The 45787-nt window shown below is 72.6% G+C and carries 45 protein-coding genes; 23 read left to right on the top strand and 22 right to left on the bottom strand.

What is annotated here, in order from left to right:
• Positions 1 to 182 precede the first annotated feature (182 nt).
• Positions 183 to 671 (top strand): carboxymuconolactone decarboxylase family protein, encoded by a 489-nt coding sequence (locus tag LE548_RS30450; RefSeq protein ID WP_225100181.1) that lies wholly within the window; start codon positions 183 to 185, stop codon positions 669 to 671.
• Here the strand turns inward: LE548_RS30450 and LE548_RS30445 are convergent.
• Positions 631 to 1590, bottom strand: coding sequence for a LysR family transcriptional regulator (locus LE548_RS30445; protein WP_225100180.1), 960 nt, complete (start codon positions 1588 to 1590; stop codon positions 631 to 633). The genes LE548_RS30450 and LE548_RS30445 overlap by 41 nt on opposite strands.
• A gap of 130 nt (positions 1591 to 1720) precedes the next feature.
• On the opposite strand from LE548_RS30445, the gene LE548_RS30440 reads away from it, so the two are divergent.
• The gene (locus tag LE548_RS30440; RefSeq protein ID WP_225100179.1) at positions 1721 to 2110 is read left to right on the top strand and encodes a RidA family protein; all 390 of its coding nucleotides are present in this window, start codon (positions 1721 to 1723) and stop codon (positions 2108 to 2110) included.
• A gap of 18 nt (positions 2111 to 2128) precedes the next feature.
• Here the strand turns inward: LE548_RS30440 and LE548_RS30435 are convergent, their stop codons facing one another.
• The 3 genes from LE548_RS30435 to LE548_RS30425 all read right to left on the bottom strand — a co-directional run bounded on the left by LE548_RS30435 (position 2129) and on the right by LE548_RS30425 (position 4947).
• Positions 2129 to 3355: a hypothetical protein gene (locus tag LE548_RS30435; RefSeq protein WP_225100178.1), complete on the bottom strand. Its 1227-nt coding sequence runs from the start codon at positions 3353 to 3355 to the stop codon at positions 2129 to 2131.
• 188 nt (positions 3356 to 3543) lie between these two features.
• On the bottom strand, positions 3544 to 3867 hold the full coding sequence (locus LE548_RS30430; RefSeq protein WP_225100177.1) for a hypothetical protein: 324 nt from the start codon (positions 3865 to 3867) through the stop codon (positions 3544 to 3546).
• 258 nt (positions 3868 to 4125) lie between these two features.
• Positions 4126 to 4947 carry an NAD(P)H-binding protein gene (locus LE548_RS30425; protein WP_225100176.1) on the bottom strand — a complete coding sequence of 274 codons (822 nt, stop codon included), beginning with the start codon at positions 4945 to 4947 and terminating at the stop codon, positions 4126 to 4128.
• A gap of 80 nt (positions 4948 to 5027) precedes the next feature.
• On the opposite strand from LE548_RS30425, the gene LE548_RS30420 reads away from it, so the two are divergent.
• Positions 5028 to 5642, top strand: a complete 615-nt coding sequence (locus LE548_RS30420) for a TetR/AcrR family transcriptional regulator (protein ID WP_374116192.1) — start codon at positions 5028 to 5030, stop codon at positions 5640 to 5642.
• An 8-nt stretch (positions 5643 to 5650) separates the two neighbouring features.
• On the opposite strand, the gene LE548_RS30415 is transcribed toward LE548_RS30420, so the two are convergent.
• The 7 genes from LE548_RS30415 to LE548_RS30385 form a co-directional block, all read right to left on the bottom strand.
• Complete coding sequence (locus LE548_RS30415; RefSeq protein ID WP_225100175.1) at positions 5651 to 6127, bottom strand: hypothetical protein; 477 nt, start codon at positions 6125 to 6127, stop codon at positions 5651 to 5653.
• Between the two features lie 126 nt (positions 6128 to 6253).
• Positions 6254 to 7135: a DMT family transporter gene (locus LE548_RS30410; RefSeq protein ID WP_225100174.1), complete on the bottom strand. Its 882-nt coding sequence runs from the start codon at positions 7133 to 7135 to the stop codon at positions 6254 to 6256.
• Between the two features lie 157 nt (positions 7136 to 7292).
• Positions 7293 to 9044: a carbohydrate binding domain-containing protein gene (locus tag LE548_RS30405; protein ID WP_225100173.1), complete on the bottom strand. Its 1752-nt coding sequence runs from the start codon at positions 9042 to 9044 to the stop codon at positions 7293 to 7295.
• A gap of 174 nt (positions 9045 to 9218) precedes the next feature.
• Positions 9219 to 9500, bottom strand: a complete 282-nt coding sequence (locus LE548_RS30400; protein ID WP_225100172.1) for a hypothetical protein — start codon at positions 9498 to 9500, stop codon at positions 9219 to 9221.
• Between the two features lie 54 nt (positions 9501 to 9554).
• The gene (locus LE548_RS30395) at positions 9555 to 10220 is read right to left on the bottom strand and encodes a maleylpyruvate isomerase N-terminal domain-containing protein (protein ID WP_225100171.1); all 666 of its coding nucleotides are present in this window, start codon (positions 10218 to 10220) and stop codon (positions 9555 to 9557) included.
• 177 nt (positions 10221 to 10397) lie between these two features.
• Positions 10398 to 11195 (bottom strand): thioesterase family protein, encoded by a 798-nt coding sequence (locus tag LE548_RS30390; protein WP_225100170.1) that lies wholly within the window; start codon positions 11193 to 11195, stop codon positions 10398 to 10400.
• A gap of 75 nt (positions 11196 to 11270) precedes the next feature.
• Complete coding sequence (locus tag LE548_RS30385; RefSeq protein ID WP_225100169.1) at positions 11271 to 11729, bottom strand: Lrp/AsnC family transcriptional regulator; 459 nt, start codon at positions 11727 to 11729, stop codon at positions 11271 to 11273.
• 62 nt (positions 11730 to 11791) lie between these two features.
• Here LE548_RS30385 and LE548_RS30380 point away from each other — a divergent pair, with 62 nt between their 5' ends.
• The 3 genes from LE548_RS30380 to LE548_RS30370 are packed head-to-tail and all read left to right on the top strand — an operon-like array spanning position 11792 to position 13311.
• A complete protein-coding gene (locus LE548_RS30380; protein ID WP_225100168.1) occupies positions 11792 to 12547 on the top strand; it encodes an AzlC family ABC transporter permease in 756 nt (251 codons plus the stop codon).
• Entirely contained in the window at positions 12540 to 12869 is a 330-nt protein-coding gene (locus LE548_RS30375; protein WP_225100167.1) for a branched-chain amino acid transporter permease, read from the top strand. Before LE548_RS30380 ends, LE548_RS30375 begins: the two co-directional genes overlap by 8 nt.
• Before the next feature lie 25 nt (positions 12870 to 12894).
• A complete protein-coding gene (locus LE548_RS30370; RefSeq protein WP_225100166.1) occupies positions 12895 to 13311 on the top strand; it encodes a nuclear transport factor 2 family protein in 417 nt (138 codons plus the stop codon).
• A 107-nt stretch (positions 13312 to 13418) separates the two neighbouring features.
• Here the strand turns inward: LE548_RS30370 and LE548_RS30365 are convergent, their stop codons facing one another.
• Together LE548_RS30365 and LE548_RS30355 are read right to left on the bottom strand one after the other, a co-directional pair.
• On the bottom strand, positions 13419 to 14897 hold the full coding sequence (locus LE548_RS30365; RefSeq protein WP_225100165.1) for a glutamate-cysteine ligase family protein: 1479 nt from the start codon (positions 14895 to 14897) through the stop codon (positions 13419 to 13421).
• 1109 nt (positions 14898 to 16006) lie between these two features.
• Positions 16007 to 16807, bottom strand: a complete 801-nt coding sequence (locus tag LE548_RS30355; protein WP_225100163.1) for an SAM-dependent methyltransferase — start codon at positions 16805 to 16807, stop codon at positions 16007 to 16009.
• 79 nt (positions 16808 to 16886) lie between these two features.
• Between LE548_RS30355 and LE548_RS30350 the strand changes: the two genes are divergently transcribed.
• Positions 16887 to 17123: a hypothetical protein gene (locus LE548_RS30350; RefSeq protein WP_225100162.1), complete on the top strand. Its 237-nt coding sequence runs from the start codon at positions 16887 to 16889 to the stop codon at positions 17121 to 17123.
• 177 nt (positions 17124 to 17300) lie between these two features.
• On the opposite strand, the gene LE548_RS30345 is transcribed toward LE548_RS30350, so the two are convergent.
• A complete protein-coding gene (locus tag LE548_RS30345; protein ID WP_225100161.1) occupies positions 17301 to 18410 on the bottom strand; it encodes a (4Fe-4S)-binding protein in 1110 nt (369 codons plus the stop codon).
• A 239-nt stretch (positions 18411 to 18649) separates the two neighbouring features.
• Between LE548_RS30345 and LE548_RS30340 the strand changes: the two genes are divergently transcribed.
• The 6 genes from LE548_RS30340 to LE548_RS30315 all read left to right on the top strand — a co-directional run bounded on the left by LE548_RS30340 (position 18650) and on the right by LE548_RS30315 (position 24743).
• Positions 18650 to 19354, top strand: coding sequence for an SDR family oxidoreductase (locus tag LE548_RS30340; protein ID WP_225100160.1), 705 nt, complete (start codon positions 18650 to 18652; stop codon positions 19352 to 19354).
• Between the two features lie 197 nt (positions 19355 to 19551).
• Entirely contained in the window at positions 19552 to 20538 is a 987-nt protein-coding gene (locus LE548_RS30335) for an aldo/keto reductase (protein ID WP_225100159.1), read from the top strand.
• 115 nt (positions 20539 to 20653) lie between these two features.
• Positions 20654 to 21292, top strand: coding sequence for a transcriptional regulator (locus LE548_RS30330; RefSeq protein ID WP_225100158.1), 639 nt, complete (start codon positions 20654 to 20656; stop codon positions 21290 to 21292).
• Between the two features lie 22 nt (positions 21293 to 21314).
• Positions 21315 to 22304, top strand: a complete 990-nt coding sequence (locus LE548_RS30325) for a threo-3-hydroxy-L-aspartate ammonia-lyase (RefSeq protein ID WP_225100157.1) — start codon at positions 21315 to 21317, stop codon at positions 22302 to 22304.
• 436 nt (positions 22305 to 22740) lie between these two features.
• Entirely contained in the window at positions 22741 to 23082 is a 342-nt protein-coding gene (locus tag LE548_RS30320) for a hypothetical protein (protein WP_225100156.1), read from the top strand.
• A gap of 56 nt (positions 23083 to 23138) precedes the next feature.
• Positions 23139 to 24743: an ABC-F family ATP-binding cassette domain-containing protein gene (locus LE548_RS30315; protein ID WP_225100155.1), complete on the top strand. Its 1605-nt coding sequence runs from the start codon at positions 23139 to 23141 to the stop codon at positions 24741 to 24743.
• A gap of 17 nt (positions 24744 to 24760) precedes the next feature.
• Here LE548_RS30315 and LE548_RS30310 read toward each other — a convergent pair whose 3' ends face one another.
• Positions 24761 to 25546 carry an SDR family NAD(P)-dependent oxidoreductase gene (locus tag LE548_RS30310; protein ID WP_225100154.1) on the bottom strand — a complete coding sequence of 262 codons (786 nt, stop codon included), beginning with the start codon at positions 25544 to 25546 and terminating at the stop codon, positions 24761 to 24763.
• A 161-nt stretch (positions 25547 to 25707) separates the two neighbouring features.
• Between LE548_RS30310 and LE548_RS30305 the strand changes: the two genes are divergently transcribed.
• On the top strand, positions 25708 to 26364 hold the full coding sequence (locus tag LE548_RS30305) for a TetR/AcrR family transcriptional regulator (protein WP_225100153.1): 657 nt from the start codon (positions 25708 to 25710) through the stop codon (positions 26362 to 26364).
• Between the two features lie 119 nt (positions 26365 to 26483).
• Positions 26484 to 27935 (top strand): WGR domain-containing protein, encoded by a 1452-nt coding sequence (locus LE548_RS30300; protein WP_225100152.1) that lies wholly within the window; start codon positions 26484 to 26486, stop codon positions 27933 to 27935.
• A gap of 122 nt (positions 27936 to 28057) precedes the next feature.
• On the opposite strand, the gene LE548_RS30295 is transcribed toward LE548_RS30300, so the two are convergent.
• Complete coding sequence (locus LE548_RS30295) at positions 28058 to 29641, bottom strand: glycerol-3-phosphate dehydrogenase/oxidase (protein ID WP_225100151.1); 1584 nt, start codon at positions 29639 to 29641, stop codon at positions 28058 to 28060.
• Positions 29638 to 30237, bottom strand: a complete 600-nt coding sequence (locus tag LE548_RS30290) for a TetR/AcrR family transcriptional regulator (protein ID WP_225100150.1) — start codon at positions 30235 to 30237, stop codon at positions 29638 to 29640. The genes LE548_RS30295 and LE548_RS30290 overlap by 4 nt, the downstream gene beginning before the upstream one ends.
• Positions 30238 to 30351: 114 nt before the next feature.
• On the opposite strand from LE548_RS30290, the gene LE548_RS30285 reads away from it, so the two are divergent.
• The 3 genes from LE548_RS30285 (at position 30352) to LE548_RS30275 (ending at position 33374) form a co-directional block, all read left to right on the top strand.
• Positions 30352 to 31947, top strand: coding sequence for an FAD-binding oxidoreductase (locus tag LE548_RS30285; protein WP_225100149.1), 1596 nt, complete (start codon positions 30352 to 30354; stop codon positions 31945 to 31947).
• A gap of 75 nt (positions 31948 to 32022) precedes the next feature.
• Positions 32023 to 32904 carry a diacylglycerol kinase family protein gene (locus LE548_RS30280; protein WP_225100148.1) on the top strand — a complete coding sequence of 294 codons (882 nt, stop codon included), beginning with the start codon at positions 32023 to 32025 and terminating at the stop codon, positions 32902 to 32904.
• Between the two features lie 107 nt (positions 32905 to 33011).
• Positions 33012 to 33374, top strand: a complete 363-nt coding sequence (locus tag LE548_RS30275) for an NUDIX domain-containing protein (RefSeq protein ID WP_225100147.1) — start codon at positions 33012 to 33014, stop codon at positions 33372 to 33374.
• 10 nt (positions 33375 to 33384) lie between these two features.
• On the opposite strand, the gene LE548_RS30270 is transcribed toward LE548_RS30275, so the two are convergent.
• Complete coding sequence (locus LE548_RS30270; protein WP_225100146.1) at positions 33385 to 33756, bottom strand: thioesterase family protein; 372 nt, start codon at positions 33754 to 33756, stop codon at positions 33385 to 33387.
• Positions 33757 to 34001: 245 nt separating this feature from the next.
• Entirely contained in the window at positions 34002 to 35264 is a 1263-nt protein-coding gene (locus tag LE548_RS30265; protein ID WP_225100145.1) for a molybdopterin molybdotransferase MoeA, read from the bottom strand.
• A gap of 149 nt (positions 35265 to 35413) precedes the next feature.
• Here LE548_RS30265 and LE548_RS30260 point away from each other — a divergent pair, with 149 nt between their 5' ends.
• Positions 35414 to 37717 carry an FdhF/YdeP family oxidoreductase gene (locus LE548_RS30260; RefSeq protein WP_225100144.1) on the top strand — a complete coding sequence of 768 codons (2304 nt, stop codon included), beginning with the start codon at positions 35414 to 35416 and terminating at the stop codon, positions 37715 to 37717.
• Positions 37705 to 38541, top strand: a complete 837-nt coding sequence (fdhD, locus tag LE548_RS30255; protein ID WP_225100143.1) for a formate dehydrogenase accessory sulfurtransferase FdhD — start codon at positions 37705 to 37707, stop codon at positions 38539 to 38541. The genes LE548_RS30260 and fdhD overlap by 13 nt, the downstream gene beginning before the upstream one ends.
• 27 nt (positions 38542 to 38568) lie before the next feature.
• Here the strand turns inward: fdhD and LE548_RS30250 are convergent, their stop codons facing one another.
• A complete protein-coding gene (locus tag LE548_RS30250; RefSeq protein ID WP_225100142.1) occupies positions 38569 to 39486 on the bottom strand; it encodes a LysR family transcriptional regulator in 918 nt (305 codons plus the stop codon).
• Between the two features lie 183 nt (positions 39487 to 39669).
• On the opposite strand from LE548_RS30250, the gene LE548_RS30245 reads away from it, so the two are divergent.
• Positions 39670 to 42168 (top strand): ATP-dependent Clp protease ATP-binding subunit, encoded by a 2499-nt coding sequence (locus tag LE548_RS30245; RefSeq protein WP_225100141.1) that lies wholly within the window; start codon positions 39670 to 39672, stop codon positions 42166 to 42168.
• 27 nt (positions 42169 to 42195) lie between these two features.
• On the opposite strand, the gene LE548_RS30240 is transcribed toward LE548_RS30245, so the two are convergent.
• Complete coding sequence (locus LE548_RS30240; RefSeq protein ID WP_225100140.1) at positions 42196 to 42681, bottom strand: GreA/GreB family elongation factor; 486 nt, start codon at positions 42679 to 42681, stop codon at positions 42196 to 42198.
• A gap of 110 nt (positions 42682 to 42791) precedes the next feature.
• On the opposite strand from LE548_RS30240, the gene LE548_RS46625 reads away from it, so the two are divergent.
• The gene (locus tag LE548_RS46625; RefSeq protein ID WP_373305753.1) at positions 42792 to 42869 is read left to right on the top strand and encodes a 50S ribosomal protein bL37; all 78 of its coding nucleotides are present in this window, start codon (positions 42792 to 42794) and stop codon (positions 42867 to 42869) included.
• Positions 42870 to 42964: 95 nt separating this feature from the next.
• Positions 42965 to 44428: an NAD(P)/FAD-dependent oxidoreductase gene (locus tag LE548_RS30235; protein ID WP_225100139.1), complete on the top strand. Its 1464-nt coding sequence runs from the start codon at positions 42965 to 42967 to the stop codon at positions 44426 to 44428.
• Positions 44429 to 44518: 90 nt separating this feature from the next.
• Here the strand turns inward: LE548_RS30235 and LE548_RS30230 are convergent, their stop codons facing one another.
• Positions 44519 to 45673 (bottom strand): histidine kinase, encoded by a 1155-nt coding sequence (locus tag LE548_RS30230; protein ID WP_225100138.1) that lies wholly within the window; start codon positions 45671 to 45673, stop codon positions 44519 to 44521.
• Positions 45674 to 45787 lie beyond the last annotated feature (114 nt).

The raw sequence follows: 45787 nt of genomic DNA, 5'->3' as shown, positions 1-45787 counted from the left end.
GGCCGGGCAGGGCTATGAGGTGATCGCGATCCAGGTACCCAACGCGGAGGAGGCGAAGACCGCCGAGGTCGCCGCCTAGGCGAAGTCGTCGCATAGCGCCGGTCCTCACCGGAGACCAACGGGCCAGAACCCTGATGGTTTAATCCTTGACGAGTATGGTGCGAACCCCGGAGGAGTCCAGGTTGACCAGTCCCGTCCCGGCCGGCGGCGCTCGGCGGATCTTCATCGACAAGCAGAGCCCCAAGCCGTATCACGCACTGGTGCAGACCTCCGAGGCGGTACGGGCGACGGCCGCCGACGCCGGTCTGGAGCGCACCCTCGTGGAGCTGGTCAACCTCCGGGTCTCGCAGATCAACGGCTGCGCCTACTGCCTGCACGTGCACACCCGGGCCGCGCTGCGGGCAGGTGACACCCCGGAGCGCCTCGGTGTGCTCGCCGCCTGGCGGGAGACCGAACTGTTCACGCCCGCCGAGCGAGCCGCACTGGCGCTCGCCGAGGCGACCACTGCCGCCGCGGACACCGCCGCGCAGGACGCGGCCTGCACGGCGGCCCGGGACGTGCTCACCGACGACCAGATCGCGGCGGTCATCTGGGTGGCCGTCACCATCAACGCGTTCAACCGGGTCTCGATCATGAGCGGGCATCCGGTGCGTCCGGAGCCGGCCCGGTGACCGTGCCGGGCAGGCGTCCGGCTCCGCCCTGACCGATCGTCGCCAGCAGCTGTCCGACCAGGGGATTGCCGTCGCCCTCGCGCCACGCCACCGCGACCCGGGTACGGGCGGTGCCGGGCTCGATCCGGCGGAAGGCGACGCCCTTGAGGCGGATACGGCGGATGCCGGCCGGCGCCACGGACACGCCCAGCCCGGTCTCCACCAGCGCGCACACCGTCTGCCACTCCACCGCGTGCTGCGCGATCCGGGGCGTGAACCCCGCCGCCTCGCACAGGCCGGTGATCCGGTCGTACAGCTGTGGGCCCACGGCGCGCGGCAGCAGCACGAACGGTTCGTCCGCCAGCCGGCCGAGCGGCACGGTCCGTCGGGCGGCCAGCGGGTGCGCGGCCGGCAGGACGGTCACGAACGGTTCACTGAGCACGGTCCGGAAGCCCAGCTCGGACGGGCCGGCCGGCGGTTCGCGCAGCAGGCCGATGTCGATCGTCCGGTCGCGCAGGGCGTCGAGCTGCGGTGCCGTCGTCATCTCGTGGATGTCGAGATGTGCCTCCGGGAAGCGCTGCCGGAAGTCGCGCAGCAGGCCCGGCACCACGGTCAGCGCCAGGGAGGCGGCGAAACCGATCCGCAGCCGCCCGGCCCGCCCGCTGCCGGCGGCCCGCGCCGTGGCCAGCCCGTCGGCGAGCCCGGTCAGCGCCCGCCGTGCGGCCGGCAGCAGGGAATGGCCGGCCGGGGTGAGCGCGACCCGGCCCGGGGCCCGGTCGAACAGCGGATACCCGACCTTCTCCTCCAGCCTGCGGATCTGCTGGCTGAGCGGAGGCTGGGCCACGCCCAGGCGGGCGGCCGCGCGGCCGAAGTGCAGTTCCTCGGCGAGTACGAGGAAGGCGTGCAGTTGCGGGAGAGGCAGCAGTTCGGGACGGTCCATGATCCTGGGATATCAGCAGATGCCGGCGCGGCGACATCCCCTGCGACACCCCTGCGATATTCCTTGGGATATCGATCCATGCCACTGACCGTATTAGACGTATCGGTGCTGGTCACCTAGCGTTCGGCGCATGACAGAGCGACGCGCGATCCTCAGCGGTTCGACCTTCGAGGAGCAGATCGGTTACGCCCGTGCCGTGGTCGACGGCGACTGGGTGCATGTGTCCGGGACCACCGGGTTCGACTACACGACGATGACGATCCCGGACGACGTGGTGGCCCAGGCCGAGCAGTGCCTGCGCAACATCGAGGCCGCGCTCGCCGAGGCGGGGTGCACCTTCGCCGATGTGGTGCGCGTGCGCTATCTGCTGCCCGACCGCGCGGACTTCGAGCCCTGCTGGCCGGTGCTGCGGCGCTGCTTCGGCGACGTCCGCCCGGCCGCGACCATGCTGGAGTGCGGCCTTGCCGACCCCCGGATGAAGATCGAGATCGAGGTGTACGCCCGCCGCAGCGCCGGCTGACGTTCGTGTGCCGAGCGGTCACGCCATGCCCCGGGAGCGCTCGGCCGGGCGCAGGAACGCCGTCCAGCCGCCGTCGGGCTTCTCGCCGACCTGGAGGCGGCGCAGCTGCGCGAGCAGCGCGGGGTCCTGGGCGTCGAGCCAGTCGGTGAACTGGCGGAAGGAGACCAGCCGTACGTCCTCCCGGCCGGCGATCTGCCTGAGAGCCTCCTCGGCGGCGTCCATGTAGATGCCGCCGTTCCACTCCTCGAAGTGGTTGCCGATGAACAACGGCGCCCGGTTGGTCTCGTACGCCCGCTGGAACCCGGCCAGGTACGCCTGTGTCGCCTGGGCGCGCCAGTAGGGGTAGTTGTAGGACGGTGCCCGTGTCGTGTTCCTGGACTGGTTCGCGAGCATGTTGTAGTCCATGGACAGCACCTCGAACGTGCGGCCCGGGAAAGGGATGCTCTGCAGTGGCAGGTCCCAGACGCCGTGCCGCTTGCGCGGCCAGCGTTGCAGTCCGCCCGGCGAGGACGCGTCGTAGCGCCAGCCCAGTTCCCGAGCGACCGGCAGCAGATTCGCCTGCCCGAGCAGGCACGGGGTACGGCCGCCCACCAGCTCCTTGTCGTAGTCGAAGGGGAGCGGCGGGGCGCTGTGCCAACCGGTGTGGGTGCGCCAGGACGTGACGAACGACCGGGCCTGTTCGATCTCCGAACGCCACTGCGCGGCGGTCCAGTCGGCCACCGAGCCGGGGCCGGTGCAGAAGTGGCCGTTGAAGTGGGTGCCGATCTCGTGGCCGTCGAGCCAGGCCTGACGCACGCACGTCAGCGTCTCCTTGAGGTGCCGGTCGGTGAGATAGCCGATGTCGGAGGCGCCGACGGGGTTGTTCGGCGGACGGTACAGCCGCTTCCTGTCCTCCGGCAGCAGATAGAGGCCGGAGAGGAAGAACGTCATGTGTGCGCCGTGGTCCCGGGCGAGCTGGAGGAAACGCGGGAACAGGCCGGTGCCCACCTCGCCGGCACCGTCCCAGGAGAACACCACGAACTGCGGCGGGGGCTGCCCGGGTTCCAGGGCCGTGGGCGGGGGCGGCTGGTTGGGCTGCCGTCCGGTGTACGACGTCGAGCCGTCCCCGATCAATCGACCCGCCCCCGGCGCGGGCGCCCCTTCGGGCCCGCCCTGGCCACTGCATCCCGCCAGTGAGGCGGCGGCCATGCCGATTCCGGCACCGAGCCCGAGACGCGCCGCGCTCCGGCGGCCGATTCCACTCATCGCCATCCCAACCCGCGCCCTGCCACGACGCGTTGTGCGCCCCCTCAGCCGAGACCCCGAACACCTCGCACCATAGGGTTGATAAGCAGACAAATGGCTTTATTTGGTTCGGTGTGGCGGGCAAAGGAGGCGCCAAGCGGGAAGTTGCCTCACCCAGGTGGCCCTATGGCGCTCCACGGCCACTGGGATCACTCGGGGTGGATGCCGTACTCGGCCAGACGGCTGAGCAGCTCCGCGCGGGTCGCCCGGACCAGGTGCCCGCCCATGAAGCGCACGTCGTCCGTCACCTCGGCCCCGCACTCGGGCGGGGGTGCGAAGGGCTCCGCCTCCTCGTCCGTCGCGAACTCGCCCTCCGCGAGCACCAGTCCGCGCAGCCGCCCGGCGAAGACGTCGACGCGCAGCGGGGGAACGCTCAGGCGGGTCTTGGTGAGGGTCAGGGCGGGCAGCGAGGCCAGGACGTCGTACTCGGCCGGCGACAGGAACGTGCTCGTGACCAGGCCCTGCGACGGCACCGGGCCGGGTGCGGGGGATCTTCTGCGTCAGCTTCAACTCGCCCTGGCTGTCCGGCCGTTCGGAGCGGCGGAGCCGCAGGCGGGTGCCCGGCGGACAGCGGTCGGTGATCGTGCGCGTGGCCGTCACCGTCGCGGGCGCGGGCGGGCCGGCCGGCAGGAAGCGCCGTTCGCGTTCGACGCGTGCATACCGGCCCGGTCGTGGCGTGGGGGCGGCCGGACCGCCCGTCGTCCCGGTCATCCTCCCGGCGTCGCAGCCCGTCAGCGGAACGCCGCCGCATGGCGTGCCGCCCACGCGGCGAACGGGATCGCGGGGCGGCCGAGCAGGCGCTCCACGTCCCCACTGGCCGTCTGCTCCTGCGGTGTGGGTGTGCCGAGGACGGCCAGCGTGCCCTCGGCGACCGCCGCCGGCATGAACTGGAGCATCTGCGCGCGGGCCGCCTCGCGGCTCTGTTCCACGAACGTCACCGGTTCCCCGAGCGCCTCGGCGAGGGCGGCGGCCCGCTGCCGTGGGGTGGTGGGCTCCGGGCCGGTCAGGGTGTAGGTCGCGCCGTCGTGGCCGTCCTCGCGCAGGACGACCGCCGCCGCGGCCGCGACATCGGCCGGGTCCACGAACGGCAGCGCCACGTCGGCGAAGGGCGCCGCCGCCGTACGGTGCCGGCGGACCGGCTCCGCCCAGGCCAGCGCGTTGGAGGCCAGGCCGCCCGAGCGCAGGACGGTGAACGGCAGGCCGGACGCGGCGACAGCCGCCTCGAAGCCCGCCGCGTGTGCGTATGCCTCGGGCCGGGTGCCCACCCCCTGCGAGGACAGCAACACCACCCTCGCGACCCCGGCCGCGGCGGCCCGGCGCAGGATGCCGGCCGGGTCCTCGCCGGCCACCAGCAGGAACAGGGCCTTCGCGCCCTCCAGCGCCGGCCCCAGGGTCTCCGGGTTCCCCAGGTCGGCGGCCACGGCCTGTACTCCCGGCGGCACGTCCTCGTTCCGGACGCGCCGCGCGACGGCGGTCACCGCCTCCCCGGCCTCGACCAGCTCGGCGACCAGCGCGCGGCCGACGTTCCCGGTGGCTCCCGTGACGACGATCATGACATCCCCTCCAGTGAGTTAGTTGACTAACTAAGCGAGACGTTAGCGTGCGCCCGTGCCCGTTGTCTATCCTCAGTCAGGTGACTGACTCAGAATCCGGCACCCGCGCCACCTCCGCGAAAGCACCGCGCTCGGGCCGCGGCGGCAAACGTGAGCGCCTGGTGCGAGCGGCCGTCCAGGTCTTCCATGAGCAGGGCGTCGAGAAGACCACCCTCGGCGACATTGCCCGCGCGGCCGACGTCCCCCTCGGCAACGTCTACTACTACTTCAAGACCAAGGACCTGCTGGTCGAGGCCGCCGTGGACGCTCACTGCGAGCAACTCGACGCGCTCACAGCCGAGTTGGCCGCCCTGCCGGACCCGGCCGACCGGCTGAAGGCGCTGGTCGCCGGCTGGGTCGACCAGCGCGAGACCGCCGCCCGCTTCGGCTGCCCGTTCGGCACCCTCGCCACCGAGCTGGACAAGCGTGACGACGGCCTGGACCGGGCCGCCGCGAAGGTGATGCGGGCCCTGCTCGACTGGGTGGAGTCCCAGTTCGCCCAGCTCGGCCGGGTGGACGCCGCCGCGCTCGCCGTCGAACTCGTCGCGGCCTATCAGGGCATGTCCGTCCTCACCAACACCCTGCGCGATCCCGGCGTGATGGCCACCCAGGGGGAACGGCTGCTGTCCTGGATCGACGGGATCGCGGGGCGGTAGGAATCCGTTCAGATGCCCATCGAGGCGATCTCGATCTGTGAGCGGTAGTTGTTGGCGGCCGTGACGACACAGGCGCGGTAGGTACGGTCGTCCTTCACGACGAGGAAGTAGTCGCGGAGGTTCTTCCAGTAGCTGAGCAGGTAGCCGATCCCGGGAAGGAAGCCGGGCGGGCGGGGGACGAGCGCGAAGGCCTCGCTGCACTTGAGGATCTCTCCGGTGGCGGTCGACAGGACGTCGGCCACGTCGGAGTTCATGTTCCAGCCGGCGGCCAGCTCCGGTGTCCAGATCGAACCGGCCACCTCCCTGAGGTGCTCCTGCTCCTCCGGGGTCGGATCGTTCAGCGCACCCGCTGCGACCGGGGTCGCGGCGCGGGGCGCCGGGGCGCTCGCCGCGACGGCGGCCGGCCCGGCCGCGACCGCCGCGATCATCACCGTGGTCACCGTGACGGCCGCGCGCAGCCGCGTGCGTCTACCGCATAACGCCATCGTTCGTCTCCCTCCAGGAGGCCTGCCCCGTCCACTCGGCCGGGGCAGGCCGAACGTGTCATGGGCGGACCAACCCGGTCAACGGTGACATCCAGCCAGCCGGGCCGGCCTTGACGGGCGCACCGCTCAGGCCTCCGCGTGTCGCCGCTCCGCCGCGACCGGCACCGTGGTGATGCGCTGGACGGCCCGGCTGAGGACCACGACACCCGCGACGATCAGCAGCGCCCCGCACGCCTCCGGCACGAGCCACCAGCCCAGGCGGATCCGCTCCCCGAACAGGGTCATGCCGAGGGCCAGGCTGATCATCGCGTCGCCGATCGTGAGTGCCGGCTGGGCGGCGACCAGCGGGCCTGCCTGGAGCGCGTTCTCCAGCAGGACGACGGAGGCGACTCCGACGAGTGCGAAGCCGTACGTCTGCCAGGACCGCAGAAAGGCCCCGAAGCCGTGGTCGGCGAAGGTGCCGCTGGCCGACTTCAGCAGGGCGGCGGTCAGGGCGTTCCCGGTCGCGGACGCGGCCGCGAGCAGTGCGGCGCGCCGGGCCGGCGCGTGGCCCCGGCCGGACAGCAGTACCGCCCCGGTCATCCCGCCGAGGCACAGGGACAGAGCCGGGATCCAGCGGGTCAGCGGCGCGTGGTCGGTGGCGCCGTGCGGGGCCGCGGCCATGAGGAGGACCGCCAGGCCGCCCACACAGCAGCCCACGCCCCACCAGCCCGAGCGCGGCATCCGCTTGTGCATCAGCGGGGCCGCGATGAGCAGCGCGAACGGCAGTTCCAGGATGAACAGCGGCTGGACGAGTGCGAGCGGGCCGTTGACCAGGGCCAGACTCTGGAACAGCGCGGCGCCGACCACACCGCACATGCCGATCACCCAGAAGGGCCGCCGCGCCAGCTCCGCGACCAGCCGGATCCCGCTGCGGCGGGAGGTGGACGCCGCCTTGCGCTGGAAGGCGGTGCCCATGGCGTTGCTCGCCGCTCCCGCGACGGCGAACGCCGCAGCCAGTTCGATCACGACCCTCTCCTGCCTGCGGGACACCCCCCAGAGCCTCGGTCCTTTCAGCGTACGGAAGACACCGCCCGTGCGCCGGTCCGGCCGTGAGGCGGGCTCACCGCCCGGCCCCGCCCGACGAGTGCCGGGCGGGGCTTGGGGGAGGAAGCGCGGCGGGTGGTCAGCTGACGGTCAGGTCGTCGGCGTACACCGGGCCCTGTCCGTACCAGCCGTGGACGTAGACCGTGACCGTGCCCGAGGAGCCGGTGGTGAAGGGCACCGTCAGCTTCGACCAGGACGTGGACGAGGTCCAGGTGCTGGCCGTCGCGCCGCCGCTGACACCGAGATAGGCGTACGGCCCCTGCACCCAGCCGCTCAGGGTGTAGGAGGTGCCGGGCTTCAGGGTGAGGGTCTGTGCGCACTGGCCGGTCTGCGAAGAGGTCGGCGTGGTCTTCAGGGCGTGGGAGCCGCCGTGTACCGGCGAGGTGACCACCGTTGCGCCGCTGTCGCAGGTCCAGGGGGTGAGCGAGCCGGTCTCGAAGGCACCGTTGGTGAGGACACCCGTGCCGCCGCCGGAGCCGTTCACGGTCAGGGTGAGCGAAGAGCTGTGCTTGACCGTGCCGGCCGTGCCGGTGACGGTCAGGGTGTAGGTGCCGGGTGCCGTCGAGGTGCTGGTCCGCACGGTGAGGGTGGAGGTGCCGCCCGCGGTGACGGAGGTGGGGCTGAGGGAGGCGGTCACTCCGCTCGGTGCGCCGCTCACGGCCAGGTCCACGCTCTGGGCGCTGCCCGAGGTCACCGACGTCTGCACGGTCGCCGTCGCCGAGCCGCCGGGGTCGACCGAGGCGGTGGCGGGGGAGAGGGAGACGGCGAAGTCGCTCGCGGGCGGTGTCGTCGTGCCGCCGGTGAAGGGCTCGAAGGTGTGGCTGAAGTACCAGGTGTCCTGGGCGATGCCGGAGCAGGTGTCGGAGGCGCTGCCGCCGGGGCAGCCGCCGTTGTCGCGCTGGAGGGCCCAGAAGGAGAGGGTGTTGATGCCCTTGGAGACGGCCCAGTCGTACACGGTCGTCGCGTCGGCGGTGGTGAAGGTTTCCGCCGGGCCGTAGTCGTCCACGCCGGGCATCTCTATGACGCCGATCGTGTTCCACAGCTGACTGTCCGACAGATTCGGGTAGAGCGAGGCCAGTTGATCGTGCAGTCCGCTCGCCGCCGTCTCCGTGTCGGTCGCCATGTGGTGGGTGGCGCCGTCGTAGTAGTCGAACGTCATGATGTTGACGACGTCCACCTTGGCGCCCGCGTTCTTCGCGCTGCGCAGCACCGCGAGCCCGCTGTCGGCGAGCCCGGTCGTCGTGGTCGGCAGGGTGTACGAGAACTGCACCGAGCGCCCGTTCGCGGCCGCCCAGTCCTGCACCTTCTTGATGGCCTGGTTGCGGCGGTCGATGCCCGCGGTGTCGGTCAGGGAGTTGTCCTCGACATCCATGTCGAGCCGCGAGACGTCGTAGGTCGTGATGATCTTCTCGTAGGCGGCGGCTATGGAGTCGACGTTCGTGCAGCTGTCGGCTATCTCGGTGCCGCCGTTGTCGGCCGCGTAGCCGCCGAGGGACGGGATCACGTCACCGCCGCGGGAGCGGATCGTGGCGAAGTCGGCGCCGAAGACGGAGGAGTCGACCGGCTTGCCCGTGTCGCCGTTCCAGTACGGCGTGCAGGAGCCCTTCTTGTCGGTCTGGAGGAAGGCCATCGTCAGGTATGTGGCGCCGGAGGCCTGGGAGAGTGCGGCGGGGCTGTCGCCGTTGTAGGCCTCGAAGTAGGGCGCGAAGACGAGCGCGGGCAGCGGGGTCGCCGCCTGCGCGGTGCCTGTGGCCCCGAGGGCGAGCCCTGCGGACGCGGCCAGGGTGGCCGCGCCGGCGAGCAGGGCGCGGAGGGATCTCGGACGGGTCATCGGGTACTCCCGGATGGATGACAGGCGATCGAACGGGATGCGAGCAGCCCGGCCGGGGCTATTGGTCTAGGCCATGATTGGTCTGGACCAGATGCCGGTCAAGGTGTGGGAGCCGCCTTTTGCGTGTTCATGAGGGAGTGAACCGAATGGAAGCCCACCGTCATTGATGGACCGTCAGCTGGCTCGGGTGCCGCCGCCGCGCCGGATGCGGCCCAGCAGATCCCGGTGATAGGCGGCGAGTTGCCCGGCGGGTACGGGTGCCGGGCTGCCGCTGAGGGTGTACCACGTGTCGTTGCCGGACTGCTGGACGGCGACCCGCGCGCTGTGACCGTCGGACAGCAGGATGGTCGCGACGGTCAGGTCGCCGGTGAGGACGCCGGCCTCGTCGGTCATGGCTCCGCCGGGGCCCGCTGTGACGCGGTCGACGTAACTGTTGATGCTGGGCGGGTTGTTCATGGCTCGCAGGTTTCCATCAACCCGGCCGGCCCGCCCCGCACCGCGCAGGTGGTGTCAGCCGAACAGCGGGAACCGCTCGGCCGCCGCGCCCAGGGCGGCGCGCTCGGCCCCCGTCAGCGGAGCCCGGCCGGTGCCCACGCGTGCGTAGTGCGTGTCGCTCCACTCCGGAAGCGCGGGCCGGCCGAGCAGCCCGTCCAGCGTGGCGCGCACCGCGGCCAGTCCCTCGGGCGACGGTCCAGGGGCGTGCGGGAGGCCGACGGTCAGGTCGAGATGGTGCACGGTCGCCTCCACCGCGAGGGTGGTCAGCAGGTCGCCGGCGGTCAGCACATGCCCCTGGGTGGCGACGGGCAGCGCGGGGTCGGCCGCCTCCGACGCGTGCACGGTCGCCGTCAGCGTCTCCAGGTACAGGCCCCGCAGCTGTCCCCAGTCCAGGAACATGCTCGCGTTCACCCGCGCCCAGCGGCGGCCGTTCGCCGCGCCGACCGGGTTCGGCCGCCAGTCCTGCCAGTACGTCACCGCGTCCCGGTCCGCCGGCTCCGGTGACGGCGTGTGCAGGGCCACCAGGGCGCGCTGGGCGTCGCCCAGGCAGTGGAAGAGAAGATCACGGACCGCCCAGCCGGTACAGCCGCTCGGCACCCACGACTCCTCGTCGCTCAGCCCCGCGACGGCCGCCACCGAGGCCTCGTACGCCGCCCGCAACACCCGTGCCTCTGCGCACATGTGTCCCCCTGTTCGCCTGCCGCCCAGGGTGTCACACGCGGTTCGACGCCGTCGTGTCCGTTTTCAGGCGGTGACCGGCGTGGAAACCGCCAGGTGACGGGCCGTTGAGAGCCGGCGAGCCGGAGCCGGGGTCATCTCATGGGCTCGGCCTGTGCGGCGCCGGCGGCACGGCCTTCGCTATGCCCCGCCCCGGCCCGGCAGTGGTCGTACGGTGAGGGTCTGCTGGGCCTGGCCGACCGGGCCGTGGACGTCGTGCAGGACCGTGCTGGTGAGGCCCTGGCCGGTGGGGCCGAAGACGACCGTGGTGTCCATGCCGACCCAGCGGCCCTCCGGCCTGCGGTGGAGGTGGACCGTCAGGTCGACGTTGGGGAACATCCACTCGGTCGGCGGGCGGCGCACGGCGATGCCGTTGGCGGTGTCGACGAGGGCGACGTAGGACGCGAGGGGGCTGCTCGGCTCGCCGGCGACGAGGTCGAGGCGCGTGGAGATCCAGGCCGTGGTACGGCCGGGCTGCGGGGCGACGACGGGCCGGAAGTCGATGGACGCGCAGTGGCCGCCGGGCCACACGGAGGTCAGCGACTGCGAGGCGATCGCGTCCGGCGGGGTGAGGCGGGCGGCACCGCCGCCGGCCACCGCGCCGGTGTCGACCTCGGTGAGCAGCCAGGCGCGGGCCCGTACGGCCGTCCGTCCCGCGATGTCCACGACCGCTTCGAGGAGTTCGATCGTGCGGCCGGGCCGGATCGACTCCACGCGGATCTCGCACTCGTCCAGGGCGAGCCGCCCCAGGATGTCGAAGCTGATCCGGGACAGCAGCAGTCCGCCGTGCGGCCGCTCGGCGAGATACCCGTCGATGGCGTGGACGACGAGTCCGGCCAGCGGGCTGAAGTGCGTCTCGTCGGAGTCCCAGGCGCCGCTCGCGTGCGCGGTGGGCTTGTACCGGTGCCGGTCGATGCGTTCGAAGTAGCTGGCGGACAACGGGTGTCTCTCCTCAAGGATGGGCGGCCAGGCGTCGAGCAGGTAGTTGCACGCTACATCCTGCTCCTGGCGGGCTCAGGGGCCGGACTTGATCGTCTTCATGGTCAGGTGGGAGTCGATGCGCAGGACGCAGGGCAGTCCGCTGAGCTTCTCCACCAGGAAGGCTTCGTAGGCCGCGTGGTCGGCGACGGCGACGCGGACGAAGTAGTCGGGCCGGCCGTACATCCGGCGGAACTCGATGACCTCGTCGTAGCCGGCCACGGTGTCCTCGAACTCCAGGAACGTCGTGCGGTCGTTGGCGCTGACCTCGACGTCGACGAGGACCTCCAGGCTCCGGCCCAGGGCTTCGGGATCCACGACCGCCCGGTACCCGGTGATGATCCCGGCCTCCTCCAGCCGCTTGACCCGGCGCAGGCACGGCGGCGGGGTCAGCCCCACCCGCTGGGCCAGCTCGACGTTGGTCAGCCGCCCGTCCCGGCCGAGGTGAAACAGAATGTCGCGATCGATGGCATCGAGATTCACTTCATTGCGCATGAGCCCATCCTATAGACATTATCGGCAACCATATGCCGTGAGATTCCTCCTAAAATGTCTCCATGCGAATACCTCCTGCCGTGGACGTCGCCGGCGACCCGTCGCTGCCCGCTCTCGCCGCGCCGCCGCGGAGCCGGTCCGAGGCGCGGGCCGCCTTCCGGGACTCGGCCTCCGTGGGGCTGGGCTTCGTCCCGCTCGGGGCCGCCTTCGGCGTGCTCGTCGCGCACTCCGGCGTCGACTGGTGGTGGGCGAGCCTGTCCAGCGCGCTGATCTACGCCGGGTCCTTCGAGTTCCTGCTCATCGGCATGGTCACCGCCGCCGTACCACTGGCCTCGGTCGCCGTCTCGGCGTTGCTGGTGAACGTCCGGCACGTCTTCTACGCCCTGTCGTTCCCGCTGGACCGGGTCAAGGGCCCCCTCGGCAAGGCCTACAGCACCTTCGCGCTGTGCGACGAGGCCTACGCGCTCACCGCTGGGCAGCAGGCCCGCACCTGGTCCGGGCGCCGCATCCTGTGGCTCCAGCTCTTCATGCAGCTGTACTGGGCCGGCGGCGCCACCGCCGGAGCGCTGCTCGGCTCACTCGTCCCCGACGGCGTCAAGGGCCTGGACTTCGCGCTCACGGCACTGTTCACGGTGCTGGCGCTGGAGGCCGTGCGCGAGCGGCGGGAGGATCTGCCGACACCGGTGCTCGCCCTGCTCAGCGCGCTCGCCGCCCGGCTGCTCTTCCCGGGCAGCCTGCTCCTCGCCGCCTTCGGCCTGTTCACCGCCGGGCTCCTCGTGCGCCGGCTGACCGTGGGGAAGGACCCGAGCCATGCCTGACACGCCCTATCTCGTCGCCGCGGTCCTCGTCGCCGCCGCCGTCACCTGGGCCCTGCGCGCCCTGCCGTTCGCCGTGCTCGGCCCGCTGCGCGCGAGCCGGACCGTGCGATACCTCCAGTCCCGGATGCCCGCCGGGATCATGGTGATCCTGGTCGTCTACTGCCTGCGCGACCTGCCGCTCACGCCCACCGCCGTGCCGGCCCCCCTTGCGGCGCTGACCGTCACCGTCGGCGTGCACCTGTGGCGGCGCAACGCCCCGCTGAGCATCCTGGCCGGCACCGCGGTGCATGTCGCGCTGGCGAGTACGGTGTTCGCGCACTGACACCCGCCGACCGAGAGGGACGTACATGACGCTGACGCTCGAAGACCGGCTTGCCATCAGCGAGTTGATCGCGCTGCACGGTCACCTCGTGGACGACGGTGAACTCGACCGCCTCGACGAGCTGTTCACCCCGGACGTCGTCTATGACGTGACCGACTTCGGGCAGGACCCGCTGACGGGCCTGCCTGCCATCCGGGAGGCGGCGCTGGCCCTCGGCGCCGGCAATCCCGTCGCCCATCACGTCACCAACGTCGTCGTGCGGGAAGCGGCGGACGGCGGGGTACGCGCCCGCTCCAAGGGCCTCGGCGTGCGCACGGACGGCTCCTGCGGCTCCGTCACCTACGACGACATCCTCGTCCGCACCCCCGACGGCTGGCGGATCAGCCACCGCACGGTGACCGCGCGGCGCGTTCCGCTGAACGGCGTGACCCGGTCCGGGTGAGGCGCGTGCGGGGGGGGGCGTGCGACCTGCCCGACGGTCTCGTCATCCGCCTGCCGAACGAGGAGTACCTGACCCGCGCCGGACGCACCTGCGACGGCCGGGCCGGTTCAGTCCACCGGCCAGGTGTGGACCGGGGCGTTGAGATGCATGTAGTCGACGTACAGCATGGTCATCCGGCGCAGCGCCTCATGGCGGCCGGCGCGGGTGGTGGCGTCGAGGCGGTGGCACATCTCCTTCTGCCACACCGCGCCGTTGCGCACCGTCACACAGCGCTGCTCGATGACGCCGAGCAGCGGCTCCCGCCACGCCTCGTCCATACCGGACAGCGCGAGACCCCGGTGGGCGAGCGGCAGCAGCCGGCGCAACACCAGTTCCGGGACCGGGACCTCACCCATGCCGGGCCAGTACAGCAGGGCCTCGATGCCGTGCCGGGCGGCGGTGTGCAGATTGTCCTCGGCGGCCGCGAACGACATCCGCGACCACACCGGCCGGTCCTCCTCGACCAGGGCCCGGGTGAGGCCGTAGTAGAAGGCGCCGTTGGCGAGCGTGTCGGCGACGGTCGGACCGGCGGGCAGCACCCGGTTCTCCACCCGGATGTGCGGCATGTCGTGGGAGACGGCGTAGACGGGACGGTTCCAGCGGTAGATCGTGCCGTTGTGCAGGGTGAGTTCGCCGAGGTCGGGGATGTCGCCGCGGTCCAGGGTATCGGCCGGGTCCTGCTCGTCGCACAGGGGGAGCAGAGCCGGGAAGTAGCGGAGGTTCTCCTCGAACAGGTCGAAGACGCTGTTGATCCACCGCTCCCCGAACCACACCCGGGGCCGTACGCCCTGCACCTTGATCTCCTCCGGGCGGGTGTCGGTGGCCTGCTCGAACAGCGGGACACGGGTCTCGTGCCACAGCTCCTTGCCGAACAGGAACGGGGAGTTCGCCGCCAGCGCGACCTGGACCCCGGCGATCGCCTGCGCCGCGTTCCAGTAGGGCGCGAACTCCTCGGGGGAGACCTGGAGATGGAACTGGGTGCTGGTGCACGCGGCCTCCGGGGTGATCGTGTCCGCGTACGTCCGCAGCCGGTCGACGCCGTCCACCTCGATGCGCAGGTCCTCACCGCGGGCCGCGAAGATCTGGTCGTTGAGCAGCCGGTAGCGGGGGTTCTCCGACAGGGAGTCCTCGCCGATGTCCTCCTGGCGCAGCGTGGGCAGGATCCCGATCATGATCAGGTGGGTGCCGATGGATCCGGCCCGCTCGTCGGCGTGGTTCAGCGCGGCCCGGATCTCGCTCTCCCACGCGTCGGGTCCGCCCGCCGTCAGGCGCCGGGGCGGGACGTTGATCTCCAGGTTGAACCGGCCCAGTTCGGTGGACCAGGCGGGGTCGGAGATGGCCTCCAGCGCGTCGCTGTTGCGCATCGCGGGCTCGGCCCTGTCGTCCACCAGGTTCAGCTCGATCTCCAGGCCGACCTGGGGCCGCTCGGACTCGAACCGTTCGTCGCGCAGCATCTGCGCCAGCGCGTCGAGGCACGCGTGCATCTTGATCCGGTACCGGCGGCGGTCCTCGCGGGTGAAGACGAGCGCCGGGACGTCGCGGCCCATCGGCCCTCCAGCAGTCCCCTCGGCGGCGACCTCTCCACCAGCGTCGCACCATCGCGCGAGGGCCACCAAGCGGACGGTTCCCGCACCGGGCCGACGGGGGCCGCGGCGGATCGGTGAGCGAGGCGTTGCCGTTGAAGTGGGCCGCGATCGTCAGGCCGGTGTCCGGAACCGTCAGGACCAGGCAGGCGCGGCCTTCCGGTACGGCCGAAGGCGCGCGGCGGACAGGGCCGGCCGAAGCCGAACCTGTCCAGCATCAGGCCCAGCCCCCAGCCCCCAGCCCCCAGCGCACGGGGGACCCCCATCGTCTCGTCCATCACGTCCGCCGGACGCCGGGCGCGCACGAAGGCCGCGCAGGTCTCCTTGCGTAGCAGCCGCCGGCCTCGGCCACGGGGCCGGCCATGCAGGCGCCGGGTATCCCTGGGTGACGTCGAAGAGGGTGAGGCGGGCCCCGAGCGCGGCGAGGCCGAGGTACGGCACCTGCACCTCCCAGCCGCCGGGCGGGCCGCCGAGCGAGGCGGTCGGCCCGAGCGGTCCGGTGATCTCGGTGCGCGGGAAGTCGGCGAAGGCCGAGCCGCTGCGGTGCGCGACGATCTCCCCGAGGAGCAGGTTTCCGGCGTGACCGAGATGTCCGGCCCGCTGCCCCGGGATCCGGTCGGGGTCGGCGTCGGTGGCGGTGGCGCAGATCAGCGCGACCAGCGTGTCCCGGCCCTGCTCGGAGGCGTCGTCCGCGGCCCGGTCGGCGGTCCGCAGCGGCGCGGTGTGGCTCCACGGAGGCCGGACCGTGACGGCGTCCGGCCGCCTCCGGTGAACTCCGGCAGAGGGTCCCGTTCCAGGTCGTCCGGGCTCGGCAGACCCAGCTCCCAGGCGCGGGCGAAGGCGAAGGCGAGCGTGGCCGGCAGCTCGGACACCGAGAACCACGGCACGACCGAGTCGGCCGTCGGGGCATGCCCGGCGATTCCTCGCCGAGCGCGAAGTCGATGACGGTCCGTCCGTGCAGCAGCACCGGCACCTGTACGCCCGCACAGGTGCCGGTCCTGACCGCTTCCTCGGCGAAGGTTCGTGTGTCCGGTCCGGTATGGGTTCGACCCTGTGCCGGACTCGGACGGGACTCACACGGTTTTGCGGCCTACCGCGCCGTAGAAGCCGATCGCCTCGGAACCGGCCGGCGGGGTGGTGTCCGGGCGCCAGAACGGGACCTGGGTCAGGCCGGGTTCGACCAGTTCGAAACCGTCGAAGAACCGCTCGACCCGGTCGCGGGAGCGCAGGTTCATGGTGGCCGTCGCGCTGTTGTAGACGGCCTCGGCGTCGCTGCGGTCGTCGGCGAAGTCGCCCGTCGCGTGCGAGAGCACCAGGAAGCTGCCGGCCGGGAGCGCGTCGCGCAGGGTGGCCACGATCCGCTCGGGCTCGTCCGCGTCGCGGATGAAGTGGAGGATGGCGACGAGGAACAGGGCGACCGGCCGGCCGAAGTCGATGATCCGGCGGACCTCGGGGTGATCGATGACGGACTGCGGATCGCGCAGGTCGGCGAGCACGATGCTGGTCGTGCCGGCCCGGCTGAGCAGCGCGTCGGCGTGCGCCTTCACGATCGGGTCGTTGTCGACATAGGCGACGCGCACGTCGTCGGCCAGCTCCTGGGCGACCTCGTGCACGTTCGGCGAGGTGGGCAGCCCGGTGCCGATGTCGAGGATCTGGCGGACGCCGTTGCCGATGACGTACCGCACCGCACGGTGCAGAAAGGCCCGGTTGGCCCGCACGGAGATCCACACCTCGGGCGCCGCCGCGGCCAGTTGGTCGCCCGCCCGCTGGTCCACCTCGTAGTTGTCCTTGCCGCCCAGGAGGTAGTCGTAGATCCGCGCGGGATGCGGCTTGCTGGTGTCGATCTGCACGGCCGGGCCGCCGTCCTGAGTCACGCTGTGCTCCTCTCCACGACCGTCACGGCCTCGGTCCGTCAACGGTTGGCCAAAGCTTCCCATATCAACTTCCCCGCCAGTGACCACAGTTCCGGTGCAGGCCGCTCTTCTGCTCGTGCTCGCCGCCGGACAGGGCGTCTTCGAGGGCACCCCGGCCGGCGTACCGACCCGAGGTGATCAAGCGGTGTACGGCGTCGACACTGAGGTCACGTCCCCGGACAGCCACCCGGTGATCCGCTTCCCTGCGGCGGGGCCCGGCGACGGCGGCGCGCCGGCGATCCGACGGGGCGGGGAACTACCCGAGCGCATGGATTGATCGCTCCCCGCCCCCGGTGGGTCGCCCGCCTCGTCGCAGACATGGAGGGACGACTCGCAGACCGGCCGGACGAAGCATCGACTCACCGATCTTGTTCCGACCATCCACCGACGGCCGCGCCGGGGCCAGTGGAGCCGGTCCGGCCGGGTGACGCGACCGACCGGAGGAATCCGGTGCTCAGCGCGTGTCGGTCGAATCCGGGCTGCGGCGGGCAGGCGGCCGCCAGCCGCCGGAGACCTCCTTGGTGGGCTTGTGCGGAAAACGGCGTTCGGCGTACCGCTGTGCGTCGGAGCCCGGCAGTACGTAGAGAGTCTCCCGCTTCTCCTGCAAGGGGCGCAGCACGGTCTCCAGATAGGCCTTGCGGTCGTCCAGGTACGGGCCCAGGACGTCCTCGCCGGCGGGGCAGACGGCCAGGCAGTAGCCGGACTTGTAGCTGGGTTTGAAGGCGAGGCTCTGCCACATCGAGGCGTTCTCGGGATCGGTGACCCGGGCGCGGAAGTCTGCGGCGTCCGCGCTGTCGGCCACGGTCTGCACCCAGTCCGTGAACCCGCTCATGAACTCCCGGTAGTTGTGGGTCGTACAGGCCAGTGCGTCGAACGAACCGTCCTTGCCGATGGCACCGATCGGGCACGCGGCGACGCACAGCCTGCAATCCACGCAGGGGCTGTAGTCCAGCGGCTGCCCGTAGGCGCTGACCGGGGCGTCCACGAGCACGGTGGCGAGCAGGACGAAGTTCCCGAACCGGGGGTGGATGACGTTGCGGTGCAGGCCCATCACGCCCAGCCCCGCCGCCACGGCGACCGTCTTGTGGGCGACGACCCAGATACGGCCCGGAAAGCGCTCCATCTCCTGAGGGAAGCCGGCCGACGGGTTGAGCGCCCGGTGGCCGGCGTCCTCCAGGGCCCGGACCACCGTGCGGGCGGCGGCGTTGACCTGCTCATCGGTCTGGTGGAACTCCTGGTTGGCCACGCTGCGCGCGGGCGAGCGCGTGTTGTCGCGGTTCATGCGGACCACGAGCGAGACCAGCGAGCGAGTCCCCGGCAGGGCGGCCAGAACGTGCTCCCGCTCCCCGGCGAGATCGGGGTGGTCCAGGCTCACCGCCGCCGCGTCGTCCGCACCGGCCTCCAGGCACAGCGCGCGCAGCCAGTCCGCGTCGATCACCGGCGGCCGCGGCGCCGGTGCGCCGGCCGCGCGGGAGGCCAGGACGGCCCGCACGGACGGATGGGCGGCGAGCCGGGCGGGCAGCCTCCGGCTTCCCGTCGCCCCGGCCGTGTCCTGCTCGCTCATACCGGCACCCTCCTGCTGGGTTGGAAAATCAAACTTACTATGAGGGGTGGTGGGGCGTGACGGCAAGGTGCGGATCCGTGGATCCGCGTGTCAACGACTGGCGATCGCGCTTGAAGCCGGAAACCGATCGGTTTACGGTGGAGAGAAACCGATCGGTTTCCGCTCCGCTCGCGGCCTCCGTCCTCGGTTTCCCCTCGGACGTCGTTCCCGACGTCCCCTGACCCCCCTTGGAGATGGACATGACCGCGATCAAGGACTCGGTCGCCCTGGTCACCGGCGGCAGCCGCGGACTGGGCAAGGCGCTGGTGGACGAGCTCTACGCGCGCGGCGCCGCGAAGGTGTACGCCACGGCCCGGGACCCGCGCACCGTGACGCATCCGGACGCCGTGCCGCTCGCCCTGGAGGTCACCGACCCGGCATCCGTCGAGGCCGCGGCCGCGCAGGCGAAGGACGTCACCCTGCTGGTCAACAATGCCGGCGTCTCGCTCGGCGCCACCTCCTTCCTCGACGCCGACCTCGACGTCGTACGACGGGAGTTCGAGGCCAACTTCTACGGACCGCTGCTGGTCACCCGGGCCTTTGCCCCGCTGATCGAGCTGGGCGGTGGCGGTCACCTCCTCAACGTCCATTCCGTGCTCTCCTGGCTCGGGGTGGCCGGGTCCTACAGCGCCACCAAGGCCGCACTGTGGTCCCAGACCAACTCCCTGCGGCTGGAGCTGCGTTCACGCGGCATCGCGGTCACCGGACTGCACGTCGGCTACATCGACACCGACATGACCGCGGCCGTCGACGCGCCCAAGTCGACCCCGCGAGCCGTCGCCGCCCTGGCCCTCGACGGCGTCGAGTCCGGCGCGCACGAGGTGCTGGCGGACGACATCACCCGGAGCGTGAAGGCGGGGCTCTCCGGAGACCTCGCGGCGCTGTACCCGCAGCTCGCCGGGTAGCGAGCCGCGCCGCTCAGGACATCTGCGGACCGGCGGGCCGGGGGTGCCGGTCTCCCGGCCGCTCGCGGGAACCCGCTGATCCCGTCGCCGTACACGCCTCGATGCGATCATGGTCGTGCTCACGGAGCAGGCCCGCTCGTCCTCGGACACGCGCCCCGGCGCGCCGGCGGGACCAAACCGACGAGGGGAACCGAACCATGGAGTACGTCAAGCTCGGCACGAGCGGTCTGGAGGTCTCGCGTCTGGCGCTGGGCTGTATGAGCTACGGCGTCCCCGACCGGGGTCCGCACCCGTGGACCCTGCCCGAGGACGCGTCCCGCCCGCTCATCCGCCAGGCGCTGGACGCGGGGGTCACCTTCTTCGACACCGCCAACAGCTACTCCGCCGGCACCAGCGAGGAGATCGTCGGCAAGGCGCTCGGGGAGATGGTCCGGCGCGAGGACGTCGTGATCGCCACCAAGGTGTTCTTCGCGGTGGCGGACGGCGCGGCGCGCAGCGAGCGCCCCAACCGGTCGGGGCTGTCCCGCAAGGCGATCATGACCGAGATCGACCACAGCCTGCGCCGCCTCGGCACCGACTACGTCGACCTCTACCAGATCCACCGCTTCGACCCCCACACCCCGGTCGAGGAGACGATGGAGGCGCTGCACGACGTCGTCAGGGCGGGCAAGGCGCGCTACATCGGGGCCAGTTCGATGTACGCGTGGCAGTTCGCCAAGCTGCAGCACACCGCCGAGCTGCACGGCTGGACGAAGTTCGTCAGCATGCAGAACCACTACAACCTCCTCTACCGCGAGGAGGAGCGCGAGATGCTGCCGCTCTGCGCCGACCAGGGCGTGGGTGTGATCCCGTGGAGCCCGCTCGCCCGTGGGCGGCTCACCCGCGACTGGGACGAGAGCAGCGCGCGCGGTGAGACGGACGCCTACGGCCGCACCCTCTACCAGCCCGACGACAAGCGCATCGTCGACGCGGTCGCGGCGATCGCCGAGCGCCGCGGTGTCCCGCGGGCCCAGGTGGCCCTGGCCTGGGTGGCCTCCCGCCCCGGTGTCACCGCCCCCATCGTCGGCGCCACCAAGCCGCACCACCTCCAGGACGCGCTCGCCGCGCTCGACCTCCGGCTCACCGACGACGAGGTCGGGGGACTGGAGCAGCCGTACATGCCCCGCGGTATCAGCGGCCACTGAGTCCGGCCGCCGGCCCGACGCCCGTCTGCCCAGCACCTGGACAGACGGGCGTCAGTGCTTTTAGACTCCACGTACAGGATTGGATAATCGGTCTAAGTCGCGGCCGGGGAGGTGGGTGAGCGAGGTGGAGACGGGCTCGGACGAGCACCTCGTCCAGGAAGCCGAGAAGATCGCCGTCGCCCTGGGCCGGATGTTCCCGGGGCTGTGCGAGGTGGTGCTGCACGATCTGCGGGATCCACGGCACGCGATCCGGGTGATCGAGAACAATCTTTCCGGCCGTCAGGTCGGCGACTCCACAACGGAGTTGGGGCTGGCGAGAATCGCCGACCCGGACTACCCCAGCGTCATCCAGAACTACCCCAACCGCTTCCCGGACGGCCGCCCCGCGAAGAGCACGTCCATCGGCATCAAGAACGCCGCGGGGGAGTACGTCGCCGCACTGTGCCTGAACCTCGACATCTCCGTCCTGTCACCCGTGACGCTCGCCCTGTCGAACCTCGTCGCCACCGACACCGCGCACGGCGACCGCCCGCTGGAGACCCTGCGTGACCGCACCTCCCGCGAACTCCGGCAGGCAGTGGAGACGCTTTCCGCGCAGCGTGGCGCCCCTCCCCGGTCACTGAGCCGGGAGGACAAGAAGACGCTCGTACGGCAGCTGTACCAGGACGGCTACTTCGACTCGCGTGACGCGGCGCAGACCATCGCGGATCTGCTCGGCGTCTCCCGGGCCACCGTCTACAACTACGCGAAATGACACACCGGGAGAGGACCACGCCATGGCCGCCGTTCCGCCCGTCACCTTCGACGACGTCCGTGCCGCCGCAGCACGCCTCGAAGGCATCGCCCACCGCACCCCCGTCCTCACCTCGCGCACACTGAACTCCCTTGTCGGCGCGGAGGTGTTCATCAAGTGCGAGAACTTCCAGCGGGTCGGTGCCTTCAAGTTCCGCGGCGCCTACAACACGGCTGCCCAGCTCTCCCCGGAGCAGCGGGCCAAGGGCATCGCCGCCTACTCCTCCGGCAACCACGCCCAGGCCGTCGCCCTCGCCGCCCGCGAACTCGGCACCGGCGCCGTCATCCTGATGCCCGAGGACGCCCCCCGCTCCAAGCGTGCGGCGACCGAAGGGTACGGCGCGGAGATCGTCACCTACGACCGCTACACCCAGGACCGCACCGCGCTCGGCGAGGCCCTGGCCGAGGACCGCGGGCTCGCCCTCATCCCGCCGTACGACCACCCCCATGTCATCGCCGGGCAAGGCACCGCGGCCCTCGAACTCCTGGAGGAGACCGGCCCGTTGGACGTCCTCCTCGTGCCCGTCGGGGGTGGCGGGCTCATCGCCGGCAGTGCCACCGCCGCCAAGGCGCTGCACCCCGGCATCCGGATGGTCGGCGTGGAGCCCGAGGCCGGGGACGACACCAGGCGCTCGCTGGAGAGCGGCACCCGCGTCACCCTGCCCGTGCCCCGGACGATCGCCGACGGACAGGCCCTGCCCACGCCCGGCGAGATCACGTTCGCCGTCAACCAGCGCCTCGTCGACGACATCGCGCTGGTCAGCGACGCGGAGATCATCACCGCCATGCGGTTCGCCTTCGAACGCCTGAAGATCGTCCTCGAACCGAGCGGCGCCACGGGCCTGGCCGCGCTCCTGACGAGCCGCGCCGAGACCCGCCCGCCCCACATCGCCGGCCGCCCGCCCCGCATCGGCGTCATCGCCTCCGGCGGCAACATCGACACCGCGCGGTTCACCGAGCTGTTGGGTGGCTGACGGGCGGCGGGCTGGTGACTGTTGGTGGGGTCGGTGAGGACGGGAGGGGGGAGGCCGGATCGGGGCCGGAGGGGTCGGTGACCGCCGGCGGGCTCTGTGACGGTCGGAGCTCGGTGACCGCCAGCGGGTTCTGTGACGGTCGGAGCTCGGCGGCCGGAGACATCGGTGTCGGCCGCAGGGCCCGGTGTGCGGCCGAAGGGCCGGTGTGTGGCCGACGGGCGGTGTGCGGCCGCCTGCACGGCAGTGCGCGGCCGACGCAGCCGCCGTACGTGGCCGGTTCGCTCCGGTCGAGTCCAGAGCTCGGCCCAGTCGTGGCCCTCCGGTGGGATCGACGCGTACGGACGGGCGTACAGCATCGCCGAACTGACCGCGGAGGTCATGGACCTGTCCGGTTTCGCCCACCCCGCGCGCGGCGGAGACGCTCGCCGTCACCGGCATGGGAGTGGCCGGCGCACCCGGCTGCATCGGCGTACCCGCGGGCGGCGACACCCAGGCCTCCTTCCTCCCCGACGACCCGCGCGTCCCACGCCCGGGCGCCGACCCGGTCACCCTGCCCCGGACCCCGCTCACCAGCGCCGGACTGATCGGCCGCACCGCGCGACACCTCGTAGCGGGGTACTCCGACCACCACGGCCTGCCTCAGCGCACCGAGGCCGCCCGGATCGTCGCCGTTCTGCCCCGTTCACGCAGGGCCAGGGGAGCGGTGACGGAAAAGCACATGCGCCGCTCGGAGTACGCCGGTTACCGTGACCGCATGTCGACGCCCCGAATTTCCTAGCTGAGGACCCGCTTCCACGCCAGAAGTGTGTCCTCTTGCTATTTCGGAGCGTTCCCATGATCACCGTCCGTGATGTCGAGCTGCGCGCCGGCGCCCGCTTGCTGCTCTCCGGCGTCTCCTTCACCGTCTCTCCCGGCGACCGGATCGGCCTCGTCGGCCGCAACGGCGCGGGCAAGACCACCCTGCTGACCGCGCTCGCCGGACAGACCCGGCCCGCCGCCGGGACGATCACGCACACCGGGCCGGTCGGTTTCCTCGCCCAGGACTCCCGTGCCGCCGACCCCGCCCTGACGGTCACCGACCGCATCCTGTCCGCCCGCGGTCTCGACACCGCGCTGCGTGAACTGCGCGCGGCCGAGAGGGCGATGGCCGACGCGGCCCGCCCGGCGGCCCTGGAGCGCGCCATGCGCGCCTACGCCCGTGCCGACGCCGCCTTCCAGGCGGGCGGCGGCTACGCGGCCGAGGCCGAGGCGGCCCGGGTGGCGGCCGGACTCGGGCTGCCCGAACGGGTGCTGGCCGAGCCGGTCGGCACGCTGTCCGGCGGACAGAAGCGGCGCGTGGAACTCGCCCGCATCCTGTTCGGCGGCGCCGACGCCACCCTGCTGCTGGACGAGCCGACCAATCACCTCGACGCCGACTCGCTCGCCTGGCTGCGAGCCTTTCTGCAAGCACACCAGGGCGGGGTGGTCGTCATCAGCCATGACACCGCCCTGCTCGCCGATGTCGTCAACCGCGTCTTCCACCTGGACGCCACGCGGGCGACGATCGACCTTCACAACACCGGCTGGCACGCGTACACCAGTCGGCGGGAGGCGGAGGCGCGGCGCCGTACCCGGGAGCGGGTGAGCGCCGAACGCAAGGCCGCTGCCCTGCACGCGCAGGCCGACCGGATGAAGGCCCGCTCGGCCACCGCCACCATGGCCCGGAGCATGGCCCGCCGTGCCGACCGGATGCTGGCCGAGCTGGAACCGGCCCGGCGTACCGAGCGGACCGCCCGGATCCGGCTGCCGGAACCCGCGCCCTGCGGGCGGATGCCGCTCGGCGCGATCAGCCTCGCCAAGTCCTACGGCGGCCACCGCGTCCTCGACGGAGTGGACCTGGCCGTGGACCGGGGCAGCCGGCTGATCGTGCTCGGGCGCAACGGCGCGGGCAAGACCACCCTGCTGCGGCTGCTCGCCGGCACCGAACGGCCGGACGCCGGACGGGTGGTGCACGGACCCGGGCTGCGCCTCGGCTACTTCGCGCAGGAACACGAGACGCTCGACGCCGAACGCACGGTCCTGGAGAACCTGACCGCGGCCGCGCCGCACCTGGACACGGGCGAGGCCCGGCGCGTCCTGGGCGCCTTCCTGTTCACGGGCGACGACACCGGCAAACCCGCGGGCGTGCTGTCCGGCGGCGAGCGGACCCGGCTGGCGCTGGCCGGGCTGGTGCACTCCGGGGCGAACGTCCTGCTGCTGGACGAGCCGACCAACCACCTCGACCCAGCCTCGCGTGACGAGGTGCTGGCCGCCGTCGGCTCGTATCCCGGCGCGATCGTGATGGTCACTCACGACGAGGGAGCCCTCGACGCCCTGCGCCCGGACCGCGTCCTGCTCCTGCCGGACGCGGCCGAGGACCTGTGGAGCGAGGGCTACCGCGGCCTGGTCACCCTCGCCTGACACCGGCCCGAAGGTCCTCAGAAGTGGGTGCCGCCGTCGACGCGGACCTCGGTGCCGGTGATGAACCGGCCGTCCTCCGAGCCGAGCATGGCGACCACGGAGGCCACCGTCTCCGGGCCGGCGAAGCCCTGGCCGAGCGCCGGGGTGAGCTTGGCGAACAGGGTCATGTCGGCGTCCGCGGGCAGCCCGGGCCCGGTGCTCTGCCCGCTGGCGCCGCTGCCGTCGGTCATCCCGGAGGAGATGGAGCCGGGCTGGACGGCGGTGAATCGGATGCCCCGCTGCGCGTACTCGGCGGCGAGGGCGTGGGTCATGGCCTGGATCCCGCCCTTGCTCGCCGCGTACGCCGCCATGTAGGGGTGCGCGAAGACGGCCGAGGTGGAGCTGAAGTTGACGACCGCCGCGTCCCGGCCCGCCAGCAGCGCCGGTACGGCCTCGCGGATGACGAGGAAGGTGCCGACGAGGTTGACCTGCACGATGCGGGTGAAGTCCGCGAGGCTCGTCTCGTGGGTGTGCGAGGAGCGCAGGATCCCGGCCGCGTTGACCAGCACGTCCAGGCCGCCGAGCGCGGAGACGGCGGCGGCGACGCCCTCGCGCACGGAGGTCTCGTCGGCGATGTCCACGACGAGCGTGGTCAGGCGGTCCGCGTACGCCCCCGCCTTGTCCGCCGTGTCCTTCAGGCCCCGCTCGCTCACGTCGGCGGCCACGACGGTGCCGCCCTCGGCGAGGAGGCGCAGCACGGTGGCCTGGCCGATGCCCGAGCCACCCCCGGTGATCAGCGCGCGGCGGCCTTCGTAGCGGTTCATGTCTCACTCCTGCCCGCCCCGCCGGGATGCGGCGGGGCCTACGCGACGCCGGATCGCTTGCCCGCCGGCGTCCCCATACGCTTCACGTTACGCCTAGGTGACACGTTTTGCCACTGTGTCATTACGTGCCGCCCGAGGGTGGCGAGCCGTACCCTTCTGGGGTGAGCACCAAGCCGTCCCGGGCGAGCAGCGCGCCGCCCGTCTCCCTGACCGAGCGCCGCAAGGCGGCCACCCAGCTCGACATCGCACAAGCGGCGGCCGAGCTCTTCGCCGCACAGGGCCCGCACGCGACGACGGCCGAGGAGATCGCCCGGCACGCCGGGGTAGCGCTGCGAACCTTCTACCGGTACTTCCGCTCCAAGCAGGACGCCGTGAGCCCGCTGCTCGCCGCCGGAGCCGACCGCTGGCGGGCCCTGCTGGAGGCGGCCGAGCCCGGTACCGAGCTGTCCCGGGTGCTGGAGACGGCCGTGGAACAGTCGCTCGCGGCACCGGACGAGAACGCGGCACAGGCGCTGCTGCGGACCCGCGGCCTGCTGCGGGCCGCTGCCGACGACCCCGCGCTGCGCGCGGTGTGGTATCGCGTCAACCAGGAGTCCGAGGAACGCCTCGTCCCGGTCGTCGCCCGCCTCGCCGACGGGCGTCTCGAAGCGATGCGGGTACGGCTGATCGCGGCGGCGGCCACGGACGCCATCCGCATCGCCCTGGAGACCTGGGCCGACACAGACGCCGGCGTCACGGGCGAGGGCTCCCCGGCCGCCCTGGCGATCGACTGCCTGCGCCAACTGGTCGGCGGCATGGGCGTGTCGGCGGGGGAGTAGGACCGGTTCCGTCAGCCGCAGCCGTGGGGCCGGGCCGTTGTCAGTGGTCGGCCTTACGGTGTGATCAGTGAGAGGACCTGCTGGAACGGCCGCGGGTCCGTCCTGGGGAGGGGTCTGCCATGTCCACGGCGTCCGCGGTGTCGACGACGTATCTGGAGCTGTCGCAGGAGGGCGGCGGTGCCCACAAGTTCTACGAGGTGACCGTCGACGGCCTGGTGGTGACGGTGCGTTACGGCAGGATCGGCGCGGCTGGGCAGACCCAGACCACGACGTTCCCGACCGCGGAGAAGGCGAAGGCCGCCGCCGCGAAGAAGGTGGGCGAGAAGGTCCGCAAGGGATACGCCCCGGCCGTCCAGGGACAGCGTGCCCCGCGCGCGGTGACCCGGCGTCAGGTCACCTCGGCCCCGTCGACCGCGCGGGCGGTGGCGCCCGTGCTGTGGCGCTTCCGCACCGGCTCCGCTGCCTTCGGCATCCACATCGACGACGACCGCGCTTGGGTGGGCAACCAGTCGGGTGACGTCTACACCCTGGACCACGAGGGCGCCCTGCTGGCCCGGTTCAGCCTGCCGGACGGTGTGAAGTGCCTCGTCGCCGACGACTTCTGGATCTACGCCGGCTGCGACGACGGCAAGGTCTACGACCTTTCCTCCAAGCTGCCGTTCGCCGCGTACGACATCGCCGCCGACGTCGACATCTTCTGGCTGGACATCCACGAGGGCATCCTCAACGTCTCCGACCGTGCGGGCCGGCTCACCGTCATCGACCACGAGGACGAACACCAGTGGGCCCGCCGCAGCCAGGGCGAGCACGCCTGGATGGTCCGTGCCGACGACCGGGCCGTCTACCACGGCCACCACCGGGGCGTGACCGCCTACGCGCCCGACGGCGGCGGCGAGTTGTGGCACACGGCCACCAACGGCAGCGTGCTGTTCGGCTGGCAGGAGGACAACGCCGTCTACGCGGGCACCGGACACCACGTGGTCCAGCGGCTGTCGAAGGCGACAGGCACGATCGAGGCGACGTACGCCTGCGACAGCGCGGTGTACTCGTGCGCCACGTCCCCGGGCGGGCGGTTCGTCTTCGCGGGCGACTCCGCCTCCTCCGTCTACTGCTTCGACCACAACGGCACGCGTCTGTGGAAGCTCGGCACGGGCGGCGGCTCGGCGCTGTCGATGCAGTACCGCGACGAGCGGCTGTACCTGGTGACGACCGACGGCTCACTGGTCTGCGTCGACGCGAGCGAGGCGGCCATCTCGGCGGCCAAGCAGGGCACGGTGCCGGTGGCGAGGGACGTCAAACTCGCCGCCGCCCTGCCGACGTACGCCCCCGCCACCGCCGTGGCCGCGGTCACCACCGTCACCCAGGCCCCCGCCGGAGCGGTCGTCGTCCAATGCGTCCAGGAGGGCGGCCGGATGCGGGTGCATGTGGTGTCCGAGGGCTACGACACCTCCTGGAACGTCCAGTTCCCGCGCGCGATACGCGAGCCGGGCGCCCGCTACGTCGTGGACGCCCTGCACCCGGCGGCCGGCGGCTTCTACCGCGTGCGAGGTGACATCCGCCGCCTGCTGTGACACACCACGCAACGGCCCACCCCGGCCGACGGTGCACGGCCGTACGGCCGCCTGCGCCGGCACCTCCCGCGTCAGGAAGGGCGACGCACCCCGAGGCCGGCCGTCCTGCGCCGGCCGGCCGCTCAGGGGCGTACGGCCGCTTCCCGCTCCAGTACCTCCCGGGCCACCGCGAGCGCCTCGGCGCGGTCCTCCGGCACCAGGCCGATGCGGGTGCGCCGGTCCAGGAGGTCGGACTCGTCCAGGGCGCCCTCGTGCCGGATCGCCCACAGCAGTTCGGCCCGGGTGACCGGGTGGCCCGGCAGCACCGGCTGGGCCAGGGCGGGGTCCTCGGCCGCGAGGGCGTGGACGGACGCGGCCTCGGCGCCGTAGCGGCGGACCAGGCGGGCCGGTGCGGACAGGGCGCGCAGCCGGGCGGGTGCGGCGGCGCCGACCAGCGGCAGCGTGGCGGTGGGGGAGGGGACGGCGGGCAGGCCCCGGCCGGCGGTCGCAGCGTCTACGGCGTCCTGCGCCATCCGGCGGTACGTGGTGAGCTTGCCGCCGACGATCGTCGTGACACCGTCGGGGGACGTCAGCACCGCGTGCCGGCGGGAGATGTCGGAGGTGCGGGCCGGAGCGCCGTCGCCGCCCTCGTGTCCGGACGTGTCCAGCAGGGGCCGCAGGCCCGCGAAGGCGCCGACGACCTCGTCCCGGGTCACCGGAGTGTCCAGAACCGAGCCGAGGACGTCCAGCAGGAAGCCGATGTCGGTCTCGGGCACCTCCGGGACGTCCGGGATGCCGCCCTCGACCGGCTCGTCGGTGAGGCCGACGTACACCCGGCCGTCGCCCTGGGGCAGGACCAGCACGAAGCGGTTGGTCTCGCCGGGGATCGGGATGTGCAGGCCGGCCGGCAGGGCGCCGAGCCGCTCCGAGCGCAGGACCAGATGGGTGCCGCGGGAGGGCCGGATCCGGATGCCCTCGACGAGGTCGCCCGCCCAGACCCCGCTCGCGTTGATGACGGCGCGGGCCCGGATCCCGCCCTCCTCGCCGGTGAGTTCGTCGCGGATCCGGGCGCCGCTGCCGGTCAGTTCCAGCGCGCGGACCCGGGTCAGCATCCGGGCCCCGTGCGCGGCGGCTGTCCGGGCCAGGGCGGTGACCAGCCGGGCGTCGTCGGTCACCCTGCCGTCCCAGGACAGCAGCCCGCCGCGCAGCCCGGCCGGGCGCACCGAGGGCGCGAGATGCCGGGCCTCCGTCGTCGTGAGCCGGCGCGGGGCGGGCAGGACCTGCCGCGGGGTCCGGGCGGCCAGCCGCAGCATGTCCCCGGCGCGGAACCCCGCCCACGCCAGCGAGGCCTGGCCCCGGGACACCAGCGGGGTCAGCGGCAGGACGAACGGCTGGGCGGCCACCAGGTGCGGAGCCGTACGGGTCATCAGCACCCCGCGCTCGACCGCGCTCTCGTGCGCGACGTCGAACTGTGCGGAGGCCAGATAGCGCAGCCCGCCGTGGATCAGCTTCGAGCTCCAGCGGGAGGTGCCGAAGGCCAGGTCGTGGGCGTCCACCGCGACCACGTCCAGGCCGCGGGCCGCCGCGTCCAGCGCGACTCCCGCGCCCGTGGCGCCGAGGCCGACGACCAGGACGTCCACCACCCTGCCGTCCGTGGCCTCGGTCAGTTCCCGGGCCCGTCGCTGTGCGCCGAGGGACGCGCCGGTGCCGGTCCTGGTGTCGCTCATGGCGTGAGGGTCCTCTCCAGGAGGGTGCGCAGCTCCCGGAGGAACGCGGCGGAGTCCAGCTCCGGATCGTCCTCGTCGGTCATCGTGCGCAGGGACAGAGTGAAGGACTGCACGGTCAACAGCAGCGCGCGGGCCTGCCGTTCGACATGACCGGGGCGCACCGACCCGTCCGCGTGGCCCTCGCGCAGTGCGCCGGCCAGCAGCGCCAGCAGCGCTTCCTGGCTCGCTCCGCGCCGGTCGAGCACATAGGGCAGCAGCAGCTCCGGATCGACGTCGACGATCTTGCGGAAGAGGGGGTGGGCCCGGAACGCCTCCACCCCCGCCACCAGTCCGTCCACGATCCGCGAGCGCGCGTCGGTGGCGTCGGCCGCCTCGGGGATGGCTCGGGTGGCCACGTCGATCCACTCACGGGTCATCAGATCGCCCACCAGGGTCTGCAGATCCGGCCAGCGCCGGTACAGCGTCATCCGGGAGACGCCGGCGCGGCGGGCCACGTCGGCGAGGGTGGTGCGGCGGACTCCGACGGCGAGCACGCAGTCGCGTACCGCGTCGAGGACGTGATCATTGCCCGAACCGTTGTGACGAATAGGCGTCATGTGTCACAGTGTAACGCCCCAGGGTCCGGACGGAAGCAGCCGACCGCCCCCGGGCGCGGCCGAGCCGGGCCGTCGCGCGAACCGAGCACACCGACCTGTGAGGACGACCGTTCAATGGACATGCTGTGGAACGGCTGGGGCGACCCGGCCAAGGCGGCACCCCTGCCCGACTCGGTGACCGGGCTGCTGCGCGACCTGCTCGGCGTCAAGCCCCGCACCACCCCCGCCCTCGCCCTCGAAGACGTCCGCCTGCCCGCCACCACCGCAACTCCGGGCGCGCTCAAGGCACTTGCCGAGGCCGTCGGCGGCGAGGAGCACGTCCGCACCGACAGCGAGAGCCGCATCCGGCACACCCGCGGCAAGTCCACCCCCGACCTGCTGCGCATCCGCGCCGGAGACGCCACGGACGTCCCGCAGGCCGTCGTACTGCCCGGCTCCCACGACGACGTCCTCGCCGTCCTGCGCGTCTGCTCCGCATACGGCCTCGCCGTCGTGCCCTTCGGCGGCGGCACGTCGGTCGTCGGCGGGCTCGCCCCGCAACGCAGCGCGTTCATCGCGCTCGACCTGCGCCGGATGAACGGCCTGCGCGACCTCGACCCCGTCTCGCGCACCGCCGTCCTCCAGCCCGGCCTGCGCGCCCCCGAGGCCGAGGCCCTGCTCGCCGCACACGGCTTCACCCTCGGGCACTTCCCGCAGTCCTTCGAGTGGGCAACCATCGGCGGTTTCGCCGCGGCCCGCTCCAGCGGCCAGGCGTCCGCCGGGTACGGCCGCTTCGACGAGATGGTCCTCGGCCTCACCCTCGCCACGCCGGAGGGCACCATCGAGACCGGCCGCGCCCCGCGCTCCGCCGCCGGACCCGACCTGCGCCAGCTGATCCTCGGCTCCGAGGGGGCGTTCGGCGTCATCACCTCCGTCACCGTGCGGGTCCGCCCGCTACCCGAGGCCCGCGTCTACGAGGGCTGGCGGTTCGCCTCGTTCGAAGAGGGCGCAGCCGCCCTGCGCCGGCTCGCCCAGGACGGACCCCGGCCGACCGTGCTGCGCCTGTCCGACGAGACCGAGACCCTCATCGGCCTGGCCCAACCCGACTCCATCGGCGGCGACGTGAGCCAGAGCACGGCCGGCTGCCTGGCCATCACCGGCTACGAGGGCACCGCTGAGGACACCGAGCGGCGCCGGCAGCAGGCCGCAGCCGTCCTCACCGCCTGCGGCGGCACCCTCGTCGGCACCGAACCGGGCGAACGCTGGGCCCACGGCCGCTTCTCGGCGCCGTACCTGCGCGACGCGCTGCTCGACGTCGGCGCCTTCGCGGAGACGCTGGAGACCGCGGCCTTCTGGTCCCGCATCCCCGACCTGCACACGGCCGTGCGCACGGCGCTCACCGACACCCTCACCGAGGCCGGCACCCCGCCGCTGGTGATGTGCCACATCTCCCATGTGTACGAGAACGGCGCCTCCCTGTACTTCACGGTCGTCAGCGCCCAGGGCGAGGACCCCGTCGCCCACTGGGGGCCCGCCAAGCACGCGGCCAACGAGGCCGTGCTCGCCGCCGGCGGCACCATCTCCCACCACCACGGCGTCGGCACCGACCACCGCGACTGGTACGTCCGCGAGGCCGGCCCCCTCGGCATCTCCGCCCTGCGCGCGGTCAAGCGCCGCCTGGACCCCGAGGGCCTGCTCAACCCGGGCGTCCTGCTGCCCCCCATCAACTGACCCGGCCCACCAACCCCTCACCGCCGTACCCCGACACCGTCCGCCGCTCCCCGTCACCGCCCCGGAGGCACACCGATGCGACAGTTCACCGCCGTCGTCAACCCCACCGCGGGCGGCTCCACCGCGGCGGCGACCCTGCTGCACCTGGCCCGGCTGCTGCGCGAGGCCGGGGCCGGGCTGGAGACGGAGTACAGCCACAGCCTGGCCCACGCCCAGGACATCGCCCGCCGGGCCGGCGAGCGCGGGCGGATCGTCCTGGCCGTCGGCGGCGACGGCATCGCCGGCGGCATCGGCGGCGCACTGAGCGGCACCGGAACCGTCCTCGGCCTGGTGCCCGCGGGACGCGGCAACGACTTCGCCCGCGCCCTGAACCTGCCGTCCGACCCGGCCGCCCTCGCCGCCCTCCTGCTCCAGGCCGAGCCCCGGCCGGTCGACACCATCGAGGTGGAGTCGGCCGTCCACGACCGCACCGTGGTCCTGGGCAGCGTCTACGCCGGCGTGGACGCCGTCGCCAACCGGTACGCCAACCACGCCCGGCTGCTGCGCGGCGCGGCCTCCTACTACGCGGGCGGCCTGCGCGCCGTCACCACCTGGCGCACGGCCGACTACCGCGTCACCGTCGACGGCGAGGACCACACCCACCGCGGCTACACCGTCGTAGCGGCCAACTCCCCCTACTACGGCTCCGGTCGGCTCATCGCCCCCGGCGCACGTGTCGACGACGGACTGCTGGACGTCGTGATGATCCGCGAGGCACCGCGCCGGCTGTTCTTCGCCCTCATGAACGAGCTGAAGACCGGCGGCCACGTCCACCGCCCCGAGGTACGTGTCCTGCGCGGCCGGGAACTGCGCATCGAGGCGACCCGGCCCGTCTACTACGGCGCCGACGGCGAGGTCGAGGCCACCTTGCCGGTGACCGTGCGGGTGCGGCCGGCAGACCTGCCGGTGCTGTACTGACCCTCAGCTCGTCGATCGGGAAATGGCACAGGCCGGTGCATGACCGCACGGCCATGGGTAGGGGAGGAGAACCGGGCCGAACGCGCCGGGGGAGGGGTTGGTCCGTCATGACACTGGAGCCCGCCGAGGGAGTGGTGCAGGCACTCGTCCTGTACGACGGACGGCTGCTGCTCGCGGAGCAGGGCGACGGCTGGGGACTGCCGTCGGGAACTCCCGGACCGGCCGAGCCGGCCGAGGCCACCGCGGCGCGGGTCGTCTACGAACTCACCGGCTACCTCGTCGACGGCACCGAGAGCCTCGCCCCGGACGACGGGGCCACGGCCGTGATCTGCCAACTGCTCAGCGAGTCCCCCTCCGACGGGGCCCGACTCGCCCCGGAACAACTCCGCTGGGCTCTCCCCGCCGAGACCACGGACGCCGATCTCCCAGCCGTCGTACGCGCCTACATCGAGGGTCACACGCCGGTGTGACACGCGCCGGTCAGCGATCGGCCGCCGGGTCGGGCGCCTGCGCCAGGAAGCGGTCCCGGTCCACGACAGCCCGGTCGATCTCGCCCGTGGCGACCAGCCGGCCCGCGCCGTCGACGGCCCGCACCAGGAAGGTCAGCCGCCGGTCCGTCGTGGAGGGCAGGGGCCTCGCGCTCACCTCCACCCGGCCGCCCACCCGCGTGGCCCGCACATGCCGGACCCGCACCTCGGTACCGACGGTGGTCTGACCGGCCCCGGTGAAGGCAGAGGCGGCCCGCACGGTGGCCGCCTCCAGCCAGGCGATCAGCCGGGGCGTGGCCAGCACGGGCACATCACCGCTGCCCACCGCGTCCGCCGTGTCGGCAACGGTCACCTCATGACGCATGCCCTCACGCTAGCCCCGACGGCCCCGGGTCGCCGTACGACGGTGGCGCCGGCCACCGCTCGCGCCGGCCCCCCAGCCGGCCCCGCCCGCACGGCGGGGAACAGGGTCCCGTCGACCGGGCGCAGGGCGGTGCACCGCACGGGGAGAGCCCGTGGTCCGCACGCACGGGCCGCCGCGTGCCGCCACCGGCGCCCGAGTCCGTTCGCTCTCGTGCGCCTGCCGTGTGCCGTCCGACGACCGCGGTCTCACCGGCCGGGCAGCTCCAGTACCTCCACCGTGGCTCCGGCCGTCACACCGCCCGGTGGCACCACCGCGAGGGCGTCCGCCAGGGCCAGGCCGCGCAGCATCGCCGGGCCGTCGAACGGCAGCGGGGTCACCTCCTGCCCGGCCGTGAAGACCGGCAGCAGCCGCGTGTCGCACGGGTGTCCCGGCAGAGCGGCGGAGGCCGTCAGCCGGACCGGACCGGGGTCGCGGTGGCCGCCGAGGTGCCGCAGCAGCGGCTCGGCGAGGGTGACCAGGCCGGCCACCGCGGCCAGGGGATTGCCGGGCAGTCCGACCAGCCTGCGCGCCCGGCCGTCGGCGGTGGCCGGCAACTCGGCGAGCAGCATCGGATGGCCCGGCCGTACCGCCACGGAGTCGACCAGCAGCCGGGCGCCCACCGACCGGAGCGTGTCGTGCAGGAAGTCCACCGGTCCCGCGGCGGTGCTGCCGGTCGTGATCACGACGTCGGCGGGAGAGCGGCGCACGGCCTCGCGGAGCGGGCCGAGGTCGTCCGCGATCCGGCGCCGGCCGATCATCTCGGCGCCGAGGCCGTGCAGCCACGGCGGCAGCAGCGGGCCGAGCGCGTCCCGGACCCGTCCGCCGCGCGGCACACCACGCTCCAGCAACTCGTCGCCGAGGACGAGCAGTTCCACGCTCGGGCGGCGATGGACGGTCAGCCGGTCGTACCCGGCCGCCGCCGCAAGGCCCAGGACGCGTTCGGTCACCGTGCTGCCGGCGGGCAGCAGCGGCTCGCCGGAGCGGCACTCCTGGCCGCGCGGCCGGATGTCCCGCCCCGCGCACACCGGCCCGGGGGAGCGGTCGTACAGCAGATCCTGCCCGGGGTCCGTCGCGCCGTGCTCGCTGCGCAGTACGGCGGTGGCGCCCGGCGGTACCGGGGCGCCGGTGGCGATGGGGACGGCGGTGTCCGGGCCGAGCGGACCGGGCTCCTCACCGGCGAGGACTCCGGCGCCGCTCAGCCGCCACGGCCCCGGTCCGGCCACGGCCCAGCCGTCCATCGCGGCGGTGTCGAAGGACGGCAGATCGGTGAGTGCCACGAGTGGTTCGGCGAGCGCGTGGCCGAGCGCGTCGGCGAGGATGCGGGGGACGGCGGGCAGCGGCTGCCCGGCGCAGGACCGGGCGATCGAGCGGGCCCGCTCCCAGTCCCGGACGGCCCGCGGCGAGCCCGGCCGGGCGTGTGCGGCGTGCGGTGCCGTGCCGTCGGCCGTGTCCGTCCGGGATGGCGTCATGCGGATCATCGTCGACCGGGTGTCCGGCGAAGTCAAAGAGGGACTTTTTGTCGGCCGATAGGGGCCGCCTATGTGATAACCGCCGCTTATCAGCTCATTGAAAACGCCTCTTTGACTTCCCTGCGTGACGGGGCGGATGCTGCCGGACCATGAGCGGCATCGAGGACCCCGTAGACGACCTGTCGGTCACCTCGCCCAAGCGCTGGGCCACCGGCGTTCCGGCGGTCACCCACGCGCTGGCGTACTCCCTGGAACAGACCTCGGTACGCCGCACCGCGCTGACCCTGCTGAACATCAACCAGGCCAAGGGAATCGACTGCCCGGGCTGCGCCTGGCCCGAGCCCGCGGCCGGCAAGCGGCACCTCAACGAGTACTGCGAGAACGGTGCCAAGCACATCAACGACGAGGCCACCACGCGCCGCGTCACCACCGACTTCTTCCGCGAGCACTCGATCGCCGAACTGGGTGCCAAGTCGGACTACTGGCTCAACCAGCAGGGCCGGCTCACCGAGCCCATGATCAAGCGGCCCGGCGCCGAGCACTACGAACCCATCGGCTGGGACGAGGCGCTGGAGGTGCTCGCCGGGGAACTGCGCCGGCTGGACTCCCCGGACGAGGCCCTCTTCTACACCTCCGGCCGGGTGGGCAACGAGGCCGCGTTCCTGCTCCAGCTCTTCGCCCGCGCCTACGGCACCAACAACCTGCCGGACTGCTCCAACATGTGCCACGAGTCGAGTGGTTCGGCGCTGATGGAGACACTCGGCATCGGCAAGGGCAGCGTCTCGCTGGACGACATCCACACCGCCGACCTGGTCTTCGTCGTCGGCCAGAACCCGGGCACCAACCATCCGCGCATGCTGTCCGCGCTGGAGGAGACCAAGCGGGGCGGCGGCAAGGTCATCGCGGTCAACCCGCTGCCCGAGGCCGGGCTCCTGCGCTTCAAGCACCCCCAGAAGGCGCGCGGGGTGATCGGCCGGGGCACCGCGATCGCCGACCAGTTCCTGCAGATCCGCCCCGGCGGCGACCTCGCTCTGTTCCAGGCCCTCAACCGGCTGCTGCTGGAGGCCGAGGACAAGCGCCCGGGCACCGTCCTCGACCATGCGTTCATCAGCGCCCACACCACCGGCTTCGCCGACTTCGCCGACCACGCCCGGCAGACCGCCTGGGAGGACGTCCTCGCCGCGACCGGGCTGACCCGCGAGCAGATCGAGGCCGTCCACGAGCAGGTGCTGCGCAGCGGAAAGATCATCGTCTGCTGGGCCATGGGACTCACCCAGCACAAGCACGGCGTCCCCACCATCCGCGAGGTCGTCAACTTCCTTCTGCTGCGCGGCAACGTCGGCCGGCCGGGCGCGGGCGTGTGCCCGGTGCGCGGGCACAGCAACGTCCAGGGCGACCGCACCATGGGCATCTGGGAGCGGATGCCCCAGTCGTTCCTCGACGCCCTGGAGCGCGAGTTCGGCTTCACCCCGCCGACGAAGCACGGCCTGGACTCGGTCGACAGCATCCGGGCCATGCGCGACGGCACCGCCAAGGTGTTCCTCGGCGTCGCCGGCAACTTCGTCCGCGCCACCCCGGACAGCCTCGTCACCGAGGAGGCGATGCGGCGCTGCCGGCTCACCGCGCACATCTCCACCAAGCTCAACCGCTCCCACACGGTCTGCGGCGACACCGCCCTCATCCTGCCCACCCTCGGCCGCAGCGACCGGGACGTCCAGGCGGCCGGCGAGCAGTTCGTCACCGTCGAGGACTCCATGAGCGAGGTCCACGCCTCCCGCGGCAAGCTGGACCCCGCCTCCCCGCACCTGCTCAGCGAGGTCGCGATCATCAGCCGGCTGGCCCGCAGGACCCTCGGCGACACCCCGGACATCCCCTGGGCGGACTTCGAGGCGGACTACGGCACCGTCCGCGACCGCATCTCCCGCGTCGTCCCCGGCTTCCAGGACTTCAACGCCCGCGTGGCCCGGCCCGGCGGCTTCCGGCTGCCCAACCCGGTCAACGAGTACGTCTTCCGCACCCCGAGCGGCAAGGCCGTCTTCACCCGCAACGACTTCACGATGCCCGACATCCCCGAGGGACATCTGCTGCTCCAGACGCTGCGCTCCCACGACCAGTGGAACACCGTCCCGTACGCGATGAACGACCGCTACCGCGGCATCCACAACGCCCGCCGGGTCGTGCTCGTCAACCCCGACGACCTGAAGGCACTCGGGTTCGCCGACCGCGACCTGGTGGACCTGGTCGCGGTGTGGCACGACGGACGCGAGCGCCGGGCGGAGGGCTTCCGTGTCGTCGCCTACCCCGCCAGCCGTGGCTCGGCCGCCTCCTACTACCCCGAGACCAACGTCCTGGTACCGCTCGACAGCGTCGCGGACATCAGCAACACACCCACGTCCAAAGGGGTGCTGATCCGGCTGGAGCCCGCGAGCGGAGCGGCGTCATGGGGCGAGTGACCGTACGACGGCGGGTGCTGCGCATCCGCGACGGAGCGGCCGCGCACCGGCCGGACACCCTGGCCGCCGAGGAACCGATGGAGATCCGCGTCGGCGGCCGCCCGCTCACCGTGACCATGCGCACCCCGGGCGACGACTTCGACCTCGCGACCGGGTTCCTGGTCGGCGAGGGCGTCGTCCACGCCGCCGGCGACGTGACCGGGATCCGCTACTGTGCGGGCGCCACGGCCGACGGCGGCAACACCTACAACGTGGTCGACGTGGGCCTCGCCCCCGGGGTGGCCCTGCCCACCGCGTCGCTGGAGCGGAACTTCTACACCACCTCCTCGTGCGGCCTGTGCGGCAAGGCCGGCCTGGACGCGGTGCGCATGGTGCGGAGATGGTCGGTGGCCGAGGACCCGCTGAGCGTGGGCCCGGAGCTGCTCGCCGCGCTGCCCGAGCGGCTGCGGGCGGCCCAGCGGGTGTTCGACAGCACCGGCGGACTGCACGCGGCCGGCCTGTTCACGGCCGACGGCGAGCTGCTGTGTCTGCGCGAGGACGTGGGCCGGCACAACGCCGTGGACAAGGTCGTCGGACACGCCCTGCGCTCGGGGCTGCTGCCGCTGCGCGGAACCGTGCTGATGGTCAGCGGGCGTGCCTCGTTCGAGCTGGTGCAGAAGGCCGTACTGGCCGGGATCCCGCTGCTCGCGGCCGTCTCGGCGCCCTCCTCGCTGGCCGTGGACCTGGCCGCCGAGAGCGGGCTGACCCTGGTCGGCTTCCTGCGCGGCACGTCGATGAACGTCTACACCGGCGCCGAACGCCTCGCGGCCCAGCCGGTGGGCTGACCGTTCCCCGCGCAGGCCGCCGCCTGGCTAGTCCCCCGGGATACGGTCCAGGGCCGTGGCCACATCGGTGCTGCGGGCGATGTCCGTCAGGGCCCGGGCCATGACCGACTCCGGCTCCCGGGCGGCGATCACCAGGCCCACCGGTACGGAGGCGGCGGGCTCCACCAGCGGCACCGCCCGCATGCCGTGCGGCACACCGAACACATGCAGCCAGGCGTGCGCCACGATGCTCGCCCACCGGCCCGTCCTCACATGGGCGAACAGCGCCGCCACGGAGTCGGTCTCCAACCGGGGCGAGGCCTGCGTCCCCCCCTCGGCGAACAGCTCGTCCAGCACCCGGCGCCCCTGCATCGCCTGGGTCAGCAGACACAGCGGCAGCCGCGCCGCCTCCGCCCACGTGGCCGTCGTACGCCGGGCCAGGCTGTCGGCGGCCGGGAGCAGCAGGACGTACCGCTCCTGGTACAGCGGAACCGTGTGGAACTGCTCCGACACGTCCGCGCGCAGATAGGTCACCCCCGCGTCCAGCTCGAAGTTCTGCAGCTGCCGCAGGATGTCCACCGACTGCATGTCCGCGATGACCTCCACCGTGACCAGTGGGTGCGCCGCACAGAACGGCCCGGTCAGATGGGCTACGGCGCCGGACGCGGTCGGCACCGAACCGATCCGTATCCGGCCGCTCAGGCCGCTGCGCAGGGCGTCGACCTCGTCCTTGAGGGCGTCGCGGTCGGCCAGGATCCGCTGCGCCCACACGACGATGCGCTCCCCTTCCGGGGTGAGCCCCTCGTACCTGCGGCCGCGCCGCACCAGCGGCACATCGAGTTCCTCCTCCAGCTTGCGCAGCGCCTCCGACAGGGCGGGCTGGGAGACGTAGCAGGCCTGGGCGGCACGGGCGAAATGCCGCTCCCGGGAGAGCGCGACGAGGTATTCGAGCTGACGAAAGAGCACGCCACGGGTGTACCCGACGGCACCCCGGAATGCCAAGCGCCCCTCCGTTTGCGGTGCCGTGCGCGGCGGGGTTCAGTGATTACTGACTCCGGAGCGAGTACCGGTTCGAGTACTGCCCCAGGTCACCGCCCCCTGCGTTACGGACCCCCGCGGATCAATGGTTCTCCGCGCCCAGGAGCTGTCATGTCGATGTCGTTCGGTGCACCCTTCGGTTCGTCGGATCCGTTCAGCGAGATGTTCAACCGGTTCTTCGGGATGTCACCGGCGTCCTCGCCTCCCGCAGTACAGCGCGTGCCGATCGGACGGCTGCTGACGGAGTCGTCGCAGGAACTGCTCAACCTCGCCGCGCAGCGGGCCGTCGAGGACGGGACGACCGACCTGGACACGGAACATCTGCTCTGGGCGGCCACCCAGGTCGACCCGTCCCGGCGGCTGCTCTCCCAGGCGGGCGTCGACCCCGACACCCTCGCGGCCGAGATCGCCAAGATCCTGCCGCGCGAGTCCGGGGAGCCGTCATCGCAGCCGGGCCTGACCCCGGCGGCCAAACGCACGCTCGGCGCCGCCTATGCCCAGTCCCAGGCGGCCGGCGTGTCGTACATCGGCCCGGAGCACATCCTCGGCGCCCTGCTGAGCGACAGCGACGCCGGTGCCGCCAGGCTGCTGCGGGCCGAGGGCACGGACCCAGGGAAGCTGGCGGGCCTGGCCGAACAGGCCGCCCGGGCCGACGCAGCTCCCGCCGAGCGCCCGCAGCCGGCCACGACGCTGGACGAGTTCGGCCGGGACCTGACGGAAGAGGCCAGGGCGGGCAGGCTCGACCCGGTGGTGGGGCGCGCCGAGGAGATCGAGCAGACCGTCGAGATCCTCTCCCGGCGCTCCAAGAACAACCCCGTCCTCATCGGTGAACCCGGCGTCGGCAAGACCGCCATCGTCGAGGGGCTCGCACAGCGCATCGTGGCGGGCGAGGTCCCGGACACCCTGAAGGACAGGCGGGTCGTCGCCCTCGACCTGTCGGGCATGGTGGCGGGCGCGCAGTACCGCGGCCAGTTCGAGGAACGGCTGAAGAAGGTCATCGGGGACGTCCAGGCCGCCAAGGGCCGGATCATTCTGTTCATCGACGAACTCCACACGGTCGTCGGCGCCGGCGCCACCGGCGAGGGCTCCATGGACGCGGGCAACATGCTCAAGCCCGCGCTCGCGCGCGGCGAACTCCGTGTGGTGGGCGCCACCACCATCGACGAGTACCGCAAGTACGTCGAGAAGGACGCGGCGTTGGAGCGCCGGTTCCAGCCCGTGATGGTCCCCGAGCCCACGGTCGAGGAGACCGTCCAGATCCTCGAAGGACTCCGCGACTCCTACGAGGCTCACCATCAAGTCCGCTTCGACGACGGGGCGTTGGCCGCGGCCGCCGAGCTGTCCGACCGCTACGTCACCGACCGCTTCCTGCCCGACAAGGCCATCGACGTCATGGACCAGGCCGGCGCCCGGGTACGGCTGCGGAGTGTGAGCCGGTCCACCGAGGTCGTCAGCTGCGAGGACCGGATCGCCAAGCTGCGCCGGGAACTCGAACAGGCCGTCTCCGCCGAGGACTTCGAGCGGGCCTCCGAGCTGAAGCGGAAGCTCTCCGAGGTGGAGGCCGAACTCGCCGGGATCGAGGAGCGCCGCGAGGGCGTGGTGTCCGTCACGGCCGCCGACATCGCGGACGTCGTCTCCCGCCGCACGGGCATTCCGGTCGCCCAGCTCACCGCAGGCGAGAAGGAGAGACTGCTCAGGCTGGAGGAGGAGTTGCACGCCCGGATCGTCGGCCAGGACGAGGCGGTCACCGCCGTCTCGCAGGCCGTGCGCCGCAATCGCGCGGGCATGGGCGACCCGGACCGGCCCGTGGGATCGTTCCTCTTCCTCGGCCCCACCGGTGTCGGCAAGACCGAACTCGCCAAGTCCCTCGCGGCGTTGCTGTTCGGCGACGAGGACCGGATGATCCGCTTCGACATGAGCGAGTTCCAGGAGAAGCACACCGTCGCCCGGCTCGTCGGCGCCCCTCCCGGATACGTCGGCTTCGAGGAGGCGGGCCAGCTGACCGAGAAGGTGCGCCGCCGGCCGTACAGTGTGGTGCTGTTCGACGAGGTGGAGAAGGCCCACCCGGATGTGTTCAACACCCTGCTGCAGATCCTGGACGACGGACGGCTGACCGACGGGCAGGGCCGCACCGTCGACTTCCGGCACTGTGTGGTCATCATGACGTCCAACATCGGCGCGCACCGCATCCTCGACCACAAGGGCGATGTGTCCGAACTGAAGGACGCGTTGATGGAGGACCTGCGGGGAAGGTTCCTGCCGGAGTTCCTCAACCGCATCGACGACATCATCATCTTCCACGGCCTGACCGAGGACGACCTGAGCCGGATCGCGGACCATCTGCTGGACCGGAGCAAGCGCCGGGTGCACGCCCAGGGCATGCGGCTCGACGTCACGGAGTCCGCGAAGAAGCTGCTCATCGCGCATGGCCACCAGCCGGAGTTCGGCGCCCGTCCGCTGCGCCGCACCATCCAGGCGGAACTCGACAACCGCATCGCCGACCTGCTGCTGAGCGGTGAAGCCGAGCCCGGGCAGACGATCGTCGCCGACGTGGTGGAGGACTCGCTGCACTGCTCGGTGCGGAAGAGCACCGACGCCGACGGCACGTGACCGACCACCGCGATCGGCAACGGCCGTTCAGCCCTGCTCGTCTTGATCACCTTGCTCGCCGATCGACACCACGACCGCGCTCGCCGGCCCGCCCGGTGTCCTGAAGCGGACGGTGTCGCCGGGACGGTGGCCGAGCAGGGCCTGGCCGAACGGGCTGTCGACGGTGACCAGGTTCTGGTCCAGGGCCTCGGCGACCTCCCCGACCTGCAGGGTCTCCACCGAGCCGTCCGGGAAGCGGACAGTGACCGTGCTGCCCACCCCCACGGCATCGGTGGGTGCGGGCCCGGCCACGGCCGCCTGACGCAGCCGTACCGTGATGTCCTCGATACGGCGGTCCAGGCGGTCGAGCTGGTCGGCACGCCGCAACTCGTCTGCCTCGTCGGCGCTGTCGCCCACCTCGGCGGTGTCCCGCACGGTCCCGGCGACGAGTCGCCGCTCGTCACGCAGGTCGGCCAGCTCCTGCTCCAGTGCGCGCCGGGCCGTGGCGCTGATCGGCTCCGGATCACCGGTCATGGCGGCTCCTTCACTCCAAAGGGTGCATATGCTTCAAGATGCTTTGAAATGCGACAAGAGGGATATTTTTCGTAGCGTATATCGAATCTTTTCCTCGGCAGGAGGTTGCCATGTCCTCGAAGCGACGCCGGAAGAAGAAGTCACGGCGCGGCCACGCCGCCAACCACGGGAAGCGGCCCCAGTGCTGAGCTGAGCCGGCGCGGGCAGCCGAGGTCGGAGCGGCCGAGGGTTACGATCACCGCGGCCATCTGATTTCTGCACGAGTCGCCACGGGGGGCACGGCATGACGTCCGCGGTCGTGGTCGGCGCCGGGCCCAACGGGCTCGCCGCCGCTGCCTTTCTCGCCAAGGCGGGGCTGGAGGTCACGGTCCTGGAGGCGGCGGACGAGATCGGCGGCGGCACCCGCAGCTCCGAGGCCCTCCTGCCCGGCCTGCTGCACGATCACTGCTCGGCGATCCACCCCACCGCCGTCACGTCCCCGGCCCTGCGCGCCCTCGGCCTCGACCGGTACGGGCTGCGCTGGCGGACGGCCGACGTCGACTGCGTACACCCGCTGGATGACGGCAGCGCCGGGGTGCTGCTGCGCTCCGTACCGGACACGGCCCGCCTGCTCGGCCCCGACGGCGACCGCTATCAGGCCCTGTTCACCACCCCCGTACGGCACTGGGACGCCCTGGCCCACGATGCGCTGGGCCCCCTCCTGCGCGTCCCCTCCCACCCGCTGCTGCTTGCCCGCTTCGGCCTGCCCACCACCCTGCCCGCCACCGTCCTCGCCCGCCTCTTCCGCACGCCCCGGGCGCGGGCCCTGTGGGCCGGCGTGGCGGCGCACGCCATGCGCCCGCTGTCCCGCCCGTTCACCTCGGCGATCGGACTCGGCATCCTCACCGCGGGCCACGCGGCGGGCTGGGCCGTGGCCGAGGGCGGTTCGCAGTCCATCGCGCACGCCATGGAGCGCGTACTGCGCGAGCACGGAGGCACCGTCCACACCGGCGTCCGCGTCACCGACCGCCGGCAGCTGCCCCCCGCCGACGTCACCCTCCTCGACCTCGACCCGGGCCAGGTCGCGGCCCTGTACGGCGACCGGCTGCCCGCCCGGGTGCGCGACGCCTACCGGCGCTTCCATCGCGCACCCGCCGTCTTCAAGCTCGACCTGGCCGTCGAGGGCGGTGTGCCCTGGACGAACGCGCACGCGCGCCGGGCGTCCACGGTGCACCTGGGCGGCCCGCTCGCCGAGGTGGCACAGGCGGAGCGGGACGTGGTGGCCGGCCGCATGCCCGAACGCCCCTTCGTCCTGGTCGGCCAGCAGTACCTGGCCGACCCCGCCCGCTCGGCCGGTGACGTCCACCCCGTGTACGCCTACGCCCATGTCCCGCACGGCTACGACGCGGACGCCACCGAAGCGATCCTCGGGCAACTGGAGCGGTTCGCCCCCGGCGCCCGCGACCGCATCGTGGGCCTGCGGGCCACCCCACCCGCCCGGTTCGCGGCCGCCAACCCCAACTTCACCGGCGGCGACATCGTCACCGGAGCCAAGACCACCCCCCAGCTCCTCCTGGGCCCCCGCCCGGCCCTCGACCCGTACGCCACCGGCCTGCCCGGGGTGTTCCTCTGCTCAGCGGCCACCCCGCCGGGCCCCGGCGCCCACGGCCTGTGCGGCGCCGGAGCGGCGGCGGCCGCACTGCGTCACCTGGGGCTCCGGGCAACTCCCGGGTCGGCGACGCCGCAAACGGCGGACCGTGACTGGTGACGCGTGCCGAGGCATCGAGCGTGCCCGAAGCACGTGTGCTGTGCCGGCCATGCAGTCCGGCATCGCGATCAAGACCCTCGGTGCGGGCCGTCACCACACGCAGGGAAGCTCCACCTCGATCACGGTCGGGCCGCCGGCGGGGCTGGTCACCGTCAGCTCGCCGTCCAGGGCCGCGACCCGGCGCCGGACGCCGAGCAGGCCCGTGCCGCCGCGCTCGTCGGCGCCCCCGTGGCCGTCGTCGCCGATCACGGTCCGCAGCCCGCCGCGCAGGCGCTCCAGCCGTACGTCCGCCCGCCGGCCGCCGCCGTGCTTGGCCGCGTTGGTCAGCGCCTCGGCCACGGCGAAGTACGCGGCGGCCTCGATCGCCGCCGGAGGCCGTGGCCCCTCCTCCAGGCCGCCCGTCACGCTCACGGTCACATCGAGCCCGCTGCTCGCCGCGAGGGCCCGTACGGCTCCGACGAGACCCCGGTCGGTGAGCACCGGCGGGTGGATGCCGCGCACCACGTGCCGCAGCTCGGTCAGCGCCTCCTGGGCGTGGTGATGTGCGTCGACGAGGAGCGCGCGGGCGGCCTCGGGGTCCCGGTCGTAGGCACGCAGGGCGAGCCCGAGCCGCATCGAGAGGGCCACCAGGCGGGCCTGGGCGCCGTCGTGCAGGTCGCGTTCGATACGGCGCAGTTCGGCTTCGTGGGCGATGACGGCGTCGGCACGGGTGGCCGCCAGCCGCTCGACCCGGGCGGCCAGCAGCGCCTGCGGAGCGGGCCTGAGCAGGGCCTGTGACCAGCGGGTCTCCAGGTCGGCGAGCCGGGTGATCAGCGGCAGGACGACCGGGGCGCGCCGCAGCAGCCCGCACCACACCCCGTCGGCCACCAGGCCGAGCGGCCACAGCGGCAACGCGACCAGGACGAGGGTGCCGTAGCCGTACGAGGCGAACATCCAGCGCAGATCGGTGCGCGTGCCGGGGTCGTGGACGGCGGTGCGCAGCCGCTGCCGCAGCGGACCGGTGATCGGCTGGTACGCCTCGGGGATCTCCCGGCCCGTCCACGCGGCCGTCATGGCGCGCTTGGCCCCGGCGATCCGCCGGATCAGCAGCACGGTCTCGGGCAGCAGCCAGGCCCCGACCACCGTGAGCGTGCCGACAGCGGTGATCAGCAGCACGGTGACGAAGAGGCAGAGGCCGAACACCATCGCCCCCGCAAGCACCAGATGAACCGTGGCCCGCCCGGCCTGCCGCATGGTTTTCCGCATACCGGCCACGCTAGGTGCCCGGCTGCCCGACGGCGGGGGAGCGGCCCACACCAACGGGGTGCAGCGGGCTACACCCCCGCTTCGGGAGCGCACACCCTCGTGGCCGCGACCGGG

It is taken from the genome of Streptomyces sp. CoH27 (assembly GCF_020181035.1).
Classification (GTDB): Bacteria; Actinomycetota; Actinomycetes; order Streptomycetales; family Streptomycetaceae; genus Streptomyces; species Streptomyces camelliae.
Note: the sequence above shows the minus strand (reverse complement) of the source record. Positions and strands in the feature narration are given on the sequence as shown.

Bases quoted from the DNA above. Each gene is read 5' to 3' on its own strand.
- LE548_RS30265 (WP_225100145.1), bottom strand. From the start codon at position 35,264: ATGACGCCATCCCGGACGGACACGGCCGACGGCACGGCACCGCACGCC.
- LE548_RS30285 (WP_225100149.1), top strand. From the start codon at position 30,352: ATGGACATGCTGTGGAACGGCTGGGGCGACCCGGCCAAGGCGGCACCC.
- LE548_RS30325 (WP_225100157.1), top strand. From the start codon at position 21,315: ATGGCCGCCGTTCCGCCCGTCACCTTCGACGACGTCCGTGCCGCCGCA.
- LE548_RS30295 (WP_225100151.1), bottom strand. From the start codon at position 29,641: ATGAGCGACACCAGGACCGGCACCGGCGCGTCCCTCGGCGCACAGCGA.
- LE548_RS30385 (WP_225100169.1), bottom strand. From the start codon at position 11,729: ATGCGCAATGAAGTGAATCTCGATGCCATCGATCGCGACATTCTGTTT.
- LE548_RS30335 (WP_225100159.1), top strand. From the start codon at position 19,552: ATGGAGTACGTCAAGCTCGGCACGAGCGGTCTGGAGGTCTCGCGTCTG.
- LE548_RS46625 (WP_373305753.1), top strand. From the start codon at position 42,792: ATGTCCTCGAAGCGACGCCGGAAGAAGAAGTCACGGCGCGGCCACGCC.
- LE548_RS30280 (WP_225100148.1), top strand. From the start codon at position 32,023: ATGCGACAGTTCACCGCCGTCGTCAACCCCACCGCGGGCGGCTCCACC.
- LE548_RS30320 (WP_225100156.1), top strand. From the start codon at position 22,741: ATGGGAGTGGCCGGCGCACCCGGCTGCATCGGCGTACCCGCGGGCGGC.
- LE548_RS30370 (WP_225100166.1), top strand. From the start codon at position 12,895: ATGACGCTGACGCTCGAAGACCGGCTTGCCATCAGCGAGTTGATCGCG.
- LE548_RS30425 (WP_225100176.1), bottom strand. From the start codon at position 4,947: ATGATCGTCGTCACGGGAGCCACCGGGAACGTCGGCCGCGCGCTGGTC.
- LE548_RS30275 (WP_225100147.1), top strand. From the start codon at position 33,012: ATGACACTGGAGCCCGCCGAGGGAGTGGTGCAGGCACTCGTCCTGTAC.
- LE548_RS30235 (WP_225100139.1), top strand. From the start codon at position 42,965: ATGACGTCCGCGGTCGTGGTCGGCGCCGGGCCCAACGGGCTCGCCGCC.
- LE548_RS30445 (WP_225100180.1), bottom strand. From the start codon at position 1,590: ATGGACCGTCCCGAACTGCTGCCTCTCCCGCAACTGCACGCCTTCCTC.
- LE548_RS30340 (WP_225100160.1), top strand. From the start codon at position 18,650: ATGACCGCGATCAAGGACTCGGTCGCCCTGGTCACCGGCGGCAGCCGC.
- LE548_RS30245 (WP_225100141.1), top strand. From the start codon at position 39,670: ATGTCGATGTCGTTCGGTGCACCCTTCGGTTCGTCGGATCCGTTCAGC.
- fdhD (WP_225100143.1), top strand. From the start codon at position 37,705: ATGGGGCGAGTGACCGTACGACGGCGGGTGCTGCGCATCCGCGACGGA.
- LE548_RS30315 (WP_225100155.1), top strand. From the start codon at position 23,139: ATGATCACCGTCCGTGATGTCGAGCTGCGCGCCGGCGCCCGCTTGCTG.
- LE548_RS30310 (WP_225100154.1), bottom strand. From the start codon at position 25,546: ATGAACCGCTACGAAGGCCGCCGCGCGCTGATCACCGGGGGTGGCTCG.
- LE548_RS30395 (WP_225100171.1), bottom strand. From the start codon at position 10,220: ATGTGCGCAGAGGCACGGGTGTTGCGGGCGGCGTACGAGGCCTCGGTG.
- LE548_RS30400 (WP_225100172.1), bottom strand. From the start codon at position 9,500: ATGAACAACCCGCCCAGCATCAACAGTTACGTCGACCGCGTCACAGCG.
- LE548_RS30300 (WP_225100152.1), top strand. From the start codon at position 26,484: ATGTCCACGGCGTCCGCGGTGTCGACGACGTATCTGGAGCTGTCGCAG.
- LE548_RS30290 (WP_225100150.1), bottom strand. From the start codon at position 30,237: ATGACGCCTATTCGTCACAACGGTTCGGGCAATGATCACGTCCTCGAC.
- LE548_RS30230 (WP_225100138.1), bottom strand. From the start codon at position 45,673: ATGCGGAAAACCATGCGGCAGGCCGGGCGGGCCACGGTTCATCTGGTG.
- LE548_RS30365 (WP_225100165.1), bottom strand. From the start codon at position 14,897: ATGGGCCGCGACGTCCCGGCGCTCGTCTTCACCCGCGAGGACCGCCGC.
- LE548_RS30405 (WP_225100173.1), bottom strand. From the start codon at position 9,044: ATGACCCGTCCGAGATCCCTCCGCGCCCTGCTCGCCGGCGCGGCCACC.
- LE548_RS30260 (WP_225100144.1), top strand. From the start codon at position 35,414: ATGAGCGGCATCGAGGACCCCGTAGACGACCTGTCGGTCACCTCGCCC.
- LE548_RS30375 (WP_225100167.1), top strand. From the start codon at position 12,540: ATGCCTGACACGCCCTATCTCGTCGCCGCGGTCCTCGTCGCCGCCGCC.
- LE548_RS30240 (WP_225100140.1), bottom strand. From the start codon at position 42,681: ATGACCGGTGATCCGGAGCCGATCAGCGCCACGGCCCGGCGCGCACTG.
- LE548_RS30435 (WP_225100178.1), bottom strand. From the start codon at position 3,355: ATGAGTGGAATCGGCCGCCGGAGCGCGGCGCGTCTCGGGCTCGGTGCC.
- LE548_RS30380 (WP_225100168.1), top strand. From the start codon at position 11,792: ATGCGAATACCTCCTGCCGTGGACGTCGCCGGCGACCCGTCGCTGCCC.
- LE548_RS30440 (WP_225100179.1), top strand. From the start codon at position 1,721: ATGACAGAGCGACGCGCGATCCTCAGCGGTTCGACCTTCGAGGAGCAG.
- LE548_RS30270 (WP_225100146.1), bottom strand. From the start codon at position 33,756: ATGCGTCATGAGGTGACCGTTGCCGACACGGCGGACGCGGTGGGCAGC.
- LE548_RS30345 (WP_225100161.1), bottom strand. From the start codon at position 18,410: ATGAGCGAGCAGGACACGGCCGGGGCGACGGGAAGCCGGAGGCTGCCC.
- LE548_RS30415 (WP_225100175.1), bottom strand. From the start codon at position 6,127: ATGGCGTTATGCGGTAGACGCACGCGGCTGCGCGCGGCCGTCACGGTG.